The organism is Steroidobacter gossypii (genome assembly GCF_016801985.1).
GTDB lineage: Bacteria > Pseudomonadota > Gammaproteobacteria > Steroidobacterales > Steroidobacteraceae > Steroidobacter > Steroidobacter gossypii.
Genome location: NZ_JAEVLS010000001.1, coordinates 56374 through 114044 on the forward strand (window position 1 = coordinate 56374; position 57671 = coordinate 114044).

Below are 57671 nucleotides of genomic sequence, written 5' to 3' on the forward strand. Positions count from 1 at the left end.
AGCGCGCTCTCGCTGGACTGACGCATGCGTAGCGCCAGCGTCTTCAAACCACGCAACGCCAGGAAACTGTCGAACGGTCCGCTGATCGCGCCCACGGCGTTCTGCAGGAAACCGATCTTCTCCGCCAGCTCTTCGTTGGCCGCCACGGCGATACCGCCGATCATGTCCGAATGACCGTTGAGGTACTTGGTGGCCGAATGCATCACGATGTCGGCGCCAAGCTCGATGGGCCGCTGCACCCACGGAGTGGCGAACGTGTTGTCGACGACTGTGAGAATGCCCCGCTTGCGTGCGAACTCGGCGACCGCCGCGATATCGACCAGGCGCAAGGTGGGATTGGTCGGCGTTTCGATCCAGATCATTTTTGTCGTGGGCCGCACCGCCGCCTCGAGCGCGCGCTGATCGGCGAGATTGGCGAACGTGATATCCAGCCCGGCGGAGCGTTTGCGCACGCGTTCGAACAGACGGAACGTGCCGCCATACAAGTCATCCATGGCGACGATGTGACTGCCGCTGTCGACCAGCTCCAACAGCGTGCTCGTGGCCGCCATTCCAGAAGCAAATGCAAAGCCACTCACGCCGCCTTCGAGGTCCGCAATACATCGCTCCCAAGCGCCGCGCGTCGGATTGGCGGTGCGAGAGTAGTCGTAACCTTTGTGAACGCCCGGGCTGCTCTGCGCATACGTCGAGGTCGTGTAGATCGGCGGCATCACCGCGCCCGTGGTGGGATCGGGCGACTGGCCGGCGTGAATACAACGTGTGCCAAAGCGCAGCGATGAAGATGAAGTCATGATGATTACCGTGCTGGAATGCCGTGATGAAAGCGCATGTTGGAATGCTGGGGGCGAGAGTTATTTCACCTGCCGCCGCAGGTAGTTGAGCACATCCGAGCGCGTCACCAGGCCGAGAAATTTCTCGCCGTCCATCACCGCCGCGGAGGAACGCACTTCGAGCATGGCGACCAGGTTGTTGAGCGTCTGAGTCTTGTCGACTCGCAGGAAGGTGCTGGTCATGGCCTTGTGCACCGGCTCGTTGAAGCGTTCCGGATGCCCGAAGGCGAAGCGCAGGATATCGTCTTCGGTGACCACGCCGATCAGCCGGTCGTTGTCCATCACCGGCAATTGCGAAAAGCCGGCGTTGCGCAAACGATTGTGCGCAGTGGTCAGCACGTCGTTCGGCCCGACCGTGATGGTGGCGCGTTGACCGTGCGGACGGCCGATCAAGTCGCGCAGATCGCCGTACTGCTCGCGCTGAATGAAACCTTGATCCTCCATCCAGAAATCGTTGTACAGCTTGGACAGATAGCGCGCGCCCGTGTCGCACGCCAGAGTCACCACGCGTTTCGGCGACTTCTGCTCGCGGCAGAAACGCAGAGCCGCCGCCAACAACGTGCCTGTCGAAGAACCGGCGAGCACGCCCTCCTTCTGCAGCAACTCGCGCGCCACCGAAAACGATTCGCCGTCGGAGATGCTGTATGCGCGCCTGGTCATGGAGAAATCGGCGATCGAAGGAATGAAGTCCTCGCCGATGCCTTCCACCAGCCACGATGCCTTCTGGGTCATTTTGCCGGTGGCGATGAACTCCGCGAGAATGGAGCCCTGCGGATCGGCCAGCACCAGCTCGACCTGCGGCGCGTGCTTCTTGAAAAACGCCGCGAGGCCCGCGATGGTGCCGCTCGAACCGACGCCGATGACCACGGCGTCCAGGCGCTGCTCCATCTGCTCCCAGATTTCCGGCGCGGTGGTGCGCTCGTGCGCCTTGGGATTGTCGGGATTGGCGAATTGATTGATGAAGTAGGCGTTCTCGCGCTTGGCGATGGCGGCGCCCAGGTCCTGGTAATACTCGGGATGGCCCTTGCCCACGTCGGAACGCGTCAACACCACTTCGGCGCCCAGCGCGCGCAGGTTGAAGATTTTTTCCTGGCTCATTTTGTCGGGCAATACCAGAATGAGCCGATAGCCCTTCTGCGCGGCCACCAGCGCAAGCCCCAGGCCGGTGTTGCCGGCGGTGGCTTCGACGATGGTGCTGCCGGGCTTCAGATCGCCGCGGGCTTCCGCCTCTTCGATCATGGACAGGCCGATGCGATCCTTGATGGAGCCGCCCGGATTCATGGATTCGAGCTTCAGGAACAGCTCGCAGGGACCCGTGTCGAGTCGATGCAGCCGCAACATCGGCGTGCGGCCAATCATCTCGATCGCGTTTTGATAGACGTGCATGGGGGGGCTCCGATGGGCGAATCTTGCAAGTTCGAGTCAAACTACAGCTGCTTAGTCCAACGTCATTCATGCCTGCCGTCAAATCCTCGCAAACCGTCTCCGACGCACTGCATACCGCGACCCTGCTGTTGTCGCGCTCTTCGCCTTCTGCGCGCCTCGACGCGGAGTTGCTGCTCGAATACGTAACCGGGTTGTCACGTACGAATTTCCGAGCGAACCCCGAGCGCGAGCTGCCTGCGGCCGCAGGCTGGTCGTTTCAACAGCTCGTCAAGCGCCGCTCGCAGGGCGAGCCGGTTGCATACATCCGCCAGCAACAGGAGTTCTGGTCGCTGCTGCTGGAGGTGAGCCCGGCGGTGCTGATCCCGCGACCGGAAACCGAGCTGGTGGTCGAACGCGTGCTGGCTCATATAAATAAAGAAGACACGGTCCGAGTTGCCGACCTCGGCACCGGAAGCGGCGCAATCGCGGTGGCGCTCGCTTCCGAACGGCCCAGCGCCACCGTGTTCGCCAGCGATGCATCCAAGGACGCGCTGGAGCTCGCGAGCCGCAATATCGGCCGTTTGCAACTGACCAACGTATCGCTATTACACGGCAGCTGGTGGGCGCCGTTCGAGGGTATGCGCTTGCACGCGATCGCGTCCAATCCGCCCTACATTGCGCAGGACGATCCCGACCTCGCGCCTGATGTAAAGCGCTTCGAGCCTGGAATGGCGCTGATTTCCGGGCGCACGGGCTTCGAAGCCATCGACGTCATCATCCGCGATGCGCCGACACACCTGGAGACCGGCGGCTGGCTGGTGCTGGAACACGGCTGGAAGCAGGCCGAAGCCGTCCGGCAGCGGCTTGTGCGTGGAGGCTTCGTTCACGTACGCTCGCACGCCGATCTGGCCGGTCACGAACGCGTCACCGAAGGCCAGTGGCCAGAGGTTAGAGATTGACGGTTGGTTAAAGCCTCCGGCTCTCTGACTGATCTCCAACCGGTATCCGCCAACCGCGGCAGGAAAATCATCATGCTCGAATTCAAGACCTCCAAGGGCACTTTCACCGTTCAGCTGTTCGACAAACAGGCGCCGATCACGGTGGAGAATTTTTATCGCTATGCCGACGAGGGCTTTTTCGACGGCACGATTTTCCATCGCGTGATCCCCGGCTTCATGGTTCAGGGTGGCGGCTTGACGGACGATATGCAGAACAAGCAGGGCCACGCGCCGATCAAGAACGAAGCCACCAACGGCCTGAAGAACAAGCGCGGCACGCTGGCCATGGCGCGCACCAACCAGGTCGACAGCGCCACCTCGCAGTTTTTCATCAACCTGGTGGACAACGATTTCCTGGATCACAAGGGCCAGAGCAACTACGGCTACGCCGTGTTCGGCCGGGTCGATTCGGGCATGGAAGTGATCGACGCCATCGCGGCGGTCAAGACCGGTAGCCGCAGCGGCCATCAGGACGTGCCGGTGGAAACCATCACCATCGAGTCGGTCAAGCGCATCGAGGCGCCGGCCAAGTAGCCCTAAGGCTCCCGGCTGTACGGTCGTCGCCGCGTCGGCGGCGACTCCAAAATGAAAACGCCGGGCGCACTTGCGTGCGCCCGGCGTCTGGAGTCAATCGGAGTCAGCTTACTTGAATAAAACTGACAGGTTGATCACATCCACGTCGCTCTCACCCGCCTTCTCGTCATCGCCCACGTCGAAGTACTTCTGGTACTCCACGCGCAGCGAAAAACTCTCGTTGATGTTCCATGCGCCACCGATGCCGGCGAACAGTTCCGTCTGACTCGCATCCACGCGGCGATGGTACAGATTGAAAACATCGTCTTCGAACTCGGCGCTCATGTAGCGCAGGCGATTGGTCACGCGCGTATCGGCGTAGTACAGACCGCCGCGCACGTGCAGATCGAAATGCTGGCTGGCCGGGAACATGCCGAGCACGCTCGCGGTGATGCCAGTGCTGGTGATCTGCCGGGCGCGCTGGAAGTCGCCGGACAGCGGCCGGACGTAGATGTCCACCGGATCGCAGGTATCGCAAAAGAATCCGTAATCGCCAGTCAGCGTGCCCGTCATGCTGTACAGGAACTCGCCGAGATTCACATAGCCGGCTTCGACCGCGACCCAACGATTGAAGCGATAGCCGATCTGGGCGCCCCACGGCGTCAGGCTGTCGTCCTGAGTCGAACCCTCGGGGCTGAGCGTCACCTGGGTGAACGGCTGGATGGGCAACGTGGCCAGCTCGGCCGGCAAGCCCGCCGTGATGGAAGCGTCGTTGGCGCTCTTGCCGGGCACATCGTATTCGCCGCTGCCGCCCCATGCAGTGAAGTAAAAGCCGCGGTAATCCTCGTCGTCGGCCTGCGCCGGGGTCGCCAGCGCACAGCCGAGCGCCAGGCCCGCAAGCCAGCCCGCTTTATTGTTCATATCCCGATGCATCATGTGCCAGCGTCTCCGTAAGTCCGTGACAGTCGCTAAATTGCAGCCAGAAAAGCAGCCGGTGTTCGGCGTATTTTGGGCCGCGATACTAGACGATTATGTGCAATCAACCAGCGACTGCATCACACTTGGCCGGGCGTTACCGCGCTTTCGTGATCTATGTCCGATTCCCATTCGACAAAACATCCCGTGCTTCGAATGTTTCGTTTCGCTTTGCGGCTGGTCCTGTTGGTACTCCTCCTGAGCGTCGGCTCGGTTCTCCTGCTGCGGTGGGTGGACCCACCCACCAGCGCGTTCATGATTCGCGAGCGGCTGTCCGCCGGCCAGCCTGGCAAGCCGCGCAACGTTCAGTACCGATGGGTGGATGACGAGCGAATCTCGCCGCATATCAAAGTGGCGGTCATCGCGGCCGAGGACCAGAAGTTTCCCAGCCATCACGGCTTCGATCTGGAATCGATCAACGACGCGCTGGAGGATCGCGAGCGCGGCCGCCGTGTGCGCGGCGCGAGCACGTTGTCACAGCAGGTGGCCAAGAACCTGTTCCTGTGGCCAGGACAGAGCTGGGTTCGCAAGGGCCTGGAGGCTTACTTCACGGTGTTGATCGAGACGCTCTGGCCCAAGCGCCGCATTCTCGAGGTCTATGTGAACATCGCCGAATTCGGCAGCGGAGTCTTCGGTGTGGCCGTGGCTTCGGAGGTTTATTTCAAGAAGCCGGCCGCGGCGCTCAATGCATCGGACGCGGCCTTGCTCGCCGCTGTGTTGCCCAGCCCGAAACGCATGAAGGTGCACTCGCCGTCGCGCTATGTGCGCTCGCGACAGGAATGGATCCTGGGACAGATGCAGGGTCTGGGCGGCGTCGGGCTGCTACGTGAGATCGAGCCCGCCGCCACCAAACAGAAAAAGAATAAGGGCTGATTCCGCCGTCAGGCGCGCACGACTTTTTGCTCGATCGCGCCGAAGATGCTGCGGCCCTCACCGTCGAACATCTCGATGCGCACCGAGTCGCCGAACTTCAGGAACGACGTGACCGGCTTGCCCTGCTCGATCTGCTCCAGCGTACGCCGCTCGGCGATACAGGCCGAACCCAGCGAACGATCGTAGTTGGAGATGGTGCCGGAGCCGAGCACCGTGCCGGCGCGCGCGTTGCGAGTCAGCGTGATGTGCTCGACCAGCCGGGCGAAATCGAAAGTCATATCCACGCCCGCGTTCGGCTTGCCAAAGGGCTGGCCGTTGATGTGCACCACCAGTGGCAAATGCACTCTGCCTTCCGACCACGCGTCGCCGAGTTCGTCCGGAGTGACGGCGACCGGCGAGAACGCGGTCGCGGGCTTGGATTGATAGAAGCCAAAGCCTTTCGCCAGCTCGCCCGGAATCAGATTGCGCAACGACCAGTCGTTCACCAGCATGATCAGTTTGATGTGCTGGAACGCGGCGTCGCGCTTGGTGCCCATGGGCACATCGTCGGTGACGATGGCCACCTCGCCTTCCAGATCGATGCCGAACTCTTCGCTCGGCACCGGCACGTCCTGACGCGCGCCGAGGAAGTCATCCGAGCCGCCTTGATAGACCAGCGGATCGGTCCAGAAACTTTCTGGCATCTGCGCGCCGCGCGCCTTGCGCACGAGCTCGACATGATTCACATATGCCGAGCCGTCGACCCAGTGATATGCGCGCGGCAAGGGTGCCATCGCGTTCGACGGATCGAATGCGAACGATCCGCTCACCGCGCCCTGCTCCAGCGCCGCGGCCACCTGGACCAGCTCCGGAGCGATGTTCGACCAATCGTCCAGCGCCGCCTGCATCGTTGGCGCGATCTGCGGGACCGCGACAGCTTTGGTGAGATCGCGACTGACGACCACCAGTTGGCCGTCGCGAGAGGAGCTACGAATGCTTGCCAGCTTCATTTGGTCTTCCAGCTATCCACATATCCGGACCACTCGACCGCGGCGGCGGCTTCGGTGATCTCCAGTGCATCGCGCGTATCGATCATGACCGCGTACTCATCCGTCGCCGGCTTGGACTGCACCAGCATGTTCTTCAACGCCTTGGGATGCGGCCCATGGGTGAAGCCACAAGGATGCAAGGTCATCATGCCGGGCTTGATGTTGTCGCGCGAGAAAAAGTCACCCGCGTGATAGAACAACACTTCGTCGTAGTCGTCGTTGTTGTGAAAAAACGGGACCTTCAAGGCGCCCGGATCGGTCTCGAACGGCCGCGGCACGAAGGTGCAGACCACGAAGCGATTGCCAACAAACGTGGTGTGCGCCGAGGGCGGCAAGTGATAACGATGGCTCGCCACCGGGCGAATGTCCTTGACGTTGATGCGCACCACCGACAGGTCGCCATGCCAACCGGTCGCGTCCAGGGGATTGAACGGATAAGTGACGGTCGAAATCGAGCTGTTGCGTTTGACGCGCACCTGCCAACGATCGTTGCCGTTTCGCCGGGGTCGATCGTCCGCTTGCTGAGCCACGAACATCGCATCCATTTGCGGCACGTCCAGCATGGCCGGATCGAAGATGGCGTGCGCGCCAAGCAGACCTTTATCCGGCAACGAATAGCTGGAGTTAGTCGCTTCGATGAGCAGCGCGAAGACGGGTTGTTGTTGGGGCTCCTGCAGCTCGATGCGCCACATCGTGCCGCGAGGGATCACTACATAGTCGCCCGCCGCCAGCGTGAGATGACCGTAGTCGCAGTAAAACTCGCCGGCGCCACGATGCACGAACAACAAATCGTCGCCATCGGCGTTGCGAACCAGATGATCCATCGATTCGCCAACATTCCACACGCGCACGCGGACGTGCGCGTTGCGCAGAATCTCGGCAGCCTGCCAGGGCGACGCCTGGCCAGCTTCGAACTTGGTCAGGTCGAAGGCATGCGGACGCAGCGGCCCTTCGAACTCCACCCACCCGGTGGGCGGATGGCGATGATGAAAGAAGGCGGCCGGGCCGAAAAAACCTTCCTTACTGATCTCGCGCTCGTAGGTGCCCGGCGGCAGGTCGGCATGCGCCTGCCGCGAGGCCGTCCCCTCGACGCGGGATGGAATGATGGGCCGTTTCATGGCGCACCTCGAAAGTCGCTTCTATGTTTCATCGTGCCACCCCGCGTACATGGAAGTACCTCATCCCCAGGAGGACGGCGAGAGGCAAAAGTCACGCCTTTTGCCGACTCGCACGAGGGTCGTGGCAGGATGCCCGATCCCTCGTTTCAATCAGATCACACCGCGGCGCATCTGATCGAGCTCGATGGACTCGAACAGCGCCTTGAAATTGCCTTCGCCGAAGCCGTCGTTGCCCTTGCGCTGAATGATCTCGAAAAAGATCGGTCCGATGACGTTCTGGGTGAAGATCTGCAACAGCAGGCCCTCGCCCTTGTCCGGGTTGCCGTCGATCAGGATGCGGCGCTTGCGCAGCTCTTCCAGATTCTCGCGATGCCCGGTGACGCGGGCGTCCACGCCTTCATAATATGTATCGGGCGTATCCTGAAACTGCACGCCCTGCTCGCGCAGCACGTCGACCGTGCGCACGATGTCCGAGGTGCCGAGTGCGATATGCTGAATGCCTTCGCCCTTGTATTCGCGCAGGTACTCTTCAATTTGCGACTTGTCGTCCTGGGACTCGTTGATCGGGATGCGGATCTTGCCGCACGGGCTGGTCATGGCGCGGCTGAACAGGCCGGTCTTTTTGCCTTCGATGTCGAAGTAGCGGATCTCACGGAAGTTGAACAGCTTCTCGTAGAAGCCGGCCCACTTGTCCATGTTGCCGCGAGCCACGTTGTGAGTCAGATGATCGATATAGGTCAGCCCGGCGGTGCGGCCCAGCGAATGGCCCGACACCGGCACGAAATCGACGTCGTAAATCGTGCGCTCGCCGTAACGGTCGACCAGATAGACCAGGCTGCCGCCGATGCCTTCGATGGCGGGAATGTTCAACTCCATCGGGCCGACGCGGGTTTCCACCGGCTTGGCGCCGAGCTCCACGCAGCGCTTGAAGGCGTAGGCCGCGTCCTTGACGCGAAACGCCATGGCGCAGGCCGAGGGGCCGTGTTCCTTGGCGAAACGCTGACCGAAGCTGTCTGCTTCCGCATTGATGATGAAATTGATGTCGCCCTGCCGATGCAACGTGACATTCTTGCTGCGATGTTTGGCCGTGGCCGGAAACCCCAGCCGTTCGAACAGGGTGCGCAACAACTCCGGATCTTCGGCGGTGTATTCGACGAACTCGAAACCGTCGGTGCCGAGCGGATTCTGGCTATTCATGGGGATCCCTCCGGGGGACGGGGCATCGGTGATGCGAATGGGTGCGGAACGAATGGTTACAATTGAAACTATATCCCTGGGAGCCGTCAAGAGGAGCGCCGGTAAACCATGACCGGGTCTAAAGAAAAAGATCTCGCGGCGGCGCCGGGCACCAGCCGCGCTCAGAAAGATGCGACCGTGGCGCCGGGCACCGGCCGCGCTCAAAAGGATGCCGCCGTCGAACCGGGCGACAGCCCGCTGCACCTGGATCGCTTCATTCCCTACCGCCTGTCGGTGCTCTCGAACACCATCAGCATGCTGATCGCGAGCGCCTATGAACGAGAGTTCGGCCTGAGCATCCCGCAGTGGCGAATCATGGCCGTGCTGGCGCGCTATCCGGATCTGTCGGCGGTGGAAGTGGCCGAGCGCACGGCCATGGACAAAGTCGCGGTCAGCCGGGCCGTGCAGGGCCTGCTCAGCTCCAAGCGAGTGCTGCGCGCTTATGACAAGGGCGACCGCCGACGCTCCATCCTGCGCCTGTCTGCCGCTGGACAGGCTGTGTACACGCGCGTCTCGCCAATGGCGCTGCGCTACGAGCAGGAGTTGCTCAGCGCGTTGAGCCCCGCCGACCAGCGCACGCTCGACCGACTGCTCACCCGGTTGATGGACCAAGCACAATCCATGCAGGCGAGTCGCGATAGTTAGCAAGGCTTCGCTATACTCCGCGCCGCTTGTATGCAATGGGTCAGTGGCGAAGGGAGCGGCGAACGAGTGAGAACAGTGGCGGAGTTCCGCATCGAGTACCTGCGGCAGCTGAGTCCGCAAGGCCGCCCACTCGATGAGCTGCCGGCATTCGCGGCGGACAACGACGAGTTGCTGAAGATGTTCGCGGCCATGCTCCGCGCGCGCACGTTCGACGCCAAAGCGGTGAATCTGCAACGCACCGGCAAGCTCGGCACCTACGCGCCCTGCCTCGGCCAGGAAGCCGCGCATGTCGGCGTCGGCGCGGCCATGCGCCCCGAAGACTGCCTCGCCATCGTCTATCGCGAGATCGGAACGCTGTTCTGGCGTGGCGTGAGCATGACGGAAGTGTTGCTGTACTGGGGCGGAGATGAACGCGGCAACAACTTTGCCGTGCCCCGCCACGATTTCCCCTGGTGCGTACCCATCGCCACTCAGACGCTGCACGCAGCCGGCGCCGCCATGGCGTTCAAGATTCGCAAAGAGCCGCGCTGCGCCGTTGCTTACATCGGCGATGGCGGCACCTCCGAAGGCACGTTCTATGAAGCGATGAACCTGGCCGGCGCGCGCCAGCTGCCCATCGTGTTCGTGATCGTCAACAACAAGTGGGCCATCTCGGTCCCCATCGAACAACAGACCGCCGCGCAAACCCTGGCGCAAAAAGGCATCGCCGCCGGCATTCCCGGCATGCAGGTCGACGGCAACGACGTGATCGCGGTTCGCGATTGCATGTCGCGCGCCCTGGAGAATGCCCGCAATGGCGGCGGCCCGGCCGTGATCGAAATGATGAGCTATCGTTTGAGCGATCACACCACCGCCGACGACGCGAGTCGTTACCGCGACGAAGCTGAAGTCGCCGAAGCGTGGAAGGTCGAGCCGCTGGTGAGATTGCGCAAACTGCTCGAATCGCGCGGCGTGCTCGATGAAGCACGCGAGCAAGCCATGAAGGCGCAGTTCACGCGCGAGGTCGACGCTGCCGTTCAGGAATATCTGAGCACTCCGCGTCAATCCACCGATGCGATGTTCGATCATCTGTACGCCAACCCTCCTGCCTATCTCGAAGCGCAAAAGGAAATCGCGCGTCGTTACGCCGGCACCGGCCGGCCTTCGCACTGAAGTTTCGCGCATGCCTAAAGTCACAATGGTCGAAGCCATCGCGATGGCCCAGGCGTGGGAGCTGGCGCACGATCCCAGCGTGGTCGTGCTCGGTGAGGACGTCGGCAAGAGCGGCGGCGTGTTTCGCGCCACCTCGGGACTGTTCGAAAAGTTCGGCGCCGATCGCGTGCAGGACACGCCGCTGGCGGAGAACATGATCGCCGGCATGTGCGTCGGCATGGCCGCGCAAGGCATGCGGCCGGTGGCCGAAATCCAGTTCATGGGATTTCTGTATCCGGCGGTCGATCAGATCGTGAATCACATGAGCCGATTGCGTCATCGCACGCGCGGGCGACTGTCGTGTCCGGTGGTGATTCGCACGCCGCACGGCGGCGGCATCCATGCACCGGAACATCACTCCGAATCGGTGGAGTCGATGATTGCGCACGTGCCCGGCATTCGCGTGGTCTGCCCTTCGTCGCCGGCGCGCGCCTATGGACTGTTGCTGGCGTCAATTCGCGATCCCGACCCGGTGTTGTTCCTCGAACCCACGCGGATCTATCGGCTCGCCAAACAGGAAGTGGCCGACGACGGCGTCGCTGCGCCGCTGGATGTTTGTTACATCCTTCGTGAAGGCGAGGACGTCACCATCGTGACCTGGGGGGCGATGACTATTGATGTGTTGCAAGCGGCCGAGCAGCTCGCCGCGCAGGGCGTCAGCGCCGAAGTGATCGATCTCGCCACCGTGAGCCCCATCGATGCCGAGACCATTCTCGACTCGGTCGCGAAGACCGGCAGATTAGTGATCGTTCACGAAGCCGCCCGCAACTGCGGCGTCGGCGCGGAGATCGCGGCCATCGTTGCCGAGCACGGTCTGTACGATCTGCTCGCCCCCATTCAACGAGTCACCGGCTTCGACACCGTCGTGCCGTTGTATCGGCTCGAGAACGATTACATCCCAAGCGTGGCGCGCATCGTAGACGCTGCCAAAGTCACACTGGCCGGTTAGGACGAAGCTTATGACTGTTACCTTCAACCTCCCCGACCTCGGCGAAGGCCTGCCCGAAGCGGAAATCGTGACCTGGCATGTCGCCGAGGGTCAGCGCGTCGAAGTCGATCAGCCGTTGCTGTCCGTGGAAACGGCCAAGGCCGTGGTGGACGTGCCCAGCCCCTACTCCGGCAAGATCCAGCGCCTGCACGCAAAGCAAGGCGATACCGTGCAAACGGGCAAGCCGCTGGTCGATTTCGATCTGCCGTCGCAGTCGAACGCCGCCGGGAATTCATCTTCTCCTTCGCTTGCCGGCCAGGAAAAGGCCGGTGGGCACGGCGCGCAGCCTTCGAATCAAGGCATGGCCGCTGGGCAAGGCGCGAAGGCGCCGTCGAATCAGGGAATGGTTGTTGGCCACATGGCCACGCGTAGCGAAGAGCTCGTTGATCACGCGATCGTCGGCCGCGGTCGACGTGCATTTCGAGACCGCGATGGTGGTCGTGTGCGCGCCGCGCCGGCCGTTCGCATGTTGGCAAAACGTTTAGGCGTCGAATTGAGCGCCTGCGGCACGACCGGCCGACACGGCCTGGTCAGCGTGGATGACGTTCTTGCCCGCGCCAACCTGAACAAGCCTCAACAGCGCTCGCCTGCCGTCGCCGGTCTGACCGACGCCGATAAATTGCGCGGCCCGCGCAAGGCCATGGCGCAAAGCATGTCTCTGTCTCGCGATGAGATCGCGATGTGCACGATCTTCGACGACGCCGACATCGACGTCTGGAAGAGCAAAGGCGACATCACGATCCGCCTGATTCGCGCCATCGTCGCCGGCGTCAAGGCCGAACCCGCGTTGAACGCACTGTTCGACCCGTCCGTGCCGGCGCGCAAGCTGATGGAACCAGTTCATCTGGCGATGGCAGTGGATACAACGGACGGTTTGATCGTTCCGGTGCTACGTGACGTCGGCTCGCAATCGCCGGCGCAATTGCGCGCACAACTGGACGACATCAAGCAGCGGACGCGCAGCCGTACCATCACGCCGGAAGAGATGCGCGACTACACCATCACACTTTCCAATTTCGGCACCGTGGCCGGACGATATGCAACGCCCCTGGTCGTGCCCCCCACCGTCGCCATCCTCGGCGCCGGCAAGTTACAACGTGACGTAGTCGCGGGTGAAACAGCGCCGGAAATACATGTTCGTCTGCCGCTGTCATTGACCTTCGACCACCGCTGCGTCACCGGCGGCGAAGCGCTCCGCTTCCTGGCCGCCGTGATCGCGGATCTGCAGCTCGCCAATTGATCGAGCTAACCGCCAGAAAGCTCCAACACGCGCCGTTATTCGTTTTTGGTTGGCCATTCCGGCCAGTCATCCCTTACGCTATGCGTCACCATCATGGTGACCTCGAAGCACTGCGCGCTCTTACAATCCGCCAATAAAGTTGCGCCCGCTACTGATTGCATACAAGTGAGCCCAAGCGCTCTATGCGGGGCTCGCTGCCAACCTCAACCATCAACGTTCGCATCATGACACCGACCATTCCCGCTGCCCGTCAGAAGCTGATCGAGCGAATCGCGCAGGCCGCCCGCGAGCTGAGAAAACGCGGCGACCCGCTGGATGTTCAGGAATTCATCCGTCATTACTATCGGGGCGTGGGTGAAGAGGACATGGCCGAGCACGCCAGCGAAACGCTGGCTGCACTCGCGCTCGCGCACCTGCGCAGCGCCGCCGTTCGCAAGCCCAACCGACCGTTGGTGCGTGTATTCAACACCGATCAGGAACGCGACGGCTGGAGCAGCACGCACACCATCGTGGAAGTCACCACCGAAGACATGCCGTTCCTGGTGGACTCGCTCGGCATGGTGCTCACCCAGGCCGGGCTCACTATTCATATGATGGTCCATCCGGTGCTGCCTGTGCGCCGAGATCGCACCGGCAAGCTCGAAGCCCTGGCCGAGGATAGCGACAACAAGAAGTTCACCAACGAATCCTGGCAGCACATCGAGATCGATCGCCTCGGCGCGCCCGAGCGCTTGCAGGAATTGGAACAGAAGCTGTTACGCACCCTCGAGGACGTACGCCTCGCGGTCGCCGACTGGACGCAGATGCGCCAGCGCGCCACCGAACTCGCCAACGAGATCGAGCGCGAAAATCCCGGCGTGCAGCCGAACGAAGCCCGCGAAGCCAAGGCGCTGCTCGACTGGATGGCCGCGAATCATTTCACCTTCCTCGGCTATCGGCAGTACGAGTTGCGGCGAGGGCGCAGCGAAGACTTGTTGGTGCCCATGCCAGAGACCGGCCTCGGCATCCTTCGCGCGCGCAAGGGATATCGCGCCGAGCCCACCGTGCTCAAGGGTGAGTTGCGCGAACGCGCACGTCAGCCCGAGTTGCTGATGATCACCAAGGCAAACTCAGTCTCGACCGTGCATCGCTCCACCTATCTCGACTACGTGGGCGTGAAAACAGTCGACGCGCAGGGCCGCGTCACCGGCGAGAAACGCTTCCTCGGCTTGTTCACGTCGGCGGTCTACAACCGCAGCCCGCGGGAAATCCCGATGCTCCGACACAAGATCGAGCGCGTGGTCGGGCACTTCGGGTTGGATCCCGCCAGCCACGACGGCAAGGCCGTGGTTCACGTGCTGGAAACCTATCCTCGCGACGAGCTGTTCCAAGCCAGTGTCACGGACCTGATCCGCACCGTCCGCGGCATCGTCAATCTCTATGAGCGCCAGCGCGTTCGTGTATTCCTGCGTCGGGATACGTTCGGTCGCTTCTACTCCGCCCTCGTGTTCGTACCGCGCGACCGCTACAACACGCAGGTCCGTCAAAAGATGGAAGCGGTGATCAACGAGAAGCTGCAAGCGACCGCGATCGAATCGCAGGTGCAGCTGTCGCAGTCGGCTCTGGCTCGCGTGCACATGATCATCCGTTTGCCGGCCGACGGCGGCCCGCGCATCGATGCCGAAGAGCTGGAAGAGCTGATCGCCGAGACCGTCCGCACCTGGAACGACCGGTTGCGCGACGCCTTGATCGAGAAGCACGGCGAGCTGGACGGCCGCTTGATCGCCGAAAAATATAAAGACGCATTCCCGGCGGCGTATGAAGAAGACACCAGCGCCGAAGTCGCGCTCGAGGACATCGGACAACTGGATCAAGTCATCGCCGACCCCGATCGGGTCGCGATGCGCCTGGCCAGCGGTGAAGGCCAGACCGTGCATCTGCGCCTGTTCCGCGCCTCCTCGCCGATCGCGCTCTCACAAGCGTTGCCGATCCTGGAGAACATGGGCTTCCTGATCGTGAGCGAACGCCCGTATCGGATCGGCGTGCCGGGCGGGCGCGAGATCTGGCTGCAGGATTTCGAAATGCAGCGTCGCGATGGCGGCACCATCAATCCCGCCGCGCTCGGCGAACGTTTCACCGATACCTTCACCGCGGTGTGGACCGGCCGAGCCGAGAACGATGGGTTCAATCAGCTCATCGTGGTCACCAACGTCACCTGGCGTCAGGCCAGCGTGCTGCGCGCCTATTGTCGTTACGCGATTCAGACCGGCGCGAGCTTCAGCCAGGCGTACATGGAGCAGGTGCTGATCTCGAACGCACGGATCGCGGCCATTCTGTCGCAGCTGTTCGAAGCGCAGTTCGATCCGGCCATCAAGCCGGCCAAGCGCAGCGGCGAAGTCGATCGCTTGAAACAGGAATTGTCCGATCTGCTGGACTCGGTCCGCAGCCTGGATGAAGACCGCATCCTGCGTCGTTTCGCGCACGCCATTCAGGCGACTCTGCGCACCAACTATTTTCAGCTCGACCGCAGCGGCGCACCGAAAGACCGCCTGTCGTTCAAGCTCGACGCGCGCAGCATTCCCGAAGTCCCGCAGCCCCGCCCTGCCTTCGAGATTTTCGTGTACTCGCCGCGCGTCGAAGGCGTGCACCTTCGCATGGGTCAGGTGGCCCGCGGCGGCATCCGCTGGTCGGATCGTCGCGAAGACTTCCGCACCGAAGTGCTGGGCCTGATGAAGGCGCAGAACGTGAAGAACACGCTGATCGTGCCGGTCGGCGCCAAGGGCGGCTTCGTGCCCAAACGCATGCCCGCCGGTGCAAGCCGTGAAGAAGTGCAGCGTGAAGGCATCGAGTGCTATCGCACCTTCATCTCGGCGCTGCTCGACATCACCGACAACATCGTCGAAGGCAAGATCGTGCCGCCCGCGCAGGTGGTCCGCCGCGACGGCGACGATCCGTATCTGGTGGTGGCGGCCGACAAGGGCACGGCCACCTTCTCGGACATCGCCAACCAGCTGGCCGCCGACTACAACCACTGGTTGGGCGACGCGTTCGCCTCGGGCGGCTCGGCCGGTTACGACCATAAGAAGATGGGCATCACCGCCCGCGGCGCCTGGGAATGCGTGAAGCGCCACTTCCGCGAAATGGGCATCGACACCCAGTCGCAGGACTTCACCGCGATCGGCATCGGCGACATGGCCGGCGACGTGTTCGGCAACGGCATGCTGCAGTCTCCGCACATCCGGCTGCTGGCCGCGTTCAATCACCAGCACATCTTCCTGGACCCGGATCCGGACGCGGCGCTCTCATATAAAGAGCGTCAGCGGCTGTTCAACCTGCCGCGCTCCACCTGGGAAGACTACAGCCGCAAGCTGATCTCCAAGGGCGGCGGCGTGTACCCACGCAGCGCCAAGTCCATCAAGGTGTCGCCCCAGGTGCAGGTCATGCTCGGCATCAAGCGCGACACGTTCACGCCCATCGAGTTGATCCGGGCGATCCTGTGCATGCCGGTGGACCTGCTGTGGAACGGCGGCATCGGCACCTATGTGAAGGCCGCCGATGAATCTCACATCGAGGTGGGCGATCGCGCCAACGACGCCGTGCGCGTCAACGGCCGCGACTTGCGCTGCAAAGTGGTGGGCGAAGGCGGCAATCTCGGCTTCTCGCAACGCGGCCGCGTCGAGTACGCGCTGGCGGGCGGCCGCCTCAACACCGACTTCGTCGACAACTCCGGTGGCGTCGACTGCTCCGACCACGAAGTCAACATCAAGATCCTGCTGAACAACCTGCCCAAACGTGCGGGCCTCACGCTGGAGAAGCGCAACGACCTGCTGGCCGACATGACCGACGAGGTTGCGGCGCTGGTCCTGCGCGACAACTATCTGCAGAGCCAGGCACTGTCAATGCTCGAAGCGCGCGCCAGCAAGGATCTGCTGGAGCACGCGCATTCCATTCGCCGCCTGGAAGTGTCGGGCCTGCTGGATCGCGGCCTGGAGTTCCTGCCGGCCAGCGAAGAGATCGCCGAGCGCCATCAGGCCGGCCGCGGGCTGACCCGACCGGAGCTGGCTATTCTGCTGGCGTACGCCAAGATGGCGCTGTACTCCAAGCTGATCGATTCGGATGTGCCCGAGGATCCGTACCTGGCCCACGAGTTGGAGCGTTACTTCCCTGCATTGATGCAGAAACGTTTCAGCAAGTATCTTTCCGAACATCGGCTGCGACGCGAAATCATCGCCACCGCGACCACCAACAGCATCGTCAATCGCATGGGCCCGACGTTCGCGCGTCGTGTTCAGGAAGACACCGGCGCCAACGCCGGCACGGTCGCTCGCGCTTACGCCATCGCCCGCGAGTTCGTCGCCATGCGCGACACCTGGGCCGACATCGAAGCGCTCGACACCAAGATCGCTGCGGCCGTGCAGTACGAAATGATGTTCGAGACCACCCGGCTGCTGCGCTTCTGCACCTACTGGCTGATCCATCGGCAGAGCGGTCGACTCGACATCGAGCGCCAGGTGTCGCGCTTCCGCGCCGGCATGAAGGAGCTGGACGGCCTGCTGCCGCGAGTGTTGACGGGCGACGATCTGGCCGCTTTCAACAATCGCCAGAGCCGTTACACGAGCGCCGCGGTGCCCGACAAGCTGGCGCGTCGCATGGCCAGCCTGGTGGCGCTGCGTTCCGGCCCGGACCTGATCGAGATCGGCGAACAAACCGGCTTGCCGCTGGATCGAGTCGCGCCACTTTATTTCGGCGTCGGCACTGCCTTGTCGCTGGACTGGATTCGCGAGCAGGTCGAAGCGCTCGGCGTCGAGGGTCACTGGCAGGCGGTCGCACGCACCACCCTACGCGACAACGTCTACAACCTGCAGCGAGTGCTGAGCTTGCAAGCAATCGGCGAAGCGAAGCGCGTTCAGAAGGACAGGAAAGGCGCGCAGCCGGCCGAATTGCTGGAAGGTTGGATCGCCCGTCATCGCGCCGCTGTCGATTACTTGCGACAGACGGTGAGCGACATGCGAGCGTTGCCGGCGATGGACTTCGCCACCCTGTCGGTGGCGCTGCAGGCCGTGCGCCGCATGACTGAATGAGTTGGTTCTTTTCCGCACCGGCGTTAGAAAACTGTAACAAATTCAACTTAGATTAGCGCCGCCAAGTGACGGCAACTGGCGACAGGTGATGCTCCGCAGGCGCGGCTTCCGGCCGTAGCTCGCGAGCATCACCTGAATGGACCCGGCGACACCTGCGGGTTGAGGGCGATGTCTGCTATAAAGTCGGCCCTCATTCACCCTCACTTTAGTTATGCCTGGCCAACTCGTACTCCTGCGTCACGGACAAAGCACCTGGAATCTGGAAAACCTGTTCACCGGTTGGGTGGACGTGGATCTCACCGATCAGGGGCGCAATGAAGCGCGCGAAGCCGGTCGGCTGCTGAAGGCCGAGGGTTTCGAGTTTCAACAAGTGTTCACCTCGGTGTTGAAGCGCGCCATCCGCACGATGTGGATCGTGCTGGACGAGATGGATCGCATGTGGCTGCCGGTGGAGCGCAGCTGGCGACTGAACGAGCGTCACTACGGCGCTCTGCAGGGGCTGAACAAAGCCGAGACCGTCGCCAAATTCGGCGCCGACCAGGTGAAGATCTGGCGCCGAAGCTATGACATCCCGCCGCCGGCGCTGTCGCTGGATGATGAACGACATCCGCGCTTCGAGCGGCGTTATGCGTCGCTCAAACCCGACGAGTTGCCCAATACCGAGTCGTTGAAGACCACACTCGATCGAGTGCTGCCGTACTGGAACAACCGGCTCGCTCCGGAGTTAAACGCCGGACGAGATGTATTGGTCGTCGCACACGGGAATAGTCTGCGCGCACTTGTAAAGATGCTCGACGGTATGTCGAATGACGAGATCGTCGAATTCAACATCCCGACTGGCGTGCCCATTCACTATCAGTTGGACAAGGCGCTGAAACCCACGTCGCGACGCTTCCTGGGCGATCCGGAAGCGATCAAGGCGGCAGCCGAAGCCGTGGCGAGACAGACGGAAAAGAAAAATTAGTCTGCTTGGCTTGATCGGGTTTGAAAGTTGAATCTGCGCTGTCGCCGTTTGCGAACAGCGCAGGCGGCATGCAGCGCGGCGAGTGCAGCAAAGCAACAGATGTTTCGAAGCCCCGTTGCGATATCAGCAGCCGCGTGGTGACGGGCAATTTAACACTTGCGAATCAACGATCCATATTGATGCACAGCTGCATCGGAACTGATCGATGGTGAAGCGTGTCATCTGCTCGTCGCGTTCGAATGTTGTACTTGCGCAGCAAACGAGATTGGTCTAATAACCGGCTGCCGGTTTGTTACAGGTGCGGATTTGTTAGATGCCCTGTGTTTGTTTCGAAGGGCTTGAACTGCGCGTTGTGACGTTTCGCGATTCAGCGACGGAAAAAATTACATTGGAATAAAACTTGCTTTGTTCCTGCTCTGTGTTCGGAAGAGCAGCGGACCAGATCGATGGGGCAAGACGCCTTGGAGTCTTGCGATGTTTTTTGCGAGCCGTGGGGACGGGGGCGCAACGCACACACGAACGGCAACGGTGCCTGCTTGGGTGTGCGTCATTGATTGAGGAGTGATGCATGCGTCTTATCAGACTCGCGTTGGTGTTGGCAGCGGTGAGTTTCAATGGGGCCGCGGTGGCGAACCCGGCGGTGAATAGCAATGTGAGCGGCTCGATCGCCGGCACGGTCGGCGCCAACATGGCCGGCTCGGTGGGTAGCAATGCCTCTACACAAATGGTCGCGGGCCAGGCCCAGGTGCGCCTCGGCGGGCTGAACGGCAACGACCGCAACCTTTCCAGGTCCTCGAGCGCCGGCGCGATGGATGAATCCATGCCGCGCGGCTGGCTGATGGCGCTGGTCACGGTGCTGCTGATCGGGCACCAGCTGCGTCGCAAGCATCGCTTCCTGCGTCCGCAGCGGTTCAGCGATCTGTAACGCCAGCACGGCTGCTTCCGCACCCGGCGGGAGGTGAAATGACCAATCAACGTCAACCCCTGAGGTCGTACGATCGTTCGGCCGGCGTCAGCGCGTCGGAGCCGACGTCGCTGTTCGTCCTGAAGTCGCTGCTGTATCCGGTGATGCCGGTGCTCACGCTCGGCCTGTGCATGCTGGTGTGGCGCGAGAACCTGGACGGCCCCTACTTCCTGATGGCGGTGCTGGCCTTCTTCGGCGCGGCGGACGTGCTCGACGCGCTGCCGATGGCGCCGCCGCGTGCCCGCTCGCTGGCCATCGCCTCGTTGCTGGACATCATCTTTCGCTGGTCGCTGGTGATCGCGTTCATCTGGGCGCTGCTGGAAATCGCCGGCATCGCCAATCAGCTGCGTTGGGAAGTGCTGGTGAGCTGGGCCATCGCCACGCCGCTGGTGATCTGGGTGGGTCGGCTGTATGCGCCCCATCTGTTCCTGCGGGCGAGCAACAGCGGCGCGCCTCGCAGAGTGGTGATCGCCGGCGCCAACCGCCTCGGCGCCAAGCTGGCCAGGAGCCTGCAGGAGTCGCCCTGGCTGAACATGGAAGTGCTGGGCTTCTTCGACGATCGCGATTCGGGCCGGCTGCCCGAGGATTGCGCCAATCGGTTGCTGGGCAAGCTCGGCTGGATGCGCGATTACATCGCCCGCAACTCCATCGACGTGGTCTACATCACGCTGCCGATGACGCGCCATCCGCGCATCACCGAGCTGCTGCAGTCGTTAAAAGATTCGACAGCCTCGGTCTACTTCGTGCCGGATCTCACCATGTGCGATCTGATGCAGCCCCGCTTCGATCTGGTGAACGGCATTCCGGTGGTGGCGGTGTGCGAATCGCCGTTCTACGGCGGCCGCGGCATCGCCAAGCGCGTCAGCGACATCGCCATTTCGGCCACCGCCATCGCGCTGTTGTCGCCGGTGATGCTGCTGATCGCGGCGGCCATCCGCCTCACCTCGCCCGGCCCGGTGATCTTCCGCCAGAAGCGCTACGGCTTGGACGGCAAGGAAATCGTGGTCTACAAGTTCCGTTCGATGACCGTCACCGAGGACGGCAACAAGAGTTACACCCAGGTCACACGCAACGACTCGCGCGTGACGCCGATCGGCTCGTTCATTCGTGCAACGTCGCTCGATGAACTGCCGCAGCTGTTCAATGTCCTTGAAGGAACCATGAGCATTGTGGGCCCGCGCCCGCATGCAGTGGCGGTGAACGAGCAGTATCGGCGACTGATCCCCGGCTACATGCTCCGGCATAAAGTGAAGCCGGGCATCACCGGCTGGGCGCAGGTCAACGGCTATCGCGGCGGTGACGACATCGGCTCGATGCGTGCGCGCATCGAACACGATCTGGAGTACCTGCAGCACTGGTCATTGACGCTCGATCTGATGATCATCCTCAAGACAGCCATGGTGGTTTGGAACGACAAGCATGCTTATTAGTCCGATGGCGCGCCGTAATGTCTCGACGCGATTCGTCCCAATGCTGGGCGCGGCGCTGCTGGTGATCTGCTCGATGCTGAGCAGCGTGGCGATGGCGGCGGCTTCGGATTATCGACTGGGGTCCGGCGATCTACTGCGAGTCAACGTGTTCGGCTCGCCGGAGTTGTCCGGCGAGGTGCGGGTGAGCGAGTCCGGCAACATCACCTATCCGTTGATCGGGCAGGTGCAGGTGGCAGGCAAGACGGTCGCCGAGACCGAGGCGCTGCTGGTGAACGCCTTCGTCGCAGGCGGCTACCTGCGGCAGCCGCAGGTCTCGGTGCTGGTGATGGAGTACGTCAGCCAGAAGGTGTCGGTGCTCGGCCACGTCACCAAGCCCGGCCAGTACACCTTGCAGTCCACCAGCCGCGTGCTGGACATGCTCGCCGAAGCGGGCGGACCGAAGGCCGAGGAAGCGGCGGATGTCGCGACCCTGATGCGCAAGGACGGCAGCAAGGCGAGCATCGATCTGGTGGCGTTGTTCAGTGGCGACCCGGCGCAGAACCACGTGGTGGCCGGCGGCGACACTGTTTATGTACCGCGCGCTCCGCAGTTCTATATCTACGGCGAGGTGCAGAAGCCGGGGATGTACAAGCTCGAGCGCAACATGACCGTGTCGCGGGCGATTTCGGCCGGCGGCGGCCTGACCACGCGCGGCTCGGAACGGCGCGTGGTCATCAAACGGAAAGACAAGAACGGTAAGGAACAGCAGTACTCGGCCAAGGGCTCGGATCTGTTGTCGGCTGACGACGTGGTGATGGTGAAGGAAGGCCTGTTCTAAGGTAGGCACACATTGGTTAACGGGAACGAAGCACTATGATGGGCCTGGCTCAAATGTTGAGAGTTCTGCGTGGACGCGCGCTGCTGTTCACGACCATCGTGCTGGTGGTGGTGACGGGCGTGGCGCTCATCAGCCTCATCTCGCCCAAGAAATATGTGGCGGAGCTGGCGCTGGTGGTCGACCTGCAGGGCAACGACCCGATGAAGGAAACGGCGCTGGCCCCCTCGCTGGTGCCCACTCACCTGGCCACCCAGACCGAGATCATCCGCAGCCGCAACGTGGCCATGAAGGTCATCGACAAGATGGACCTGACCAATCAGCCCGAGGTGATCGCAGCGTTCCAGGACAGTGGCGCCGACACCGATCTGCAATCGTGGCTGGTGGCCAACTTGCTGCGCGCGGTGGATGCCAAGACCTCGCGTAACAGCAACATCATTCGTATCTCGTACGGCAGCTCCGATCCCACGGAAGCGGCCAACATGGCCAACGCGTTCGCCGACGCCTACATCCAGACCAGCCTGGAGCTGCGCGTGGATCCGGCCCGTCGCCAGGTGACGTGGTATGAAGAGCAGGTCGCGCAGCTGCGCGACGCGTTGGTGGCCGCGCAGACCAAGTTGTCCAAGTATCAGGCGGATCATGGCGTGCTCGGCGTCGATGCCGCTCGCATGGACGTCGAAAACGCCCGCTTGCAGGAGATCTCCAATCAGCTGGTGGCGGTGCAGGCGCAGATGTTCGACGCCAACTCGCGCAATCAGCAGATCAGCTCCAGCGACCAGCTGGACTCGCTGCCAGATCTGATGAAGAACCCGACCATTCAGAATTTGAAAGCGGAGCTGGCGCGCGCGGAGTCCAAGCTCGCCGAAGTCAGCGAGCGCTACGGCGTGAATCATCCGCAGTACATCGCTTCGAACGCCGAAGTGGCTTCGCTCAAGTCCAAGCTCAACGTGGAAATCGGCGTGACGCGCGGCTCGCTGGTGCAGAGCGCCGCCATTGCGCGCCGCCAGGTGGGCGAAGTGCAGAAGGCGCTGGAAGAACAGAAAGATCGCATCATCGCGCTGAAGAGGCAGCAGGACGAGCTGGCGGTGCTGAGTCGCGACGTCGAGAGCGCGCGCACCGCCTATGACGCAGCCTTGCAGCAGGCCAATCAGACCAAGCTGGAAAGCCGCGTCGATCGTACCAACGTCGCCATTCTCAATCAGGCCACGCCGCCGCTGCTGCCGGACTCGCCCAAGGTCCTGCTCAATCTGGTGGTGGGTCTGTTCGCCGGTATCGCGCTCGCGATCGGCCTGATTCTCACCCTCGAGGTGTGCAATCGCCGCCTGCGCTCCGCCGAAGACCTGGCCGACTTCACCGATTTGCCCGTGCTTGCGGAATTGCCGCAGTTGCCGCCCACCGCGCGCCGCCACGGCCGTCGCGAAGTGCGTCGTGCGCTGAAACTGCAGCCCAACGTTGCCCCGGCGAATTGACGAGTTCAACGAGTTCGAAACATTGAGGACGCCCGTTATGGACGCCGCTGTCGCCCCCAGAGCTCGCCTTCCCAGGGTCACTCGCCCGCGCATTCGCATCGGCGAGATCCTGCTCAACATGGGCGCGATCTCCGAAGCCGATCTGCAAAAGGTTCTGGCCGCGCACCTGGATCGTGGCGAACCGTTCGGCAAAGTCGCGGTGGCCATGAAGGTGATCACCGAAGGCGAGCTGCGTACCGCGTTATCGCAGCAGTTCGCGTATCCGATCGCTCGCATTGGCGAATCGGCGCTGTCGCCGATGCTGGCTGCGGCTTACGAGCCATTCGGGCAGTACGCCGAAGGGCTCCGCACGCTGCGCAGCCAGTTGTTGATGCGCTGGATGGGCGAGCACGATTGCACGCTCGCGGTCTGCTCGGCGCGCAGCGGTGAAGGTTGCAGCACTCTGGCCGCCAATCTCGCCATCGTGTTCTCACAGCTGGGCGAGCGCACGCTGCTGATCGACGCCAACCTGCGCAATCCGGTCCAGCATCACCTGTTCGGTCTCGGCGAGTGCGACGGCCTCACCGACCTGATCAAGGGCGCGACCCGAACCGAAAAGGCGTTGCGCAAGGTCGCGCAGTTCGAAGCTTTGAATGTGTTGTGCGCCGGCACGCCGCCGCCCAATCCGCAGGAGCTGTTGAGCCGCCTGCCGTTCGCGCAATTGCTGGATGAAATGTCCGGCCGTTACGACGTGATCATCATCGACACGCCGCCGCTGCTCGAGTTCGCCGACGGCCAGATCGTCGCGGCCCGCGCTCGCGGCTGCCTGCTCGGCACGCGCAGGGACAGCACGCGCCTGATCGACATCGCCCGCATGAAGGCGCAGCTCGATCCCAACCTGACCCACGTGCTGGGCACTGTGATCAGTGGCTGAAACAACGGCAATCGGCAACTTCAGCGGGGTCCACGCCGCGCCGCGAGCGCAATCCCGACGCGATTTCGTGCCCCTGCTGATGCTGTGCACGCCGATTGCGTGCGCCAGCCTGCTGTCGAAATTCGGCATCCCCGGTTACGCCAACCTGGGCATCGGCATCGCCCTGCCCTTGATGATGCTGGTGCTCGCGTTCGGCATGATCAACGACTGCGTGCGCATCGAGCCGAAGCGCCTGGGCTTCTACTGCATCACTCTGTCGGTACTGATCCTGCCGCAGCTGTTGCAAGCCGGGACCTTCTCGCTGAACTCGCTGATGATGCTGGCGCTGTTGCATCTTCCTTATGTGCTTGTGGTGATGCGCGGCGACGAGCTCGCGCCCAAGGTGCTGACGTTTTTTCTGCACATCGCCAAGCTGCTGGCCGTGCTGGGCATCGCGCAGTATTTCCTGCAGCCGTTCATCGACAAGGCATTTCTGTATCCGATCGATAATCTGATTCCGCAGGATTTCGTGGTGCAGGGCTTCAACGCCCAGGGCACCATCAACTACAACTCTACGCAGATTCGCGCCACCGGCATGTTCATGCTGGAGCCGTCGTTTCTGTCGCAGTATCTGGCCGTCGCCATCATCGCCGAGTCGGTCACCACGCGGCGCCTTTGGCCACTGGGCCTGTACGCTCTCGGCATCATTGCCTCGCACGCCGGCACCGGCATGTTGATCCTGCTGATCTGCATGCCATTCGTGGTGCTCTTCCATCGTCGTTGGGACCTGCTGGCGCTGGGCGTGCTCGGCGTTGCCGGCCTGTTCGCCTTCGGCGAGCTGCTGAATCTGGACTTCATCGCCAACCGCGCCGGCGAGTTCGACGATCCCAACTCCAGCGGCTTCGCCCGCTTCGTCGGCGGCTTCTACATGTTCGACCAGATGCTGTGGCCGGATTTCAAGCGCGCCTTGTTCGGTTACGGCGCCGGCGCCTTCATGGACTACGCGCACCTGTTCAACATCGAAGTGGCCGACATGCCCATGACCAAGATGATGTTCGAATTCGGTCTGGTCGGCGCTTTCACTTACTTCGCTTTCATCGCGACCTCGTTGTTTGCCTCGCCGCTGCCGCGCATGTTGAGTGTGGCGATCGCGCTCACCTTCCTGCTCAACGGCATGTATGTGCCGTTCTCCCACGGACTGGCCATGGGGCTGCTGGTGCTGACCTCGACCAGGAAGGTGCAGACCGTCACCGCCACCGTGCTGAAGACCCGGGCCGCGCGAGTTTAAGGAATGACCATGCCACTCGAACTCATCCTGCTGGCGCTGGCGGTGCTTTGCATCGGTCTGGCTCAGCATCCGTTCATCACGTATCCGCTGTCGTTGCAGCTGCTGAAAAAGTTTTGGCCGCATCGCGCGAAGCCCCTGCCCGCGCGCAAGCCGCACATCGATTTCACTATCTGCATGTGCGCCTATAACGAGGAAGGCGTGATCCGGGAGAAGCTGCAGAACCTGCTGGCCCTCAAGCAGCGCGAGCCGGGCCTGGAGATTCTGATCTATGTGGACGCCGCCAGCGATCAGACCGCCAAGCGGCTGCGCGCCTATGCGCCTCACATCAGTTTCCACGTTTCGCCGGCACGTCACGGCAAGACCTATGGGATGAATCTGCTAGCCAGCCGCGCCACCGGCGACGTGATTCTGTTCACCGACGCCAACGTGATGCTGGACATGGAAGTGCTGGACAAGCTGCGCGCGTCGTTCGAGGACCCCGAGATCGGTTGTGTCTGCGGCAACCTGATCTACACCAATGGCGACGCTTCCGTGACCGCCTCGACCGGCTCGCTCTACTGGCGGCTGGAAGAAGGCATCAAGCGACTCGAGCAGGAAACGGGTTCGGTGATGGGCGCGGACGGATCGTTGTTCGCCATTCGCCGTTCTCTGCACAAGGCGCCGCCGGATCACATCATTGACGACATGTTCGTGTCGTTCTGGGTGCTCATCCAGGGCTATCGCATCGTGCAGTCCAAGGACGCGCGAGCGTTCGAAGAGTCGGCCAGTAACGCCGCCGACGAATTCGGCCGCAAGGCGCGCATCGCCTGCCAGGCGTTCAACGTGCATCGCCTGATCTGGCCGCACCTGCGCAAGATGGATTTCCTGACCGTCTATAAATATGTGTCGCACAAGCTGCTGCGCTGGCTGTGCATCTACTTCCTCGCGCTCGGCGGTGTCTTCCTGCTCGCCGCGCTTGCCGTCGCGGGCTACACCTGGGCCGCGGTCGCGCTGGTCGCGGCGACGATGGTCGGTTTCGTGCTGGGCGCCCGTTATACGGTGAAGCCGTTCTCGCAGATCGTCGACATCATCACCAGCATGGCCGGCGCCGGCCTGGGTGTATGGAAATCCGTGCGCGGCGAATCTTTCCAAACCTGGACGCCAGTGGCGTCGTTGCGCAAGGTTGCCGAATGAGATGTTTGTGGATCAGCCGCCATGTGCCCTACCCCATGAACGAGGGGTTGAAGGTGTACTCGGCGAAACTTTCCGAAGCGCTGGCGCAGGCCGGTGCGTTCGTGCGCGTGCTGGGCTTCGGCGGCACCGAGGCTGCGCCGAAGAACCGCGCTCGCATGGAATGGGTGTCGGTGCGGGGTGAACGTCGCGGTCAGATGGTTGCTTTGTTGAATCGTTTCCCGTTGACCGCGGCCGTCGACTCGACCGACGCGTACCGCGCGCTGCTCGACGAACAGTTGCGGGAGTCCTGGGACGCCATCATCTTCGACAGCTACGGCAGTGGCTGGGCGCTCGATCGCTGCAAGGCGTACCGCGCCAGCCAGTTGGGTTCGCGCTGCATCCTGGTCCATGTTTCTCACAACCACGAAGAGGTGTTGTGGCGTTCCATGGTCAAACAAGCCGAGGCTGGTCTGCCCAAGCGCCTGGCGCTCTGGCAGAACTACTACAAGGTGCGGGCGCTGGAACGTCGGCTGGTGCGGGAAGTCGACCTGGTGTCGGCCATCACCATCGAAGACGAGCAGGCGCTGCGAGCTCATCGGAACGATGACAATCTGCTTACTCTGACTCCCGGCTACGGCGGCGCGGTCGCGCCGGAACGAGTCATTGACGCGTCCGTGCCACGCCGTGCAGTGATCGTCGGTTCATTCCAGTGGGTGGTGAAGCGCGAGAACCTGCACCGCTTCGTCGAACATGCCGACGCCCGATTCGCCGCCGCCGGCATCGAGCTGGTCGTCGCAGGCGACGTCCCGGCCGATCTGAAACAAACATTGACCGCGACCAGTCGCGCCACTCGGTTCGAAGGATTCGTCAGCAACCTGGGTCCGTTCCTGGCTCAGGCCCGCATCGCCATCGTGCCCGAGCTGATCGGCGGCGGCTTCAAGCTGAAGTTCCTGGATTACATCTTCGGTCGCGTGCCGGTCGCGACCGTGGACGCAGCTGCCGCGGGCCTGCCCGCCCGGTTGCGCGCGGACTTGATCACGGGCGGCGACTTCGCCGAGCTCACTTCCGCGATCATCGAGAACATGGATCGCCTGGAGCACTTGAATCAACTGCAGAGCGCAGCGTTCGAACAGGCGCGCACGTTGTATCGATGGGAGGATCGCGGGCTTCAATTGCAGCAGCGCATTGCCGAGTTGCAACAGGCGCGCACGAAATCGCCAGCACGCCCGTCGGCCACGGCCGCGGCGGCGAGCGCCTGAAGGAGCACGGAATGTTCGGTTACGTTTCTTTTGCCCAGCTGTCGACTGCGATCCGATCGCAGCTGTACACCATTCCGAAGGACGTGGATCTCATCGTCGGGATTCCTCGCAGTGGCATGGTGCCGGCCTATCAGATCGGCTTGTTCCTGAACCGCCTGGTTTGTGACATTGACGGATTCCTCCTCGATGGCGCCATCAGTCACGGTCACACCCGCAAGCTGGGTGTGTCGCTCACTTCGTTGCGCCAGGCGCGGCACATCCTGCTGGTCGACGACAGCATCGCGACGGGCGGCTCGATGCAGAAGGCGCTGGCGCGAATCAAGGATTCCGGCTACGCGGGTCGCATCTCGACTTGCGCCGCCATCGTCGCGCCGTCCCACAAGAGCAGCGTGGATGTTTCCTTCATCACCATGCCGCAGCCCCGGCTGTTCGAGTGGAACGCCTTTCATCACGCCTGCGTGGAGAACGCCTGCTTCGATTTGGACGGCGTATTGTGCGTCGACCCGACCGCGCACGACAACGACGACGGCCCGCGCTATGAGAAGTGGCTGGCGAACGCCATCCCGCTGTTCCGACCGACGCTGCGCATCGGCCACATCGTGTCGGCACGCCTGGAGAAATATCGCAGCCTGACCGAAGACTGGCTGGCGGCCAATAACATCTCCTATGGACAGCTGCACCTGGTGGACTTGCCGAGCAAGGCAGAGCGCATCCGTCTCGGTGCGCACTGCGCTCACAAGATTCGCGTCTATCGCGAAACCGGCGCCACCATGTTCTACGAGAGCAACCTCGGCCAGGCCCAGGAGATCGCCACTGGCTCGGGCAAGCCCGTGCTGTGCATCGACGACATGACCATGGTGATGCCGGGCGCGTCGCACATCGCTGCGACGGCCAAGAGCGCGCTATGGCGACTGCGGGCGCCGCTGGGCCTCGCCAAAGGCTGGGTGAAGCAGCAGCTGCGCTCCTCCCGAACTCCCGTCAGCGGGTCGTGAGTGCGCCGGTGCAGCCGTTCCACTTCTCACGGTTTCCGTCGCCAGACACGGATGTAATCGATCACGTAGTTCCACTGCGACTCGTCGGCCTGCATGGCCGAAACATCGACGCCCTTGAGCACCATGCCGAGCTGGTTGGTGACCAGGATGTGCGCGGGCACCGGTTTGCTCCAGATGTAATAGGTTTGTTTGATCGGCTCGCCGTCCAGCAGCCAGATCGGCTTGTCCTTGACCCAATCGAGCGAGAACACGTGAAAGTCCTCGGAAAAATCGAAGCCGGGGACATACTCGTTGTTCTTGAACTTGGTGAACAGGTCCTTGGGCGGCCCGTAGCGCTCGGGGTTCTTGTGAACCTGGACGTAGCCGGTCATGACGCGCGTCTTGGGGCGGCCCTGCCAGTTGAAAAATTCGAAGATGTCGATTTCCGGCGGCCACGGCAGCTCGGAAAACTTGCCGTCAGGATATTGCACGCCCGGGTTCAGCCAGAACGCCGGCCATGCGCCGACGCCGCGCGGCAGCTTCGCTCGCATTTCGATGTACATGCCGTCGGTCACCGGCAGCTTCCCTCGCAGCATGCCCGATTCAATGCCGCGCGGTTTCAGGCCGCCGCCCGGCGGGATGCGACCTTTCAATGTCAGCGTGCAATCGTCGAACACGTGCAGCGAGCGCGGGTCGCCGTCGGGGTAGTCGCGATGGTACGACCAGTAGGTCTTGAGGCCGTCCAGCTTGCCGTTCTCGTAGATGTAACGATAGAAAAATTCCTGATCGAGCTGCGGGCGCTGCGAGATGGTGGCGTCCTGACGCGCGCGACCGAACGTGTAGTCCTTGACCAGCTCGAACTCGCCGGTTTGTTTGTAAGGCCGCGCCGGATCGATGGGCTGGCCCAGCAAGGCAGTACAAGTCGCGGCCGCGGCGGCCGCCAGCACCATGATGCTCATTCATACCTCTCGGTGATCGCGCGTCAACGCGCGACAGAAGATTCGCCGAGAACATCTTCACGGTCGGAGCTTCCGCTGGCAATAGGAGATTTTGTTTGAGTCGCGAAATCATCATCACGGGCGGCGACGCTCATTTCTTTCCCTGGATGATCGCGGCGATCAGCTCTCTGCGCGCGCACGCACAAACCAGTGCGATCGACATGGGCATCATCGATCAAGGGTTGACGGACGAACAACGCGCGCAGCTGCTCGCGCTCGGCTGCAAGATCATCCGCCCGGAATGGACGCTGCCCGTGCCGCAGGAGGCGCGTCAGTTGCGCAATATCGGCCTGGTGGCCCGCACGGCGCTGCGCGATTACTTCACCGGCTACGAAGTTTACTTGTGGTTCGACGCCGACGCGTGGATGCAGACGCCGGAGTTCGTCACCGCCTATGTGCAGGGGGCAAGACAACGCGGCGCCGCGGTCGTCACCGAAGACGGTCCGGGTTATCGCAAGACCTTCACGGACTGGAAATGGTGGGCCGGCAACATGGTGGCCTGCTTCGGCCCGATCGACGGCCTGCGCTGCTCGTTCGCGACCAGCATCAACATCGGCGTGCTGTGTCTCAGGGACAACGCGCCTCACTGGAAAGAATGGCAGCGCTACTACACCAAGGCGCTGGAGCGCACCGGCAAGGTGAACATGGATCAGCACGCGTTGTTCGCGGCGATTCATCTCGGCCGGCTGCCAACGGCGTTCCTGCCGGCGCGTTTCAACTGGCTGCCGCATCTGAGCACGCCTGTTTGGAACGCTGAATCGAAACTGTTGTGCGAGCCCGCGGCTCCACATCGTCCTTTGTCCGTGATTCATCTGGCCGGCCCGCGTAAGGATCGCCCGTATGAAGTGGCGCGCCTGAGCGGCGGCTCGGTGGGCAGCGAAACGTTGGCCACATCGCTGACCTATCCAGCCATGCAACAGCATCTGGCGGCGTGAGAGCATCATGAAGTACAGCGCGTTCAAGACCGTGTCGGTGGTGATACCGGCTTACAACTCGCGTGACACGATCCAGCAGGCGATCGCTACCGCGCGCGCGCAAACATTGCGGCCCACGCAAATCGTAGTGGTCGACGATTGCTCCAAGGACGACACCATCCAACAAGCCGAGGCCGTAGCCGGCCCCGACCTGCTGGTGGTGCGCAGCCCGAAGAACGGCGGCGGCGGCGCGGCTCGCAATCGAGGCATCGATCACTCGACCGGCGACGTGGTCGCGTTCCTTGACGCTGACGATCTGTGGGCTCCGAACAAGCTCGCCAATCAGCTGGCGACGTTGCGCACGCAGACGCGTGAAATGTTCTGTTTCACGGCGGTCGAGCAGGTAAACGAATATGGCGAGAAACACATCCTGCCCAAGCGCGAGCCGCTGCCGGGCGGAAGCCTCGCCGACTACATGCTCAAGTCGGGCAACATCATGCAGACCAGCTCGCTGATGGTGCCGCGCCATTTGCTCGACAAGTGTCGCTTCAATGAACAGCTGCGCCGCTTCCAGGATCTGGATTTTGTGCTGACGCTCGGCGAAGCCGGGGTTGGCGCAGTGTTTTGCCCGCAGCCGCTGGTCGAATGGCGCAACGTCGGCAATCCGAAACGCGTCAGCGCCAATCCCGATCCGTCGGTCATGCGCACGTTCCTCAGCCATCATCCTCAACTCACCTTGTCGCAGAGGCTGGGCCTGGAAATCCGCAGCGTCGGCCCGACGCCGGGCGCGGCTGGAAAGTTGCGCTGGTCGTGGCGACTGGCGCTGTCCGTCTGCTCCGGAGCATTGGCATTGCCGAATGCCGTGAGTTTGTTACTCAAGCACAGCCTCGGCCTTCGTTATTACGGCGCGCTCCGCTCGCGCCTTGGAGCGCGATCGTGAGATTCGCCCTGCACATTGCCGCGGCCCTGGCCACGGTGTTGATAACGCCCATCAATGCCGCTGTCGCCAATCCATCCGAGCCGACGCAATCCGGCCCGACGCCCTACCCTTCGAGCGTCGAAGACTGGCCGGGCAAAGGCGTGGTGCGCGTGTTCGGCTGGATGAAAGACAACCGCAATTTCTTCTGGACCGAGCGCGCCAAGAAACAAGGCGCCGTCGTGTTCGCCGGCGATTCGCTCACCGGCAACTGGAAGACGCTCGGCAAGGACTTTTCCGGCACCCTGGTGGCCAATCGCGGCATCGGCGGCGACGTGAGCCGAGGGCTGCTGTTTCGTTTCCAGGAAGACGTGCTGGACCTGAATCCCAAGGCCATCGTGATCCTGATCGGCATCAACGATCTCACCGCGCGTCAGCCGGCGAGCGCTACGCTTGAAAACATCCGCGCCATGCTGGCGCAGAAGAACGCCAGGTTGCCGCCGCAAACGCCGGTGTTCCTGTGCACCGTGCCGCCGAGCGCCAACCCAAAAGCGCCGGTGGACGAGCAGCAGCGCCAGCTACTGAATCAGGGCGTGCGCCAGATCGCCAAGGAGACCAGGAACGTCACATTGGTGGATCTGTATGCCGCCATGGTGACCGAGCAAGGCACTCCGGAGCCGAGCTACTTCGGCAAAGATCTGTTGCATCTGTCCGCGGCCGGCCAGGACCGCTGGAAAGAACTGCTCGAGCCGCAGCTGCGGCGAGCGGGAGTGATGTGAGCCATGAGCACGCCCAGCAGCAAAGTCGCTGACGGTCACGCCATGAGCGAGATGGCTTCCGCCTACCTGGATGCCCTGCGCGCCGCCGGCGCCAACATGGTGATCGCCGCGCATGTGATCGCGTTGTATCTGCAGATTCGCGATCCGTACCGATTCGGCAACCTGGGCGTGGCGATTTTCTTTTTGCTGTCCGGCTTTTTGATCATGCAGTCGATGCTGAACTGGCTGCACAAGCCGGAGCCGCGCCTGCCGGGCTTCGTCGCCGATCGCGTCGCCCGCATCATGACGCCGTATGTGCCGGCGCTGATCCTGATCACACTGGCCAACGTCTTCATCGCGACCAATCACAGCCAGGGCGGCGACAACACGGGCGTGCTCACATTCATCGGCAATCTGCTCCTGCTGCAGGATCACGCCGTGTTCCAGGGCCTGGAGCTCGCCGGCATGGACGTGGCATGGCGCATCCGCTCCTACAACTCCGCCGAGCCCTTCTGGACCGTGGCCATCGAGATGTGGATCTACGTGTCCATGGGCATGTTCGTGTTTTGCGTCCTGAAGCGCGAGCGCATCGATCGTTGGCTCGGGGCGGCGCTGGCCGCCATCGCGTTGCCGGTGCTGATCTGGAATGCGGCCGCGGGCGGCGGCAAGTCACTCACGCTGATCTGGCTGCTGGGCGCCATCGCCGGCTATCTGTTTCATGTATGGCGCTCGCACGGCTATCCCAACATCCGCTCGGTGGGAGCCATCGTCGCCGTGTTCGGAACCGTGGCGCTGATCGGGCGCGCCGGCAAGATCGGCTTCCATCCCTACGATTTTCAGACCGCCACCTTGATGGCGCTGGTCATGTTCGGCGTGCTGGCGCTGCTCATGTGCGTAAAGAGGGTACCCGGAGCGCTGCGCGGGTCGGTGAATTTCCTGGCGTCGTATAGCTACAGTTTGTATTTGATCCATAACACCGTCTTAATTCTGGTGCTGGAGCACGTGAAAACCCAGAATGTCTGGACACACGTGGCCATCGCGGTCATCGCAGCTCACGTCTGCGCGTACTTGCTGTATGTGGCGTTCGAACGTCACTACCGGGTCGTGGGCCGCTGGCTGCGGCCGAAATTCGAGCGCGCTCTGGGCCCGCGAAGCAGATCGCAAGTCACTTCTGCCGCGGCTGATCTGGTTTCCCCAAGTGCCGCGGCGAGTCGGCAGGAGCGCTGATGTCGGCGGTACGCAATGTGCGCTGGGTCGGAATGATCCAGATCACGCGGATCAGCGTGCAACTGCTGGCCCTGTTGGTCCTGTCGCGCCTGTTGACGCCGGCTGATTTCGGCCTGGTCGCCATCGTGTTCGCGATCAACAACTTCGCGCTGCTGTTGCGGGACATGGGCACCGCCTCGGCCATCATCCAGCGCGATGTGCTCGACGAGCAGACGGTGCTGACGGCGCACTGGAGCAATTGCTGCATCGGCCTCGGGCTGAGCGTGATTCTGCTGGCCTTCGCCCATGTGCTCGAAGGCGTGTTCAAGGCGCCCGGACTCGCGCCGCTGGTGCAGCTGAGCGCGCTGTCGTTTCCGTTTCTCAGCGGCTCGACGGTGCACCAGGCGCTGCTGGAGCGCGCCTCGAAATTCAACACCGTGGCGCGCATCGAGATCACTGCGTTGCTGACGGGTTTCGCGGTCGCGGTGACCGCCGCTTTTCTCGGCGCTGGAGCGTACAGCCTGGTGCTGCAGACACTCACCGTCGCGGTGCTGTCCGGAATCCAGTTCTGGATCGCCTCGGACATGAAGATGAAATGGGGCTGGAGCAGCGAGCACGCCAGGGGCTTGTGGGGCTACAGCGGGAGTTTGTTCGGTTTCAATCTGGTGAATTATTTTTCGCGCAATGCCGACACCATGATCATCGGGCGCATGCTCGGACCGGCCGCGCTGGGTCCCTACTCTCTGGCGTATCGCGTGATGCTGTTCCCGCTGCAGAACCTCACGTTTGTAGCCACGCGCGCGCTGTTCCCGATGATGAGCCGCCAGCAGCACTCGCCCAAAGAACTGGGCGCAATGCATTTGCGATTGCTGTCGGTCATTTCGTTTTTCACGGCGCCGATGATGGCCGGCCTGTTCGTGCTGCGCGAGCCGTTCGTGGACGTTGCGCTCGGCGACGGTTGGGACACCGTCGCGGCGCTGATCCTGTGGCTTGCGCCGATCGGTTTCATTCAATCGTTGGTGAGCGCCGGGGGCGTGGTGTTTCAGGCGCTTGGCCGCACCGACCTGCTGTTTCGCCTCGGCGTGCTCAGCAGCGTGCTGCATGTCGCCGGCTTCATCTCCGGCGTGCACTGGGGACTGATGGGCGTGGCGGCGGCGTACTTCGTGGTGACGTTGGTCAACTCGGTGATTTCGTTGGGCGTGTTGTTACATCTGATGCAACAGAGCGTGCCGCGCCTGCTGGGCGCGGTGCTGCCGGCCATCGCCAAGTCGCTGATCATGGCGACACTGCTTCACTTTGCCGACATCGAGCTGCAGGCGCTGCAACTGCCGCCGCTGGCGCGCCTGATCGGCCTGAGCGCCGGCGGCGCCGTGATCTTCCTGGCGCTCACCCACATCCATTTGATGCCCGCCGATCGCGACGTCATGCGCCTATTCATGAAAGATGCTTAGGAGGGGAACGATGACTGCGAAGGTGATACTTCGTCGCAATACCTTGTGCCTGGCCGCGGCTGGCACTGCCCTGTGCCATGTGAGCCCGGCAGTGCTCGCGGCGCAGCCCGACGAGAAAGAGGAGGAACACTTCTACATCGCCGATCAGTACGTCTACGACGACAACCTGTTTCGCGAGGCCGAGAGCGAAGACCTCGACACGATCCCTGCCGATCCGAACGATCCGAACTCGGTCCCCCGCGAGGTGTCGCGTAAGGACTATGTCAATCGCATCACCGTCGGTCTCGGCAACGACTTCCACATGGGCCAGCAGACGCTGCGGCTCAAAGGTCGCGTGTTCGACGCCCGGTACCAGGACAACGACTACCTGGATTTCACCGGCGGCGACGCCACGGCGCAGTTCGATTTTCGCGCGCTCACCGTTTTCTCGGGCCGCTTGTCCGGCGGCTACGGCCGCACACTGGCGGACTTCGCCAACACCCGAGGCACCGAGCGCGACCTGATCGAGACCATCAACTACAACGCGTTGGTGCGTTATGAGATCGGCCCGCGCTGGTCGATCAGCGCCAGCGGCGGCCGGGCCGAAACCGAGCACGACCTGGACACGCGCGAGAACGAAAACGTCGAAGCCGACATCGGACGCATCAGCCTCGACTACGCTACCCCGTCGTTCCACTCGTTCGGCGTCGAGTACCGATACATCGATGCGAAGTTTCCCAACGCGGTGATCGCTCCCGGCGCCAGCGCCTCGGAGAGCGACTACGAGGAAAACGCCGCCCTCGCACGATTCACTTACACCGCCACGGTACGCACGCAATTCCGCGTCAGCGCCGGCTATGTGGAGCGCGAGCGCCCGGCGAATCCGGAAGGCCGCTATTCAGGCGATACCTGGCGAGCGGAAATCGATTGGAAGCCGCGCGAAAAGTTCTCGACCTTGTTCTCGGCCTGGAGCGAGTTGAAGGCTTATACCGACGTCGAGTCGGATTATTTCATCTCCGACGGCTTCAGCCTGGCGCCCACCTGGAGCCCCACCGAAAAGCTCAGCCTGGCGCTGTCGGTGGCGTACGAAGACCAGGAGTACCTGAACACGCGCGATCTGGAGCTGGTCGGCGAGCAGCGTAACGACGATGTGTTGAGCGGCCTGTTCACCTTCACATACAAGCCTCGGGACCAGCTCGCCATCGAGCTCAGCTATCGCGGCAGCGACCGCGACAGCAATCGGATCAACCGCCGTTACGACGCGCAAACCGCCGGCGTGTCGGTGCGCTGGAGCGTGTTCTAGCCGAATCTCGTCCGGCCCATGAGCGCCTCGCAACGAGGCGCTCCCTTGCTCTGTGTGCTGCAATTTTTGCAGCGCCCCTGGAACAGAGCGAACGGTTTCCGCGTTGAAAGCTCCGCAGCGGGACCGTACTGAATGACTGCGCCAGCGGCCGCAGTCCCGATTCACGATGACCGAAAAAGTCGAAGAAATTGCCAACAGTCCAGGCTTATTGTCACCTGACCGGCCGAATCTCGGCGCGCATCCGGCGCCGTGCCCGGTCGTGGGGCTGGGCGCCTCCGCCGGCGGCCTGGAAGCATTTCAAATCTTCCTGAGCGGGGCTCCGGCCGACGCCGGCCTCGCCTATGTTCTGGTCCAGCACCTGGATCCGAACCACGAAAGCATGCTCGCCGAACTGCTGGCGCGCCGCACGTCCATGACCGTGCGCCAGATCAGCGACAACATGGCGATCGAGCCCAACTGCGTTTATCTGATTCCGCCCAATGCCCAGCTGACCATCGAAAAGGCGCGGCTGAGATTGAGCGGCTTCTCCGAGCCTCGCGGCTTCCGCCGCCCCATCGACGTCTTTTTCCGCAGCCTGGCCGTCGATCAAGGCTCGAACGCCGCCTGCGTGGTGCTTTCAGGCACCGGCGCCGACGGCAGCGAAGGTTTGCGCGCCATCAAGGAAGCCGGCGGGCTGACAGTGGTGCAGGAACCGGACACCGCGAAGTACGACGGCATGCCCAAGAGCGCCGTCGCCACCGGGCTGGTCGATCAGATCCTGCCGGTGGGCGACATGCCGGCCGCCATTCGCGACTACTTCGAGCGGGCTCAGGCGAGCGTCGTCAGTCTGCCCGATGTCACCGATTTTCTGCTCGGAGTGTGCGAGCTGCTGCGCCACCGGCTCGGGCATGACTTCAGCCAGTACAAACGCAGCACCATGCTTCGCCGCGTGCAGCGACGCATGCAGGTGGTCGGCGCCTCCACCGGCGAAGAGTATCTCGACCGTCTGCAAACCAAGCCCGACGAGGCGCGACTGCTGTTTCGCGACCTGCTGATCAACGTCACCTGTTTCTTTCGGGACGCCGAAGCGTTCGACTTCCTGCGCCGGGAAGTGATCCCGGAGCTGTTGCGCGACAAGGGAGCGAGCGACACCGTTCGGATCTGGACGCCGGGCTGCTCGAGCGGCGAAGAGGCATACAGCATCGCCATCCTGCTGGCCGAAGCAATGAGCCGGATGGCCGCGCGCCCCACGGTGCAGATCTTCGCCACCGACATCGATGAAGCGATGCTGCACAAGGCGCGCCTGGCGAGCTACCCGCAGTCCGCGGTCAAGGACGTGCCGCTGGAGTTGCTGGATCGTTATTTCTACGCGCAGGACGACGACTTCGTGCTGACCCAGAGCGTGCGCGACATGGTGCGCGTCTCCAATCACAACCTGATCAAGGATCCGCCGTTCTCGCGCGTCGACATGATCGTCTGCCGCAATCTGCTCATCTATCTGAACACGAGCCTGCAGCAGCGGCTGATTCCAGTGTTTCATTACGCGCTCAAGCCGGATGGCTGGTTGTTCCTGGGCTCGGCCGAGAACATCGCCGCACGCAACGATATCTTCGATACCGTCGAGGCGTCGGCAAAGGTTTATCGACGGCGCGGCGTGCATCGTCAGTCGGTTGCGATGCCGCTGTTCGTTCAGCCCCTGGCGATGGCGGCGGCAGATGCCGCCGCGGACCGTCATAGAATTCAATCCGAGCGCCCCGATTCAGCCTCGCGTCGAATCCTCGAGCGCTATGCGCCGCCGCACGTCGTAGTCAACGGGGATAACGACATCGTTCGCGCCTCGAGTCGCACCGGAAAATATCTGGAGCTGGCCGAAGGAACGCCGTCCACCCGAGTGACCGACCTCGCCAAGCGAGGGCTGCGCTCCGCGGTCCGCGCCGTTCTCGAAGGTGCACGCACCACCAGGAAGCGGACAGTCAAGCGCGATGTCACGATCGAGGTCGATGAGGACAACGCGACGCTGGTCGATGTGATCGCCGATCCGCTGAACGACGACGAAGTGCTGCTCGTGTTCCAGGACGCCGGCGCCACGCCCGAGGCGGCACTCGACGGCGATGTGCAGGCCGAGGGCTATTCTCAGGAAGATCGCATCAAGCAGCTCGAAGACGAGCTCGACGAGACCCGCTCGCGCCTGCGCACGACCGTGGAGGAGCTGGAAACCTCGAACGAGGAGCTCAAGAGCTCCAACGAAGAAATGATGTCGATGAACGAGGAGCTGCAGTCGGCCAACGAAGAGCTGGCCACCGTCAACGAGGAGCTCAAGAACAAGGTCGATCAGCTGGCGCGCGCCAACAGCGATCTGCAGAACTTCATCGAAAGCACTCAGGTGCCCACGATCTTTCTCGATCGCAAGATGCGAATTCGCAGCTTCACGCCGGCCACGCGTGCGCTGTTCCGCTTTCAGGAGCAGGACCGCGGCCGCCCGCTTTCGGACGTTGTGTCGCGCGCCGATCATCGCGAGCTGGAAGCGCTCGGCGCGAAGGTGCTGGAAACCGACGAGCCGATCGAACGGGAACTGCTGATCGACGGCGGCAAGGAATGTTACGTCCTGCGCGTGCTGCCTTACCAAGACCTCAACGCCGCCAACGACGGCGTGATCATGGTGTTCGCGGATGTGACCAAGGTCAGACAGGCGCAGGCCGATCTGGCGCGCAACGAAGATCTCGCCCGGCAGCGCAGTCAGGAGATCGAAACCCTGTACAAGACCGCACCCATCGGGATGGCCACGGTGGATCGCAGCATGCGCTTTCTGCGCGTCAACCAGCGCTTCGCCGATGTCGCCGGTCACGAGATGGAGGCGCTGATCGGACGCACCCTCCAGGACATGATTCCGGCGCTGGCTACGCGCATGACCACTCCGATCAAGGAAGTCTTCGATCAGGCCAAGGAGACGGTGAATATCGATGCGACCGTGCGCATGAGCGACGAAGCGATGCGCGACTTCCTGATCGACTTCTATCCCTACGAGGAAGACGGCCGCACCACTGCGGTCGGCGTGGTGCTCACCGACGTGACAGAAGTGCGGCGGCTGGAGAAGGAATTGCGCCGGCTGATGGACGAGCTGCAGCACCGTGTGAAAAACACGCTGGCGACCGTGGCGTCGATCGTGAACCAGACCGTCAGCTCGAAGACCGATCGTGGCGATCTGGTGCAGACGTTGAAGCGTCGTATCGGCGCGCTGGCCGCCACGCATACGCTGCTCACATTGCGCGATTGGCGAGACGCTTCCCTGCGCGACATTCTGCAAGCGGAGCTCACACCTTACGAACAGCACGATCGGATCAAACTGGAAGGTCCGGATGTTCGACTGCCGCCCAAGCACGCGCTGAGCCTGACGATGACCTTGCACGAGCTGACTACCAACGCCGCCAAGTACGGTGCGCTGGCTCGGGAAGGCGGCAGGCTTGCGGTGACTTGGACGGTGAACGTCGACGCGCAAGGCAAGGCGCTCACCTTGCATTGGATCGAAAGCGGGGTGGCCGGTATTTCTCCTGCGGACGTAAAGCAGGGCTTCGGCACCCGGCTCATCAAGAGCGCGGTAGTTCATGACCTGCAGGGTGCGTGCGACTACCGGCTCGCCGACGGCGGCTTGAACTGCACGTTGTCCATGCGGTTCTAGGTCGATGCGGTTCTAGGTCGTCTGTTTAGGAGTAACTGATGCGGACTCTCGATGGCGCTCGCGTACTGCTGCTGGAGGACGAGTTTCTCATCGCCCTCGACGCGGAGCAGATTCTGCACGAGCTCGGAGCCCGGGAGGTCGAAACGACGTCGACTCTGAGCGAAGCTGAAGAGCGCGCTCAGGTCGGGCGTTATGACGTCGCTCTGCTGGACGTGAACGTCAATGGTCAGATGAGCTTCGGTTTGGCTGACTTTCTGCGCTCACGTGGCGTGCCTGTCGTGTTCGCGACCGGCTACGAGTTGAGGGATCGCGCGCTCGGTATCGATCCGGCGCTGTGCGTGAGCAAGCCTTACACCAGCGAGCGCCTGGGCCAGGCGCTGCACGCCGCATTGGAAAACTCGCGCCCGTAATCTTCCGCTTCAGTGCAATGGGTACGGTGCAGGCAGCATGGTCGGCACCCGCAAAGTGACGATCTGCATGGCGTCGTGCTCGACGATGGCCAGGCTCTCGACGCCCGCGATTCCATACTCCGCGTACACCTCGACCGGATGGAATACGAGGTGTTCCAGATCGTCCAGGATGAACTCGAGCGCCTCGTCGTCGGCATCGTAAATTACGCCGGTAACGGGTACCCAGTGCGCCTCCATTTGCACACCCAGGTCCTCGGAGGCCACTTCGATGGTGGCGCGCTTGGTGGGCAACTCCACGCTGAGCTGGCGGCAGAAGCCACCCCATTGCGATTTTGCGATTCGATGCATGCTCATGGCGTTGGCCCTCGCTGCGATAGACGATCCGGTGATCGTGTTAATGCTCGAAGCCGGCATGATGTGCCCGTCAAGCACGATATCACCCTGTCCGATATTCTCTTGAAGTAAGCGATCAGCTTACGTGCTCTGCAAGCCCGGCCAGCTGGCTGAACGCGAGCGCATCTCATTGCGAACGCGATGGGCTCGTGAGCTTGTCCTGCGTCCTGGTTTCGAAATCGCTGGCATCGTGACGCTCGTGTAACTGACTGGCGAGATCGCCGCTGGTGCGATTCACCATCCGGCCACGAACCACCGCGGGACGGGCGAGCAGCAGGTCGGCCCAGCGCAGCACATGTTTATACTCGTGGACGGACAGGAACTCGCCGGCGTCGTAGAGCCAGCCCTTGACCATGCCGCCGTACCACGGAAACACCGCCATATCGGCGATAGTGTACTCATCGCCGACCAGATACTCGTGGTTCGCCAGCCGACGGTTGAGCACGTCGAGCTGACGCTTGGTTTCCATGGCGTAGCGATCGATCGCGTACTCGATCTTCTCGGGCGCATACGCATAGAAATGACCGAAGCCGCCGCCGACGAACGGCGCGCTACCCATCTGCCAGAACAGCCAGGATAGACACTCCGCACGCATATGAGGCTGCGAGGGCAGGAACGCTGCAAACTTTTCGGCGAGATAAAGCAGAATCGCGCCGGACTCGAACACGCGAATGGGCCGTGGCCCGGAGCGATCCACCAGCGCCGGAATCTTGGAGTTCGGATTCACTTCGACAAAGCCGCTGCCGAACTGATCGCCATCGCTTATGCGGATCAGCCACGCATCGTACTCGGCGCCCGTGTGTCCGAGCGCCAGCAACTCTTCCAGCAGAATCGTGACTTTCTGGCCGTTCGGCGTGCCCTGGGAATAAAGCTGCAGCGGATGCCGCCCGACTGGCAGGTCCTTCTCGTGCGTGGCGCCCGCGACGGGACGATTGATATTGGCGAATTGGCCGCCGCTCGGCTTGCTCCAGGTCCAGACCTTCGGGGGCGTGTAGTCAGAAGTCACAGTGGGCTTGTCGGTCATGCGCTCGTCCAGTCGGCTAACAAAATATTTACTCGGGCCCGGTGCTGCCGGGTCTTTGCAGAATGAGAGAGGCGGCCGCGCGTTCCAAGCCTGGCAACTCAGTCGTGCCGCCCGGTCAAGGGTGTCTCTCGCAGGAGCGCGCTCTGCGCTAAAGTAGCGGCCCTCACAGGACAGGAGTTGCTCGCATCATGACCGCCACATCCGCGCCGTATCCCATTGGCACTCCCGGCGTCCCCTGGGGCGATGCCGAGCGTGCACTGTGGCTATCGCGTCAGGTTCGTCATCGTAGCTACATCGAAGATGTGGTTCGTCGGGTCGAGCGTCTCGGCGAGCGATTTGACGTCGCGGAATATGGGCAGCTCAGCTATCCACCCGACCAGTATCGCTTGTACGCCGTCCGCAGCCGCGATTGGCGCGACGATCTTCCGGTCGTGCTCGTCACCGGCGGCGTGCACGGTTACGAAACGAGTGGTGTGCACGGGGCGCTGCAGTTCCTCGAGGAGCGCGCCGCAGACTATGCCGGTCGAATCAATCTGCTCGTGGCTCCTTGCGTGAGCCCTTGGGCGTATGAGCGCATCCATCGATGGAATGCGAATGCCATCGACCCCAACCGCTCGTTCCGCGAGAACAGCCCCGCCGAAGAATCGGCCGCACTGATGCGCTTGATCGCTCCACTGCGCGGTCGCTTCCTTGTACACGTCGATCTGCACGAGACGACAGACACCGACGAAACCGAGTTTCGCCCTGCCCTCGCGGCGCGCGATGGCAAGACGTCCGAGCCGGATATCATTCCGGACGGCTTTTATCTCGTCGACGATACAGAGAACCCGCAACCTGAATTCCAGCGCGCCATCATCGAGGCGGTGAGCAAGGTGACGCACATCGCACCCGCGGATGAAAAAGGCCAGATCATCGGCTCGGACGTCGTCTCGCCCGGCGTGATTCACTACGCCATGCGAAAACTCGGACTATGCGCTGGGATCACGGGCGCGCGATACACCACGACCACCGAGGTCTATCCCGACAGCCCGCGCGCCACACCCGAGCAATGCAACGCCGCTCAGGTGACGGCGGCCTGTGCAGCGATCGATTTCGCGCTGAGGTGACGCGCAGCTATAACTTCGTCTCATAGTTTGTCGACACCTTTTGTCGCAGGTTCAGTCAGCACGCCACTTGTAAACTGACTGCGCGACAGGAGGGTTCATGACAACGACCGAGATCGAGCGCTTCAGTTTCCAGGCGCAACCGCGGGCACTGGACGATCTTCGGCAGCGACTTCATCGCACGATCTGGCCCGATGAAGTCGCCGCCGAACCCTGGCGGTACGGGCCGCCGGTCGCGTACATGCAGCGCTTCGTCGATTACTGGCTCAACAAATATGATTGGCCAGCTCAACAGGCGCGACTGAACTCGTTTCCGCAGTTCACCGCGCAGCTCGACGAGCACCGCATCCATTTCATCCATCAAGTCGGTGCGGGTCCCGCGCCGATGCCACTCGTGCTGACACACGGTTGGCCGGGTAGCGTCGTCGAGATGCTCGAGATCATTCCGCTGCTCACGGATCCGGCGGCGCACGGCGCGGATCCGGCGGATTCGTTCACTGTCATCGCGCCTTCCATTCCGGGCTACGGGTTCTCCAGCCGCCCTTCGAAACGAGGCACGAACGTCTTCGTTGTCGCAGATCTGTGGGCGAAACTGATGACTGCGCTCGGCTATTCGCGCTTCGGTGTACAAGGCGGCGATTGGGGCTCCTGGATCAGTGCCGCTACCGCGCTCCGGCACCCGGACCGAGTTGCCGGCCTGCATCTGAATTATCTCTCGACACGCTTCCGGCCCGCGCTCGGCCCGAACGATGCGCCGTTGAGCGCCGCCGAAGAGGAATATCTCGCTCGCGTGGCCCGATGGGCCGACACTGAGGGCGGCTACATTGCCATTCAGGGAACGAAACCGCTCACCTTGAGCTACGCGCTCACCGACTCACCCGCGGGCCTCGCGGCCTGGCACGTCGAGAAGTTTCGCAGCTGGAGCGACTGCCGCCTGGAGCCTGACGAAGCGCTCACCAAAGACGACATGATCACCGACATCATGCTTTACTGGCTGACCGGCACGACGCATTCGGCCATGCGGTTCTACAGCGAATCCAAGGAACATCCTTTTCACCTCGCGGCCGGCCAGAGAATCACTCCTCCTTGCGGCATCGTTCATCTGCCGAAGGAGCTCCCCATGCCGCCGCGCAGCTGGGCCGAACGCGCATTCCACGTCGTGCACTGGTCCAGCCTGCCTCGCGGCGGTCATTTCGCCGCCTGGGAGCAGCCTGAATTGCTCGCGCAGGACATTCGGGATTTCTTCCGGCCGCTGCGGGCGAGTATCGTATCGTGATGAACAATTGCTCGCGCCAATGAGGTGAGGCCATGCTGCGACTGGCGACGCCAGCGGACCGGGACGCCGTCTATTCGATCTACATGCATCCCGAGGTGATTCCGTACCTTGGGTACGATCCCATGCCTGCGGAAGCCTTCGTTCCAATCTTTCAAGAGCTGCTGGATTGCCGCTCGTTCTACGTCTTCGAGCGCGATGGCAAAGTCGCGGGTTTCATCCGGAGCTCGCGTCAGCCCGGGCGCGCGGCGCATGTGGCTTACCTGGGCACCTTCGCGGTGTCGCCGGATTGGCATGGGACGGGGGTGGCGCGACAGATCATGGAAGAAACGATCGCCCTGCTGAAAAAACAAGGCGTGTTGCGATTGGAGTTGCAACTGGAGCCCGACAATCCACGAGCGCTCGCCTTCTACACCAAGCTTGGCTTCCAGCAAGAGGGGCGCTTGCGCGCTGCTTACAAGCGCGCCGGCGACCCTCATTACACCGACGAGATCTATATGGGCCTGCTACTGGCGGACCTTCCAACCGCATCGAGTTAATCTCACCCGGCGGTGAGTTCGTCGAGAACGGTTCGGATATTGCTGCCGACGGAGATTTGAGGATTGGAGAAGCCGTCGTCTTTCTTGCCGTCGATCTCGCGTTGTTTGATGACGGGGACGGCGGCTTTGAACGCCTCTTCGAACGATAATGTCTTGCGCAACTGCTCGTCGAACACGGCGCGGCCGAAAAAGGTGAGCTCGGAATTCGAACCGCAGCCGTAGGAAGTGTGATCCTTGTCGGCCGCGGTCATGACCAGCGTATCGTCGTTTCGCAGCGGCTCGATCCAGCCGCCGGAGTAGCACGCCGAAACGGCGATAACGCGATGGCGGATGCCCAGCTCATCGAGCATCGAGCGCAGCTCGTCCGCCGTCAGATCTTCGACGTGCAGCGGCCAATTCTCCGCGGCGAGCTTGAAATCGGCGCCGCCATGGGAGGTGAGATAGATGACCAGCACGTCGCGTTCGGGGTTCATGGCCTTGGCCAAAGCCTGAAGGCTGCGCTCCAGGTTGCGAGTCGTCGCCCACGGAAACTCATTCGCGGTGGTCGCATTGTTCACAAGGCGCACGACGCGCCCCCAAGCGCCGAAGCGCTCTTCCAGCACCTGCTTCACCATGGCGCTTTCGCGCAGGAACACGTCCTCGGCGTACGGCGCATAGATCAAACCGAACGTTTGTCTTTTGTCGCCCGTGGACGGAACGATGGCTTGCAACGAGCCTTGCAGCAACGTTTGCTGAGTCTCGAACACCTCCTGGCTGAGTGTGAGCGATGCGTACTCTTCGTCTTCGTACGACTCGAGCGGTTGCCATGCCTGGGTGGAGATCTGCCAACTGGCGGCGATCTGCACGATGATCGCGTACACCAGCAGGCTCGCGGCGACGAGCATCGAGCGCGTGACTGCTCGCGATATTCGCCACATCGCTATGCCGAGCCAGAACCAGAGCGCCCCGTAGAACACCCAGGCCAACGTGTCGCCCTGCTCCCACCATCCGGGCTGATAGGCGCGCACGGCGATTCCGAGCAGAGTGATCGGGACCGAGGCGATCGTGAAGAGCAGATACCAAGCGGCCACGGGTGAGGCGTGGGCGGCTTTCTCACGTGTCCATTCAAGCACCGACCACAGCCCGAAAATCAGCAGCGCGCTGGGCGCCCAGCCGAACAGAAAGGAGCGGACATCGAACCACGCCGGGCCGTCCACTTCGTATCTTGAAGCAGCTGTCACAATCGCGGTCGACCCAGCCACCAGCAGCAACATCGGCCACGCGCCGGGGCCCTCGGGGAGTTGCAGTACAGGTCGCAGCGTGCTGGCTCTGAATCCCTGCCGGACCCATCCTCGCCAGTTGGCGCGTCGCGCAGTCTGTGCAGATCGCCTACCCTGTTCAGAAGGCGCAGCCGGTTCGGATGGCGCAGCCCGTTCGGAAGGCGCAGCCGGTTCGGATGGCGCAGCCTGTTCGGAAGGCGCAGCCGGTTCGGATGGCGCGGCCTGTTCGGAAGGCGCAGCCGGTTCGGGTTGCGCGGCCGGTTCGGATCGCGCATCCGCTTGCGACGCTCCGGGGCTCACATCTGCGGTGCTCGAAATTTGTCGTTCCATTCCGTTATCTTAGTCCTGCGACTCCGGCTCGGCCGGGCGTGCTCCACGTTATGATCGGATCCTTCGCCATCAGCAACGAACGCTCCGACGCGAGACTCAATGCCACCGGCCTATCGACTCAACCAGCTCTGCAAGGCTCGCGATCTGCTCGGCGATGTGACCCAGCCGAGCGTCTCGATCGGCCAGGCTGCGCGCGAGGCGAGCATGTCGCCCTACCACTTCATTCGCACATTCGCCGCGGCCTTCGGTGAGACTCCGCACCAGTTCCGGACGCGCCAACGGATGTCCAACGCACAGCGACTGCTCGCGCGCGGCCACTCGGTGACGGAAGTCTGCCTGGAGCTCGGCTTCGCCAGCCTGGGATCCTTCAGCTCGCTGTTCTCACGTCAGATGGGCATCTCACCTGCGGCTTATCAACGCAGCCTGCGCCGATCGGTTTACATTCCCGACTGGACGCCGCATCCGCCGTCGTGCCTGCTGCTGATGGGCGGGCCCGAGGCAATCGCAATTTTCGAGAAGCGCTTGCGAAGGATCTGAGCCATCATGGCGGAGCTTTTTCGGAACTACGGAGCCCGTCGATGAGAATCAAACTGGTCAGCATCTTTGTCGACGACCAGGACAAAGCCGTACGCTTTTACACGGAGGTGCTCAGCTTCATCAAGAAGCGCGACTTCCCGATCGGGGGCGCGCGCTGGATCGAGGTCGTGTCGCCCGAAGGGCCAGACGATCTGATGCTGATCCTCGAGCCGAACAGCCACCCCGCCGCAAGCGCCTATCAAGCCGCCCTGTTGAAAGACGGCATTCCTTGTACCGCCTTCGAGAGCACGGACATCCACGCAGAGGTCAAGCGCCTCAAAGACAAGGGTGTGACTTTCACCATCGAGCCGACGCCCGCCGGCGAGGTGATCATGGCGGTGTTCTCGGATACGTGCGGCAACTTGATTCAGATGTATCAGATGATCAAGACCTGAAAGGCTGCGGGGATTGGCGCGCTGGCGGGCAGGCGCGCCCGTCAGCCGCAAGCGCCCGACCTCACCCGGCTACTGCAAAACTGCAGCGGCTGGTCGCACAGAAATCTGCATCGTCTCCGGTCGTCGCGTTTCCGGCGGTCGCGATCCGGTTATCGTTTTTGTCGCGCCCGATTTAGCAAAGCCTCGACCGCCCATGCGTGATCGTAGGACTCTCCGTCCCATCGAGTCGCCGCCGTTTTACGGTCGATGTGCAAGCCCTGCTCTTCATGCTGCTCGACCAGCTGATACCAATCTCCGAGCGGCTGGGTGTGATCGGGGGCCGTGCTGTCGAAAGACTTGCCAGTCGGCGTCACGAAACGAATCGCGCCGTCGTCTAACACCAAGACCACGACGTTTCCTTCATGCACTTGTCGGTGGTGATGTTTGCAAAGGCTGACGAGATTGGAGAGCTTCGTCTCGCCACCATGCGCCCAATGCTGAATGTGATGGCCGTCCAGGAATCGCGTGTTGGTGCAACCCGGGAAACGACAGCAGCCGCGATCTCGCGACTTGAGCGCGCGGTGTAGCGCGGGCGGTATACTTCGCGTCTTTCTTCCCACATTGAGCGGCTCGCCGTCCTCGTTTTCTACAATAGGAACGACGCTGCAGTCACAAGACAACCGCCGGGCCGTCTCCGCAGCCATACTCGGCCCGTGTTCAAAGTTGCATCGCCCGGGAGCGCTGTCTCGCAACGTCTCCGCGTCCACATGCACCACGATCTGATGTCGATCGCCTCCCTTCATCGCGGCCGGCCCATGCGCCAGATAACTCTCCGCCAAGATCGCGAGAGCATCTGCCTTCCCGGCCGTCGGCTGAGGACGCAATTTAACAGATGACGTTTCCGCAGAAACGTCCGCTGAGATTTCTTCCATGGCGCCTTCGATCGCCTTGATAAACATCTGGCCCGCTTCGGCCGGCAACCGCGCCTTGATCACCAGCATCCCGTCCTGATCGTGAAACCAGGTGAGCTTCCGATCCGCCTGTTGCTGCGCCTCTCGTCCCAGCTCCTCCGCCTCCTTGCATCGACGGAAGTCGCGCACGATGCGCTCCACGTGCACCGCCGTGCCATGCAGCGCGTACATCAGTAAGGTCTCTTCCGTATTCGGGCATGCCACGCGCGTCAACGCGCGCACCTTCGCATAGCTCAACTCTCCGCGCTCCATCGCCGCGGCAATCTTCGGCAGATTGGCTAGCGCATGTGCCGTGCGCACCTTCTCGCGCGCCGCGCCCATGTCGATACCGCACTTCCAATTGAGCCAATGCGCGCAGGACGCCGTGGCGCCATCTCCGCCCCACCCTTTTTGGCGGTCCCATTCCGCGATGAGCGTCAGGAAGCGATAGTTGGCCGCGTTCAAATGCCCCGCGAGCTTGACGATCTCATCGCCGAGCGCTTCGAGTGCCTGCCGTTTGGCAAGCCGCGTCTGGTAATCGTCGTACTGGCCGACTTCTTCCTGGATCATGATGCTTCTCCAGAAACGACTCTTCTCGATCTTTGCATTCCTCTGCCGCCGTGGTTGGGTCGGCGGCAGAGGACTCCGGCCTGCTAACTCAAACCATATAAACAGGCGTCGGCTCTCTCACCATGTACGGCCCGTGCCCTGCCGCATCCGGCTCGCCCTCGCTAGGCTCTCCGCCATCGCCCTTGCCCGCGGCTTGGATCAACGGCCGCAGCTTCTTCAAATCCAACTCCACGACCGCCTCGTTAACCCATTTCTCCAGCGCCTTCGCCACCTCCGCGTGCAACTCCGCGTCTTCGTCATCCGCGTACAGCAACACATCCGACAGACAGTGCAGCGTCGCGCGTATCTGCATCAGCAGCGCCCCCACGTTCTCGATGGCCTCCTCTAATGTTCGCGGTGGCTCTGCCGGCGGCGGCGGCGTAAGTACGCTGCGCGCGGTGCGCGCCGCGCGGGTGGATGGCTCCGCGTGCGCCCTGGTTGGACTGCGTCGTGAACGGCGCGGTTTGGAAGTATCATCGTGCTTAGCCATGTCATCTTCCTCTTTAAGGTGGCTGGTTAGGCGTTCGGCGGTGTTCGTGCACCGTCGAGCGCCGCTTTCATGCAATGCACATCTCTCTCTGCGAATCTGTCTGCGGGGCCGCTCGAAAAGTGAGGAAAGGTTCCGAGCGGAGGTCGGTGGTGCTCGGAAGCGAGCACGGTGACATCTTAGCGCCAGTGACTGTATATAACAACAGTGTGTCTTTTGCTTCTGATTCATTCGAATTGAATGCACAGGCGCTCGGCGCTTGGAGGGATCTACATCGCGCAGTGAGCTTCGGTAGCTCGGCTAGCCGAATGACGTCTGCTTACTGGCCAGAAGCGGCCAAAGCGCTACGAAGCAAGTGCGCACGATGCGACTTTGTCTTATGGCTTGGAGTTGCGTAGTTCTACACCGCTATCCTAAGTTGCTTAGGGCCATCCAGCCGCAGCGCAGCGCCTCTCGCGTTCCAACGAGCCATGCTTCAGCGCTTCACGATGCCTCGCATCGCGGCTCTAATTGGGCCCCTCACCTGTACAATGGTTCGGCTCCCTCGCTGAGAGGCCCGATAGCACCGGCCGACCTGTCGAAAGTGGCGGACTGTGGGCGGAAGGTTCGTGAAGAATAGCTACAAGCAAGTGGTAAAGGAGAGCAGCCGAACTGCGCTGCGGGAGTTCATTCAAGCTGCCTTCACACTCCGAGAGATCAGCATCGCTCGCGTGTTGTGCTTCCCGGGTCGGGAGGGGCTGGAAGTGCCCATCTACTGCGGGCTCGGCGTTCCGCCTGAGAACATCGTGTGCATTGAGAAGGATCGCTGCTTCGCCAACGAACTCAAGCGCAGAAAACAAGGCACAAAGATCCATCGCCAGACTCTGCAGGACTTCCTCGACGATCCACCCGTGGGACAATTCGAGATCATTTCCCTGGACACGATGGCGCAGTTCGCTTCGTTCGTGCCTGCCTTACATGCCCTACGAGGGCGCGACCTGATCGCGGATCGCGCGATCCTCTCCACCAACTTCTGTGGCGCACGAGAAGCCGACGCGTCAAAGGGCATGTATGCACTGGCCGGATGGTCAGGGAGAATAGACTCCGCCGTCGTGTGTGCATTTAAGTTGTTCAGGGCACTGTGTAGGGAAGGGATATCAGTCGAGGACGCGGATGCGCTTCGGGATGCACTTCGCTGGCTGTTCTCGGGGAACCCTGCCATTCCTGTCAACCGGGGTGTCCTGCAGAGACGTAGCGAAGCGATTCACAGCGGCATCCGCCGCATCATGACATCTCCCGCAAACAGTCTGGTCCACATTCTTTTTCGTGAGTGCGACCGCGATGGCTCGCTGACGCGTGAAGCCCAGAAGTTTCTGCAGCCCGATTTCTCCAGAAGCATTCCCGAGATTGCCACGGAGGCAGCGGCCGTCTTCAGGCAACAGCTTGCCATGATTCTCAAGCAGCCTGGCTTCATGCCGCCGAAAGTTGCGGCGATGCTCGAAGCGCGTGTGGCAAAGCAGATTCGCGAGCTTGTGGAACGGTTTGCGCGAGAGTGCAGCGCTCGGGCGGGTAACTGGGACATAGAGCAAACGAGCGAACTATTGGTCCGCGCTATCGACTCGTTCATCGGCGGAGAGCGCTTTGTCGTCACGGCCCGCAGTTGCAAGTACGTGGGCGAAGGCGGCACGCCCATGTATGCGGACATGCTGCTGACTCGCCGTATCGCGGACTTCGATGAGCTTGGGAGGATTCTGCCGTCCGGGCCTACGACACTGGATGAGCTCCTTAAGCCAATCGAGGAGCTTGGCGCGTCGGGATTCAACTCGTTGATCAACAGCCTTGAGTACGGATCGACAAATCTGCGCCGGGGAGAAGCGCAGATTCCCACTCGGCAGCACCTCGGGTGCGAATCGCGGATCAGACCTCGGGTGCCATATGTCACGCTCGATCCGGCCAGCAGAAAAACTCAAGCGCTGCAACTGATGTCGCAGAATCCTTCTCTGACCATCGAAGACATCGCGCATTCCGTAGGAGCCAAATCGTCGCAGGAAATCGCGGCGGTGAAGGCACATTGGACGATGGGCACCTATTCGGGTTCTGTGGAAGATCTGGAAGCGTGCGCTGATCGCGAGTTCGCGGCGGGTCGATTTCAGTCGGCGCAGGAGATCATAAAGCGGCTGCGGCGGCGGAGTCGCAAGAGTGTTCGCCTTCTCACGAAGCTAGCGAAGTGCCTGGATCGACTGGGCAAACCGAGGCAGGGCCTCACTGCGATTCGGCGGGCGCTTGAGATCGAACCCTCGAATATCGAGGGGCTTTTGCTCGCAGGCGACATGCATCGGCGGGCTGGCCAGTATGAGAAGGCCCAACAGGCATTCGAGGAAGTACTGCAGGTTGAGCGATGGAGCGTCTCCGCGTTCGTGGGACGGGGAGAGGCGCTACTTGGACAAGAGAAGATTGCCGACGCTTGGGGGTCTTTCGAGGGTGCGCTCCAGATAGATCGTTCCTGTCTTGCGGCGAAATTCGGCCGGGCGAACTGTCTCGACGCTCTGCGGGGAAGCAGGGCCGCCCTTGCGGCGTTTTGCGACCCCGAGCTTGAGAAGGCCAATGACGCACGGGTCTGGTACAACCGGGGGATCCTGCGCATCCATCTCAACCGCCGGCGAAAAGCGATCGATGACTTGTCACGCGCTGTCGAGGAAGATCCGCAATTTTTCCTGGCCTGGTTCAATCTCGGATACCTCTTCTTTGAAGAGGAAAATATGTTAGAGGCTCATCGCGCCTACAGTCGTGCAGCCGCCGTGAGGCCGGGCGACATTGACACGCATTGGTTCCTGAGCACTGTTTGCTATCGCCTTGGTAGACTCGAGGAGTCCTATGCCATAACGAAGTGGCTGGACAAGAACGCTCCCGCCGTACTGAACAAAAAAGCGCACGCCGCGCTTGAGCGCGCTTTGCAGCTGGTCCCGTTCACTTTTGAATCTCTCATGAGACGAGCGCAGGCCCTGTTCGATCAGGAAATGTATCGAGCGTCGATCCGGATGTTCAGGCACGTGCTGAAATTGGCGCCACAGTATCCTGAGGCAAGGATCGGCAGAGCAGCGGCGCTTAGTCGTCTGAAGCTTTTCGACGAAGCGCTCGACGATCTCTACTACATTCAGGAACGGATCCCGGAGGAGGTTCCCGGCATCTCGGATCAGATCGAACAGATGCATGCTTGCGCCGCTTTGGCTAAGCATGAGCGTTCGATACATTGGTTACGCATCGTGCAAGAAAGGAGCGGAAAGTAAGGCACATTCGTCCGAAGCGAGGTGCCATATAAGTGCGCCAAGCCCTCGTGCGTCAGACCTAAGCAAGTCCGCAAGAGGGATTCTGCGTCGTCGGTCCAATTCATCGCCGCACCTCGTCAGCGTCGCTAATCTATCGTCGCACAAAGAACTTGCGAGCTGTCCAACCGCTGCTGGGACATATCAAGTTTGAGAGCACGGTCCGTTATCTTGGGACCTGGGTGGATGAGGCGCTCAAGATGGCAGAACGGACGGAAGTCTTATTGAGCGCCGGTAAGCGACCGGATGGTCGCTTACCGACCAGAGCGGAGTCGAAGCGGTAGATCGAACGACGCCACGCTCACTCCCACGATCTTGCGCGCCCCGCCGCAATGTATATAACATCGGCGTAACATCAATTCGCTCACGAGGAGCGAAGTCTTTGTCAACAGCTTGCACTCTTTGGATTGAGTACTCAGGTGATCGGCGTGTGCTCAGGGACTTCTTCTTCGATGCATGCAAGTGCACTCATCACTCGGTTGCGCCCAACAGCTCCCAGCAACGCGAACCCGACGCTATCGATCGCGAACACATTGGGATGCACAACCCGAACAACCTGATATGCATCCAGGCGTGGAGCTTTGCAAGCAGCGTCTACAAGAACGATGTGAGCATCTGGTTTACTTTCAACAAAGTCGACTACTGGGCTTGGATGAGTGACGTGGTCGAATCGAGCATTCGATGGATGATGCAGACGTCCGGTGACGCACTCCTCGAGCAAGACGGCAGGCCGCTGCTCGGCCGCAGAGGCGATGGCCCAATCATCGTCAGCGATCGAGTTGGGATTCCCGAGAAGGGAGCGAAACACAAGCACGCGCGGCAGGAGTTCGATGTCATTGCCACGATTCTCGACCGGGAGTGCGTGCTGCTCGAGCAGGGGCATCTTCCGCACCTCTGACATGTCCACTCTTCGCCGAGTGATGATGAACCGCGGCAGCGACAGCATCAGTTCGAAGCGCGGCATGTTTTCAACCCGGTCGGCCCGTGCATAGCCCTCTTCAAGGGCCGCCTTTCACGGTGACCGGTGGTTGGTGACAGAACGCGTGGTACACGCAATAATCCGAACGGTTCGTCCAGACCGCGGCTCATACCAACAGATTGGATCCATAACTCAGCCCGACGATTCACCCCAACATTTCATCAAAAGGATACCAAGGACGATGTCACGCACTCACGGATGGTTTGCGGCCTGCTTGAGCGTTAGCGCCCTGAGCCTGTGCGCTCAGGTGGTCCAGGCTCAGCAATATTCACTCATCGAACTCGACGTGCCTGCCGGGGTCGATTCCACCCGGGGGCTCGGGATCAACGGCAGTGATAAGGTTGTCGGGACGAGTCCCGGGGCTTCCTCGGGTGACAATCCCACGCAGTGGAATGGAACGATTGTGACCACGCTGGGTCTCGCAGGTGGAATCTCGGGCGCGGCGCTTGCGATCAATGACGCGGGTGTGGTCGTCGGGATGACCTACATCATGCTGCCAAATGGCGGCTACGAATCGCGCGCCACGATGTGGAATGGCGGAGTGGCCACGCTGCTGCCGACGTTGGGAGGAACCGAGGGCATTGCGCTTTCCATCAATGAACTGGGGCAGATGGTGGGCTGGACGGTCGCAAGCGCGGACCCGACATCACGTGCGGTCATATGGGATGGTGCCACCGTGACTGACCTGGGACCCGGCACGGCGCGAGATATCAACAATGTCGGTCAGGTGACTGGTCTGTCGAGCCTAGGCGCGACGCTGTGGAATGGAACCACGGCGACGGCGTTGAGTGTGGCCATGGAACCGGTGGCGATCAACGATGCCGGCGCGATCATCGGCAACAGAGATAGCCGCGATCCGGATACATTCCAATGGAAGACCACTGCAAGAGTCTGGTCGGAAGGCACGGCCGTCGTGTTGACCGGGCCGACCAATTATCAGTTCAGCACCATCGCCCGAGACATCAACAATGCCGGGCAGATCGTCGGTTACTCGGAGAACAACTATTCGATGGCCGTTGCCACGCTGTGGGACGGCACGAGTGCGATCAATCTCAACACCGTGCTGACGCCGGCGCAGGCGCTGCAAATCGAATTGACCGAGGCGACGGCCATCAACGATCTGGGCTACATCGTCGTCAATGGCTACGACTCGGTCGCGCAACAGCAGCGCAGCTATATCTTGGCGCCCATTCCGTAGGCGCAGAGTTGTAAAGCGCCCGCATGGTCGCTTACTCGAAGGAGCATGGCGGGCGCGGCAAATGAAAACGGCGGAGCGGTTGTGGACTCCGCCGTCCCTTGCTCTCAAGCGTCAGCGCGTACGGATCAGGGCGACTCGCGTGTCGGTTTCTTGTGAAAGTCCAGACAGGGAAACCTCCGATTTGCGCCGCAGCCGCCGGTCCCGGACAATGCGAGGCTTGTCGCCGGCCCGAATCATGTCCAGGAAATCGCTCGTACACCTCCCACGAAAAGCCGCACGCGAAACTGCGTCGCCGGATCAAGTTCGATTTCGATACCTCATCGATCGTATCGAGAAGGCGAAGCGTGCGCGGGCGGATTGGGATGAGCTGGTCGTCGAGTTCAAAGCGACCCACGCCGAGCGCATCCATCCACTGCAAGGCACGCTCCGGCAACTCACGCGCGATACGGTTTTCCTGATCGACCAGCTGCTCGATCAAAAGGGCTGGTCGCGAGTGGATCGCGAGGCACTGAAGGATATCGCGCGCCATACCGCGAGCATGCTGCTGGATGTCAATCCTAACGACGTGGAGATGCGCACGATCTTCGATCGCCACAGTGCGATGAGCTTTCAGGAAAAGAAGCAGGAAGAGATCGAAGGCCTGAAGGAACATGCGAAGGAATACATGGGCATCGATCTGGATGATGCCGAGATCGAATCTGAAGAAGATCTGATCGAACGCGTTTACGAGCGCATGAAGGAGGACGAGGCGCGTCGGCAGGAGCGCTCGTCGGAGCGTCCGAAGTCCAAGCGGCAGGAACGCGCCGAGGCCAGCGCGCAGAACGCGAAGCAGGTGTTGAGAGAGATCTACCGAAAGCTTGCGAGCGCCGTGCATCCCGATCGCGAGGCGGATGCGGCGCGACGTGCCGAGAAGAACGAGCTCATGCAACAGATCAACCGTGCGTACGCGACCAACGATCTGTTCACCCTGCTCGAAGCACAGATGCGCCTCGAGCTCATCGATCCGGATCACGCGAGCAAGATCAGCGGCGAACGGCTGCGGCAATTCAATCGACTGCTGTCGCAGCAGCTCGAGTCGGCGACCGAGGAGCTGCGGTCGCTTCAGAGCGCCTTCCGCGTCGATTACGACATTCCATATAGCCGCACGATCACCGCAAGAGATCTACACCTGGCCACACAGCGCCGCGCGCGTGAAATACGAGCGCATATCCAACAGCAGAAGCGCTTCCTCGAGGTGCTCGCCAACAAAAGCGCTACGAAGCGCTGGCTCAAAGAACAGCGGCGCTTCGACGACGATTGGGACGAGGACGAGTATTGATCCGCCTCGCCCGCGCGAGGCAGTCCGGCACAACCTAGGTCTCTCGTCCTAGGTCTCGTCGAAAAATATTCACCCGCATGTCGGCGGGGCAAACCGCCGTCCGTCTTTCAGGTGCGGCGCTATGGCCGCGTACAACTGGAAGCACTCCGATGACTCAGCCCTCCCCTGCCGCCCTGTGGATCGGGCGCGTGCTCACGGGCTTGTTCGCGCTGTTCATGCTCGGCGCCTCGATCGCTCCGAAGCTGCTGAACCTGCCCATCACGCACGAAACCATGCAGCAGCTGGGCTGGCCGCCTGGTTACGTGTTGATGATCGGACTCATCGAACTCGCGTGCGTCGTTCTCTATTTGATCCCGCGGACGGCGCTGCTCGGCGCGATCATGACGATGGCTTTGCTGGGCGGCGCGATGGCGACGCAGATTCGGGTGGGCAACCCGCTCTTCAGCCACATCCTGTTCAGCACCTATCTTGCGCTGTTCATGTGGGGTGGATTGTGGCTGCGGGACATGCGAGTGAGGGCGATTTTTCCGATCCTCAAGTAAGCGGCCGCTCGCCTCGAAATCGAACCGTCGCGAGAGAATCGCTCGCTTCGTTACAGGAACGATCGGCACGTCCGGTGAGCAAGCAGCGCTCGATTGCGTTCAGCTTGCCACCGAGATCGGCAGCCAGTGTCGATCCTGAACTTCCCCCCGAGGTATTCTCGCCCGGGGGATATCCACGGAGGATTCGAATGCGAACGGAAATCAAGCGGGCGCTGGTGACCGCACTCGTTGCGACAGTTTTCGTCGGCGGATGCGAGCGGGTGCCGGAGGCGTTTTCGACCAAGACGCCCGAAGAAATCAAACAACTGACCGCGGTCACGGATGCCGTCGTTTCGCTCGCGCGCAGTGTCGATGACTCCTCGAAGCGGGAAGCCATTCGACAAACCGTTGCCGCCGTGGCCGCAGCGGATGCGCAGTACCAATGGCACGGCGATGCGATCGTCAATACGACGAATGCCGCGACACTCGGCTGTATCGACGCGCACGGCATCACTGTCCTGGATCTCGAAACCCTGTTGGCGAGACTCGATGAAGCCGTGCAGCAGCAGGATGAAAAGAAAAT

At 62.1% G+C, this 57671-nt stretch carries 49 protein-coding genes (2 of these 49 only partly in view); 36 read left to right on the forward strand and 13 right to left on the reverse strand.

Features of this window, described 5'->3' with window-relative positions:
• Positions 1–791, reverse strand: the 5' portion of a protein-coding gene (locus tag JM946_RS00290; RefSeq protein WP_203165143.1) for a trans-sulfuration enzyme family protein. 373 nt of this gene lie to the left of the window's left edge; only the first 791 of its 1164 coding nucleotides appear in the window; the start codon lies at positions 789–791; its stop codon lies off the left edge, out of view.
• A gap of 60 nt (positions 792–851) precedes the next feature.
• Positions 852–2216 carry a pyridoxal-phosphate dependent enzyme gene (locus tag JM946_RS00295; RefSeq protein WP_203165144.1) on the reverse strand — a complete coding sequence of 455 codons (1365 nt, stop codon included), beginning with the start codon at positions 2214–2216 and terminating at the stop codon, positions 852–854.
• 68 nt (positions 2217–2284) lie between these two features.
• Here JM946_RS00295 and prmC point away from each other — a divergent pair, with 68 nt between their 5' ends.
• Positions 2285–3154 (forward strand): peptide chain release factor N(5)-glutamine methyltransferase, encoded by an 870-nt coding sequence (prmC, locus tag JM946_RS00300; protein ID WP_203165145.1) that lies wholly within the window; start codon positions 2285–2287, stop codon positions 3152–3154.
• A 72-nt stretch (positions 3155–3226) separates the two neighbouring features.
• On the forward strand, positions 3227–3727 hold the full coding sequence (locus JM946_RS00305) for a peptidylprolyl isomerase (RefSeq protein ID WP_203165146.1): 501 nt from the start codon (positions 3227–3229) through the stop codon (positions 3725–3727).
• 108 nt (positions 3728–3835) lie between these two features.
• Here the strand turns inward: JM946_RS00305 and JM946_RS00310 are convergent, their stop codons facing one another.
• The gene (locus JM946_RS00310; RefSeq protein WP_203165147.1) at positions 3836–4627 is read right to left on the reverse strand and encodes an outer membrane beta-barrel protein; all 792 of its coding nucleotides are present in this window, start codon (positions 4625–4627) and stop codon (positions 3836–3838) included.
• 210 nt (positions 4628–4837) lie between these two features.
• On the opposite strand from JM946_RS00310, the gene mtgA reads away from it, so the two are divergent.
• Positions 4838–5554, forward strand: a complete 717-nt coding sequence (mtgA, locus tag JM946_RS00315) for a monofunctional biosynthetic peptidoglycan transglycosylase (RefSeq protein ID WP_203165148.1) — start codon at positions 4838–4840, stop codon at positions 5552–5554.
• A gap of 8 nt (positions 5555–5562) precedes the next feature.
• On the opposite strand, the gene JM946_RS00320 is transcribed toward mtgA, so the two are convergent.
• From JM946_RS00320 to hppD, 3 genes are all read right to left on the reverse strand, one after another.
• A complete protein-coding gene (locus tag JM946_RS00320) occupies positions 5563–6543 on the reverse strand; it encodes a fumarylacetoacetate hydrolase family protein (RefSeq protein ID WP_203165149.1) in 981 nt (326 codons plus the stop codon).
• Positions 6540–7700: a homogentisate 1,2-dioxygenase gene (locus JM946_RS00325; protein ID WP_203165150.1), complete on the reverse strand. Its 1161-nt coding sequence runs from the start codon at positions 7698–7700 to the stop codon at positions 6540–6542. The genes JM946_RS00320 and JM946_RS00325 overlap by 4 nt, the downstream gene beginning before the upstream one ends.
• Before the next feature lie 150 nt (positions 7701–7850).
• The gene (gene hppD, locus JM946_RS00330) at positions 7851–8897 is read right to left on the reverse strand and encodes a 4-hydroxyphenylpyruvate dioxygenase (protein WP_203165151.1); all 1047 of its coding nucleotides are present in this window, start codon (positions 8895–8897) and stop codon (positions 7851–7853) included.
• Positions 8898–9005: 108 nt separating this feature from the next.
• Here hppD and JM946_RS00335 point away from each other — a divergent pair, with 108 nt between their 5' ends.
• The 15 genes from JM946_RS00335 to JM946_RS00405 all read left to right on the forward strand — a co-directional run bounded on the left by JM946_RS00335 (position 9006) and on the right by JM946_RS00405 (position 29284).
• Complete coding sequence (locus JM946_RS00335; protein WP_203165152.1) at positions 9006–9581, forward strand: MarR family winged helix-turn-helix transcriptional regulator; 576 nt, start codon at positions 9006–9008, stop codon at positions 9579–9581.
• Between the two features lie 66 nt (positions 9582–9647).
• A complete protein-coding gene (gene pdhA / locus JM946_RS00340; protein WP_203165153.1) occupies positions 9648–10733 on the forward strand; it encodes a pyruvate dehydrogenase (acetyl-transferring) E1 component subunit alpha in 1086 nt (361 codons plus the stop codon).
• Positions 10734–10743: 10 nt separating this feature from the next.
• Positions 10744–11721 carry an alpha-ketoacid dehydrogenase subunit beta gene (locus JM946_RS00345; protein ID WP_203165154.1) on the forward strand — a complete coding sequence of 326 codons (978 nt, stop codon included), beginning with the start codon at positions 10744–10746 and terminating at the stop codon, positions 11719–11721.
• Positions 11722–11731: 10 nt separating this feature from the next.
• Positions 11732–13000, forward strand: a complete 1269-nt coding sequence (locus tag JM946_RS00350; protein ID WP_203165155.1) for a dihydrolipoamide acetyltransferase family protein — start codon at positions 11732–11734, stop codon at positions 12998–13000.
• A 224-nt stretch (positions 13001–13224) separates the two neighbouring features.
• Positions 13225–18060, forward strand: a complete 4836-nt coding sequence (locus tag JM946_RS00355) for an NAD-glutamate dehydrogenase (RefSeq protein WP_203165156.1) — start codon at positions 13225–13227, stop codon at positions 18058–18060.
• 211 nt (positions 18061–18271) lie between these two features.
• Positions 18272–19024: a 2,3-diphosphoglycerate-dependent phosphoglycerate mutase gene (gene gpmA, locus JM946_RS00360; RefSeq protein WP_203165157.1), complete on the forward strand. Its 753-nt coding sequence runs from the start codon at positions 18272–18274 to the stop codon at positions 19022–19024.
• A gap of 568 nt (positions 19025–19592) precedes the next feature.
• Positions 19593–19949, forward strand: coding sequence for a hypothetical protein (locus JM946_RS00365; protein ID WP_203165158.1), 357 nt, complete (start codon positions 19593–19595; stop codon positions 19947–19949).
• A 38-nt stretch (positions 19950–19987) separates the two neighbouring features.
• Positions 19988–21418 (forward strand): undecaprenyl-phosphate glucose phosphotransferase, encoded by a 1431-nt coding sequence (locus tag JM946_RS00370; protein WP_203165159.1) that lies wholly within the window; start codon positions 19988–19990, stop codon positions 21416–21418.
• Positions 21408–22235, forward strand: a complete 828-nt coding sequence (gene epsE, locus JM946_RS00375; protein WP_203165160.1) for a polysaccharide export protein EpsE — start codon at positions 21408–21410, stop codon at positions 22233–22235. The genes JM946_RS00370 and epsE overlap by 11 nt, the downstream gene beginning before the upstream one ends.
• A gap of 38 nt (positions 22236–22273) precedes the next feature.
• Positions 22274–23701, forward strand: coding sequence for a chain length determinant protein EpsF (epsF, locus tag JM946_RS00380; RefSeq protein ID WP_269140897.1), 1428 nt, complete (start codon positions 22274–22276; stop codon positions 23699–23701).
• A 37-nt stretch (positions 23702–23738) separates the two neighbouring features.
• Entirely contained in the window at positions 23739–24614 is an 876-nt protein-coding gene (locus JM946_RS00385) for a polysaccharide biosynthesis tyrosine autokinase (protein ID WP_203165162.1), read from the forward strand.
• Positions 24607–25881 (forward strand): hypothetical protein, encoded by a 1275-nt coding sequence (locus tag JM946_RS00390; protein WP_218042531.1) that lies wholly within the window; start codon positions 24607–24609, stop codon positions 25879–25881. The genes JM946_RS00385 and JM946_RS00390 overlap by 8 nt, the downstream gene beginning before the upstream one ends.
• A gap of 9 nt (positions 25882–25890) precedes the next feature.
• Positions 25891–27054 (forward strand): glycosyltransferase, encoded by a 1164-nt coding sequence (locus JM946_RS00395; protein WP_203165164.1) that lies wholly within the window; start codon positions 25891–25893, stop codon positions 27052–27054.
• Positions 27055–27089: 35 nt separating this feature from the next.
• Complete coding sequence (locus JM946_RS00400; protein ID WP_203165165.1) at positions 27090–28292, forward strand: glycosyltransferase; 1203 nt, start codon at positions 27090–27092, stop codon at positions 28290–28292.
• 11 nt (positions 28293–28303) lie between these two features.
• The gene (locus JM946_RS00405; protein ID WP_203165166.1) at positions 28304–29284 is read left to right on the forward strand and encodes a phosphoribosyltransferase family protein; all 981 of its coding nucleotides are present in this window, start codon (positions 28304–28306) and stop codon (positions 29282–29284) included.
• Between the two features lie 26 nt (positions 29285–29310).
• Here the strand turns inward: JM946_RS00405 and JM946_RS00410 are convergent, their stop codons facing one another.
• Positions 29311–30222 carry a glycoside hydrolase family 16 protein gene (locus JM946_RS00410; RefSeq protein WP_203165167.1) on the reverse strand — a complete coding sequence of 304 codons (912 nt, stop codon included), beginning with the start codon at positions 30220–30222 and terminating at the stop codon, positions 29311–29313.
• Between the two features lie 95 nt (positions 30223–30317).
• Here JM946_RS00410 and JM946_RS00415 point away from each other — a divergent pair, with 95 nt between their 5' ends.
• The 8 genes from JM946_RS00415 (at position 30318) to JM946_RS00450 (ending at position 40853) form a co-directional block, all read left to right on the forward strand.
• On the forward strand, positions 30318–31196 hold the full coding sequence (locus JM946_RS00415; protein ID WP_203165168.1) for a glycosyltransferase family protein: 879 nt from the start codon (positions 30318–30320) through the stop codon (positions 31194–31196).
• Between the two features lie 7 nt (positions 31197–31203).
• A complete protein-coding gene (locus JM946_RS00420) occupies positions 31204–32115 on the forward strand; it encodes a glycosyltransferase family 2 protein (protein WP_203165169.1) in 912 nt (303 codons plus the stop codon).
• Entirely contained in the window at positions 32112–32870 is a 759-nt protein-coding gene (locus JM946_RS00425) for a GDSL-type esterase/lipase family protein (RefSeq protein ID WP_203165170.1), read from the forward strand. The genes JM946_RS00420 and JM946_RS00425 overlap by 4 nt, the downstream gene beginning before the upstream one ends.
• 3 nt (positions 32871–32873) lie before the next feature.
• Positions 32874–34076, forward strand: coding sequence for an acyltransferase family protein (locus JM946_RS00430; RefSeq protein ID WP_203165171.1), 1203 nt, complete (start codon positions 32874–32876; stop codon positions 34074–34076).
• The gene (locus JM946_RS00435) at positions 34076–35506 is read left to right on the forward strand and encodes a lipopolysaccharide biosynthesis protein (protein WP_203165172.1); all 1431 of its coding nucleotides are present in this window, start codon (positions 34076–34078) and stop codon (positions 35504–35506) included. The genes JM946_RS00430 and JM946_RS00435 overlap by 1 nt, the downstream gene beginning before the upstream one ends.
• A 10-nt stretch (positions 35507–35516) precedes the next feature.
• Complete coding sequence (locus JM946_RS00440) at positions 35517–36788, forward strand: outer membrane beta-barrel protein (protein ID WP_203165173.1); 1272 nt, start codon at positions 35517–35519, stop codon at positions 36786–36788.
• 166 nt (positions 36789–36954) lie between these two features.
• The gene (locus JM946_RS00445; RefSeq protein WP_203165174.1) at positions 36955–40443 is read left to right on the forward strand and encodes a chemotaxis protein CheB; all 3489 of its coding nucleotides are present in this window, start codon (positions 36955–36957) and stop codon (positions 40441–40443) included.
• 38 nt (positions 40444–40481) lie between these two features.
• Positions 40482–40853: a response regulator gene (locus JM946_RS00450; protein ID WP_203165175.1), complete on the forward strand. Its 372-nt coding sequence runs from the start codon at positions 40482–40484 to the stop codon at positions 40851–40853.
• A gap of 9 nt (positions 40854–40862) precedes the next feature.
• Here JM946_RS00450 and JM946_RS00455 read toward each other — a convergent pair whose 3' ends face one another.
• Entirely contained in the window at positions 40863–41207 is a 345-nt protein-coding gene (locus JM946_RS00455; protein WP_203165176.1) for a DUF5335 family protein, read from the reverse strand.
• 166 nt (positions 41208–41373) lie between these two features.
• Positions 41374–42270, reverse strand: a complete 897-nt coding sequence (gene yghU / locus JM946_RS00460; protein WP_203165177.1) for a glutathione-dependent disulfide-bond oxidoreductase — start codon at positions 42268–42270, stop codon at positions 41374–41376.
• Positions 42271–42458: 188 nt separating this feature from the next.
• Between yghU and JM946_RS00465 the strand changes: the two genes are divergently transcribed.
• The 3 genes from JM946_RS00465 to JM946_RS00475 all read left to right on the forward strand — a co-directional run bounded on the left by JM946_RS00465 (position 42459) and on the right by JM946_RS00475 (position 45185).
• Complete coding sequence (locus tag JM946_RS00465) at positions 42459–43376, forward strand: M14 family metallopeptidase (RefSeq protein WP_203165178.1); 918 nt, start codon at positions 42459–42461, stop codon at positions 43374–43376.
• A 97-nt stretch (positions 43377–43473) separates the two neighbouring features.
• The gene (locus JM946_RS00470; protein WP_203165179.1) at positions 43474–44649 is read left to right on the forward strand and encodes an epoxide hydrolase family protein; all 1176 of its coding nucleotides are present in this window, start codon (positions 43474–43476) and stop codon (positions 44647–44649) included.
• A gap of 32 nt (positions 44650–44681) precedes the next feature.
• Positions 44682–45185: a GNAT family N-acetyltransferase gene (locus JM946_RS00475; protein WP_203165180.1), complete on the forward strand. Its 504-nt coding sequence runs from the start codon at positions 44682–44684 to the stop codon at positions 45183–45185.
• 2 nt (positions 45186–45187) lie between these two features.
• On the opposite strand, the gene JM946_RS00480 is transcribed toward JM946_RS00475, so the two are convergent.
• Positions 45188–46438 carry a C13 family peptidase gene (locus JM946_RS00480; RefSeq protein ID WP_203165181.1) on the reverse strand — a complete coding sequence of 417 codons (1251 nt, stop codon included), beginning with the start codon at positions 46436–46438 and terminating at the stop codon, positions 45188–45190.
• Positions 46439–46873: 435 nt separating this feature from the next.
• Here JM946_RS00480 and JM946_RS00485 point away from each other — a divergent pair, with 435 nt between their 5' ends.
• A complete protein-coding gene (locus tag JM946_RS00485; protein ID WP_203165182.1) occupies positions 46874–47311 on the forward strand; it encodes a helix-turn-helix transcriptional regulator in 438 nt (145 codons plus the stop codon).
• 41 nt (positions 47312–47352) lie between these two features.
• Positions 47353–47745, forward strand: a complete 393-nt coding sequence (locus JM946_RS00490; protein WP_203165183.1) for a VOC family protein — start codon at positions 47353–47355, stop codon at positions 47743–47745.
• 149 nt (positions 47746–47894) lie between these two features.
• Here JM946_RS00490 and JM946_RS00495 read toward each other — a convergent pair whose 3' ends face one another.
• A complete protein-coding gene (locus tag JM946_RS00495) occupies positions 47895–49244 on the reverse strand; it encodes an HNH endonuclease (RefSeq protein ID WP_203165184.1) in 1350 nt (449 codons plus the stop codon).
• A gap of 88 nt (positions 49245–49332) precedes the next feature.
• Complete coding sequence (locus tag JM946_RS00500) at positions 49333–49773, reverse strand: hypothetical protein (RefSeq protein ID WP_203165185.1); 441 nt, start codon at positions 49771–49773, stop codon at positions 49333–49335.
• Positions 49774–50378: 605 nt separating this feature from the next.
• Between JM946_RS00500 and JM946_RS31135 the strand changes: the two genes are divergently transcribed.
• Positions 50379–53036: a tetratricopeptide repeat protein gene (locus JM946_RS31135; protein WP_203165186.1), complete on the forward strand. Its 2658-nt coding sequence runs from the start codon at positions 50379–50381 to the stop codon at positions 53034–53036.
• A gap of 451 nt (positions 53037–53487) precedes the next feature.
• Here JM946_RS31135 and JM946_RS00510 read toward each other — a convergent pair whose 3' ends face one another.
• On the reverse strand, positions 53488–54036 hold the full coding sequence (locus JM946_RS00510) for a hypothetical protein (protein ID WP_203165187.1): 549 nt from the start codon (positions 54034–54036) through the stop codon (positions 53488–53490).
• Between the two features lie 196 nt (positions 54037–54232).
• Here JM946_RS00510 and JM946_RS00515 point away from each other — a divergent pair, with 196 nt between their 5' ends.
• From JM946_RS00515 to JM946_RS00530, 4 genes are all read left to right on the forward strand, one after another.
• On the forward strand, positions 54233–55249 hold the full coding sequence (locus tag JM946_RS00515; protein ID WP_203165188.1) for a hypothetical protein: 1017 nt from the start codon (positions 54233–54235) through the stop codon (positions 55247–55249).
• A 235-nt stretch (positions 55250–55484) separates the two neighbouring features.
• Complete coding sequence (locus tag JM946_RS00520; protein ID WP_203165189.1) at positions 55485–56567, forward strand: J domain-containing protein; 1083 nt, start codon at positions 55485–55487, stop codon at positions 56565–56567.
• 149 nt (positions 56568–56716) lie between these two features.
• Positions 56717–57109: a DoxX family protein gene (locus JM946_RS00525; RefSeq protein WP_203165190.1), complete on the forward strand. Its 393-nt coding sequence runs from the start codon at positions 56717–56719 to the stop codon at positions 57107–57109.
• A 74-nt stretch (positions 57110–57183) separates the two neighbouring features.
• A protein-coding gene (locus tag JM946_RS00530; protein ID WP_203165191.1) for a hypothetical protein crosses the window boundary here: on the forward strand, positions 57184–57671 show its 5' portion. The gene runs 415 nt beyond the window's last position; only the first 488 of its 903 coding nucleotides appear in the window; it begins with the start codon at positions 57184–57186; its stop codon lies off the right edge, out of view.

Coding starts and splice junctions, on each gene's coding strand:
- JM946_RS00515 (WP_203165188.1), top strand. CDS start 54,233: ATGTCACGCACTCACGGATGGTTTGCGGCCTGCTTGAGCGTTAGCGCC.
- JM946_RS00405 (WP_203165166.1), top strand. CDS start 28,304: ATGTTCGGTTACGTTTCTTTTGCCCAGCTGTCGACTGCGATCCGATCG.
- JM946_RS00525 (WP_203165190.1), top strand. CDS start 56,717: ATGACTCAGCCCTCCCCTGCCGCCCTGTGGATCGGGCGCGTGCTCACG.
- JM946_RS00480 (WP_203165181.1), bottom strand. CDS start 46,438: ATGTTGCTGCTGGTGGCTGGGTCGACCGCGATTGTGACAGCTGCTTCA.
- yghU (WP_203165177.1), bottom strand. CDS start 42,270: ATGACCGACAAGCCCACTGTGACTTCTGACTACACGCCCCCGAAGGTC.
- JM946_RS00400 (WP_203165165.1), top strand. CDS start 27,090: ATGAACGAGGGGTTGAAGGTGTACTCGGCGAAACTTTCCGAAGCGCTG.
- JM946_RS00385 (WP_203165162.1), top strand. CDS start 23,739: ATGGACGCCGCTGTCGCCCCCAGAGCTCGCCTTCCCAGGGTCACTCGC.
- JM946_RS00440 (WP_203165173.1), top strand. CDS start 35,517: ATGACTGCGAAGGTGATACTTCGTCGCAATACCTTGTGCCTGGCCGCG.
- JM946_RS00430 (WP_203165171.1), top strand. CDS start 32,874: ATGAGCACGCCCAGCAGCAAAGTCGCTGACGGTCACGCCATGAGCGAG.
- JM946_RS00365 (WP_203165158.1), top strand. CDS start 19,593: ATGCGTCTTATCAGACTCGCGTTGGTGTTGGCAGCGGTGAGTTTCAAT.
- JM946_RS00500 (WP_203165185.1), bottom strand. CDS start 49,773: ATGGCTAAGCACGATGATACTTCCAAACCGCGCCGTTCACGACGCAGT.
- JM946_RS00465 (WP_203165178.1), top strand. CDS start 42,459: ATGACCGCCACATCCGCGCCGTATCCCATTGGCACTCCCGGCGTCCCC.
- JM946_RS00310 (WP_203165147.1), bottom strand. CDS start 4,627: ATGAACAATAAAGCGGGCTGGCTTGCGGGCCTGGCGCTCGGCTGTGCG.
- gpmA (WP_203165157.1), top strand. CDS start 18,272: ATGCCTGGCCAACTCGTACTCCTGCGTCACGGACAAAGCACCTGGAAT.
- JM946_RS00395 (WP_203165164.1), top strand. CDS start 25,891: ATGCCACTCGAACTCATCCTGCTGGCGCTGGCGGTGCTTTGCATCGGT.
- JM946_RS00435 (WP_203165172.1), top strand. CDS start 34,076: ATGTCGGCGGTACGCAATGTGCGCTGGGTCGGAATGATCCAGATCACG.
- JM946_RS00355 (WP_203165156.1), top strand. CDS start 13,225: ATGACACCGACCATTCCCGCTGCCCGTCAGAAGCTGATCGAGCGAATC.
- JM946_RS00450 (WP_203165175.1), top strand. CDS start 40,482: ATGCGGACTCTCGATGGCGCTCGCGTACTGCTGCTGGAGGACGAGTTT.
- JM946_RS00295 (WP_203165144.1), bottom strand. CDS start 2,216: ATGCACGTCTATCAAAACGCGATCGAGATGATTGGCCGCACGCCGATG.
- JM946_RS00490 (WP_203165183.1), top strand. CDS start 47,353: ATGAGAATCAAACTGGTCAGCATCTTTGTCGACGACCAGGACAAAGCC.
- JM946_RS00520 (WP_203165189.1), top strand. CDS start 55,485: ATGTCCAGGAAATCGCTCGTACACCTCCCACGAAAAGCCGCACGCGAA.
- JM946_RS00320 (WP_203165149.1), bottom strand. CDS start 6,543: ATGAAGCTGGCAAGCATTCGTAGCTCCTCTCGCGACGGCCAACTGGTG.
- JM946_RS00420 (WP_203165169.1), top strand. CDS start 31,204: ATGAAGTACAGCGCGTTCAAGACCGTGTCGGTGGTGATACCGGCTTAC.
- JM946_RS00350 (WP_203165155.1), top strand. CDS start 11,732: ATGACTGTTACCTTCAACCTCCCCGACCTCGGCGAAGGCCTGCCCGAA.
- JM946_RS00345 (WP_203165154.1), top strand. CDS start 10,744: ATGCCTAAAGTCACAATGGTCGAAGCCATCGCGATGGCCCAGGCGTGG.
- JM946_RS00305 (WP_203165146.1), top strand. CDS start 3,227: ATGCTCGAATTCAAGACCTCCAAGGGCACTTTCACCGTTCAGCTGTTC.
- JM946_RS00475 (WP_203165180.1), top strand. CDS start 44,682: ATGCTGCGACTGGCGACGCCAGCGGACCGGGACGCCGTCTATTCGATC.
- epsF (WP_269140897.1), top strand. CDS start 22,274: ATGGGCCTGGCTCAAATGTTGAGAGTTCTGCGTGGACGCGCGCTGCTG.
- JM946_RS00495 (WP_203165184.1), bottom strand. CDS start 49,244: ATGATCCAGGAAGAAGTCGGCCAGTACGACGATTACCAGACGCGGCTT.
- JM946_RS00325 (WP_203165150.1), bottom strand. CDS start 7,700: ATGAAACGGCCCATCATTCCATCCCGCGTCGAGGGGACGGCCTCGCGG.
- JM946_RS00370 (WP_203165159.1), top strand. CDS start 19,988: ATGACCAATCAACGTCAACCCCTGAGGTCGTACGATCGTTCGGCCGGC.
- JM946_RS00410 (WP_203165167.1), bottom strand. CDS start 30,222: ATGAGCATCATGGTGCTGGCGGCCGCCGCGGCCGCGACTTGTACTGCC.
- JM946_RS00455 (WP_203165176.1), bottom strand. CDS start 41,207: ATGAGCATGCATCGAATCGCAAAATCGCAATGGGGTGGCTTCTGCCGC.
- hppD (WP_203165151.1), bottom strand. CDS start 8,897: ATGAATAGCCAGAATCCGCTCGGCACCGACGGTTTCGAGTTCGTCGAA.
- JM946_RS00335 (WP_203165152.1), top strand. CDS start 9,006: ATGACCGGGTCTAAAGAAAAAGATCTCGCGGCGGCGCCGGGCACCAGC.
- JM946_RS00510 (WP_203165187.1), bottom strand. CDS start 54,036: ATGCCGCGCTTCGAACTGATGCTGTCGCTGCCGCGGTTCATCATCACT.
- JM946_RS00470 (WP_203165179.1), top strand. CDS start 43,474: ATGACAACGACCGAGATCGAGCGCTTCAGTTTCCAGGCGCAACCGCGG.
- JM946_RS00445 (WP_203165174.1), top strand. CDS start 36,955: ATGACCGAAAAAGTCGAAGAAATTGCCAACAGTCCAGGCTTATTGTCA.
- prmC (WP_203165145.1), top strand. CDS start 2,285: ATGCCTGCCGTCAAATCCTCGCAAACCGTCTCCGACGCACTGCATACC.
- epsE (WP_203165160.1), top strand. CDS start 21,408: ATGCTTATTAGTCCGATGGCGCGCCGTAATGTCTCGACGCGATTCGTC.
- mtgA (WP_203165148.1), top strand. CDS start 4,838: ATGTTTCGTTTCGCTTTGCGGCTGGTCCTGTTGGTACTCCTCCTGAGC.
- JM946_RS00485 (WP_203165182.1), top strand. CDS start 46,874: ATGCCACCGGCCTATCGACTCAACCAGCTCTGCAAGGCTCGCGATCTG.